This is a genomic window from Histidinibacterium lentulum, from assembly GCF_003789055.1.
Lineage (GTDB): Bacteria > Pseudomonadota > Alphaproteobacteria > Rhodobacterales > Rhodobacteraceae > Oceanicola > Oceanicola lentulus.
In genome coordinates, this window is record NZ_ML119092.1 from 71,267 (window position 1) to 123,241 (window position 51,975).

Below are 51,975 nucleotides of genomic sequence, written 5' to 3' on the forward strand. Positions count from 1 at the left end.
GCGGGCGGGGGGGGGGGGTCCCACCCCCCCCCCCCCCCCCCCCCACCCCCCCCCCCCCCCCCCGGGGGGGGGGGGGCCCCCCCCCCCCCCCCGCCGCGCCGATCCCGCCGTTGCAATCGCGGGCCCGTGGTGGCATTCCCCGGGACTGCCCGAGGCCGCCGCAAGACCCGCCCGATGACCGCCGACGACTCCGCCCCGCCGCCGCGCTATTCGGCGCCCGCGCTCGAGAAGGGGCTCGATATCCTCGAGCTTCTGGCCGAGGAGGAGCGGGGCCTCTCCCAGGCCGAGATCGCGCGGGCCATGGGTCGGTCGGTCAGCGAGATCTTCCGCATGATCGTGGTGCTGACCGAGCGCGGCTATGTCGCCCAGGATCCCGAGACCGACCGTTACAGCCTGACGACGAAGCTCTTCGAGGTCGCCAACCGCACGCCGCTGATCCGGCGCCTGACCGCCCTCGCCGGCCCGCTCATGAGGCGGATGACGGCGGAGATCAACCAGTCGGCGCATCTGGCCATCGTCTCGGACGACGCGGTGCTGATCGTCGGGCAGGTGGACCCGCCCGGCCACCACGTCATGTCGATCCGGCTCGGCGCGCGGATCGACCTCTGGCGCGCATCGTCGGGCCGGGTGATCCTCGCGTTCACCGAGCCCGAGCGTCTGGACGAGCTCTTTGCCCGGGTGCCGCTGCCCGCCGACAAGACCGAGGCCGGCCTGCGCGGGGAACTCTCCGAGATCGCCGCCCGCGGCCACGAGATCACCGACAGTTTCACCGCGCGGGGCATCGTCAACATCGCGGCGCCCGTGCGCGACCACACCGGGCAGGCCATCGCCGCACTGACCGTGCCGCATCTCGAGCGGTTCGACGATCCGGTAAGCTTCGAGGCCTGCGCGAAGGCGGTGATCGCCACCGCCAACGCGATCAGCGCCTCCATGGGCGGCCCCGAAGTGCCGCCCCTCTCGGGCCTCAGTCGAGGGTGAGCGGCTCCGCCGGCCGCTCCATCGAGCGGAAGCAGGCCTCGACGAGCGCCATGGTGCGATAGGCGTCCTCGACCCCGGAATGCAGATGCGTGTCCTCGCCCGAGGCCACGCGCTGCACGTTGCGCATGGGGCCCATGAAGCTTTCGATGAACCAGCTTCCCGTGAGCGGCACCTGCTCCCATTCCCCGCCGTTCCGGCAGAGCCAGAGCTCGTCCGCCTCGCCGTTGGGATAGTCGTAGCAGACGCCGAGCTTGACCATCATCGCGCCCTCGGTGCCCTCGAAGCGGAACCAGGCGGACTGGAATTTGCGCCCGTTCCGGTGGTTGTGGTTGATCGACATGAGACCCCGCAGGCTGGGCCCGTAGTCGAGGATCACGCTGGTGCGGGTCTGGGCGAAGTCGTCCGCGCGCGGATCGTGGAGCGACCGGGCGAAGACGCCCCGGGGGTCGCCCGCCACGGCGCGGATCGCGTCGAGGTAGTGGATCGAATGGACCGCGATCTCCACCCGCTTCATCGGAATGAGGAAGGGAAAGAGGTGCCAGGGGGTGAAGATGTTGAGATGCACCTCGATCTCCAGAAGCTCCCCCAGAAGCCCGCGCCGCACGGCATCCTGCACCGCGCGCATCATCGGCGAGAATCGCAGCTGGAAATTGACCGCCGCCGTGAGGCCCTTGTCGCGGCAGACCTGCCGGATCTCGCGGGCCTGGGCCTGGTCGGCGCCCATGGGCTTCTGCATCAGGACGGCGGCGCCGTCCGGCAGTTCCGGAAGAAGGCCCGGCAGGACATGGGGCGGCACGGCGATGTCGTAGACCACGTCCGTGCCGTGAGCCTCTCCCGCCTCCTTCAGCGAGGCATGGACAGCGGCGATGTGATGCTCGCGCGCGAGCGCCTCGGCGCGGTCCCGGTCGATGTCGGTCACGCCCGCCACCGTCAGCCCGGCCATGGCATAGGCGGGCAGGTGGGCGTCCCGGACGATGCCGCCCGCGCCGCAGATGACGATGGGGCGCGGGCGCTCGGGCGCGGGCCAGTCCTGGGTCAGGTCATGCGTCATCGGGCGGCCTCCCTCCGCTCGGCCAGCAGGATGTGCTCGCAATACATCACGGTCTGGCCCTTCTGGTTCGTCGTCTCGCAGATTTCCGTCACCCTGCCATAGGCCGGCCGCTTCGGATCGTCCGACAGCGCGCCGATCGTCACGGTGGTGCGGATCGTGTCGCCCGCGTGGACGGGCGCCGGAAAGCGCAGGCGCTCGTAGCCGTAGGTGAAGGCGCGCGGATTGATCTCGGTGGCGGTCAGCCCGATGCCGATGGCGAAGGTCATTGTGCCATGGGCGATGCGCTGGCCGAAGGGCTGCGTGGCGCACCATTCGGCGTCCATGTGGTGGGGGAAGAAATCCCCCGAATGCCCTGCGTGGATGACGATGTCCGCCTCGGTGATCGTCCGCCCGAAGCTCTGCCGGCTTTCGCCTTCCACGTAATCCTCAAAGTAGCGTTCCCGCTCCATCGCTGTCTCCTCCCGCGTCGTTTCAGATATACAAAACCATTTGACAGGTGAAATGCAATCCGCAACGATGGGGAGAGACGACCCCGGACCACCGGGGCGGGACCGAAGGGGGGAGCGATGGCGGAGATCGGCGTTCATGCGCGGGGGCTGCCCGGGTTGCCGGGGGACCATGCGGGGATCCCGGTCTGGAACTCCGAGGACTGGTATTTCGAGGATTTCACCCCCGGAGACAGAATCCGCTCCGTCCGCCGGACGATCTCGGAGGGCGAATCGATGCTCTTCAACAGCCTCGTGATGGACCACCACCCTTACGTCTCGGACGAGCGGTTCGCGGCGGAGGAAGGGGTGTTCGGCCGCAGGCTCGTGGCGGGGGCCATGGTGTTCAGCTACGGGCTGGGGCTGGCGGCGACGAACTGCCTGAACTCGTTTTCCTATGGCTACGACCGGCTGCGCTTCATCGCGCCCGTGTTCATCGGCGACACGATCTACACGATCCGCGAGAACCTCTCGAAGGAGGTCAAGGACCTAAAGATGGGCAAGGTCCGGGTCAGCTATTCGGTGTTCAAGGGCGAGGGGGAGCAGGTGCTCTATTGCGAGCACCTGATGACCGCGCTCTACCGCGATCCCGCGCCGTTCCGGGAAGCGGCCGAGGCGGCGATGGCGGCGAAGAAGGCGGCGCGCCGTGGCTGAGTTGCGCGGCATGACCTGGGACCATTCCCGGGGCTTCGACCCGATGGTGGCGACCTCGCGCGCCTTTGAGGCCGCGCATCCCGGCGTGACGATCACCTGGGAAAAACGCTCGCTCCAGGCCTTCGCGGACCGTCCGATCGAGGAGATGGCCGGACGCTACGACCTCATGGTGATCGACCATCCCCATGTGGGGGAGGTGGCGGGTTCGGGCCTGCTGATGCCCTTCGACGGGCAGGGGCGGGAGGCGGAACTGTCCGCGCTGGCAGCGCAGTCGGTGGGTCTGTCGCATCCTTCCTACGAATTCGACGGGCGCCAATGGAGTCTCGCCATCGACGCGGCCACCCCGGTGGCGGCGTTCCGGCCCGACCGGCTGGAGGCCGCGCCCGAGACCTGGGACGGGGTCATGGTGCTCGCACGGCAGGGTCGGGTGGCCTTCGCGCTCATCCCGATCAACGCGCTGATGACCTTCATGGGCATGGCGCGGAACTTGGGCGCCGACGTGGGCCGCGCGGGGGGCTTCGTCGACCGCGCGGCGGGGGAGACGGTGCTGGCGCGGCTGGGCGAGATCGTGGCGCTGATGGACCCGCGCTGCCTCACGCTCGATCCCATCGGGATCTATGAATGGATGGGACGCACCGCCGATGCGCCGGCCTATTCGCCCTATGGCTATGGCTACACGAACTACAGCCGCGCGGGCTATTGCCGCTTTCCGCTGATCTTCGCCGATGCGCCGGGGCTGGAGAGGGCGGACCCGTCCGGGACGGTGATCGGCGGCACGGGGATCGCGGTGTCGACGGCGTCGAAGCATGTGGATCTCGCCCTCGACTATGCCTTCTGGATCGCCGGGGCGGAGTGTCAGGCGGGGCTGTTCTTCGACGCGGGGGGCCAGCCGGGCAATGCCGTGGCCTGGGAGAGCGACCGCTGCAACACGGCGAGCCGCAATTTCTTCCGCGGCACGCGCGCCACGCTGGAGAGCGCGTGGCTGAGGCCGAGGCACGACGGGTACATGGGCTTTCAGGAGAAGGGCGGGGACATCGTGCACGCCTTCCTGCGCGGCGAGGCGACGCGGGACGCGACGCTTGACGCGCTGGAGAAGGCCTGGGCGGAGAGCCTGCCATGACGCCGCTGCCGCAGGAGGCGCGCCCCCTCGACGGGCTGGTGGTGCTCGATTTCAGCCAGTTCCTGTCGGGGCCGCTGGCCTCCTTGAAGCTGGCGGACCTCGGCGCGCGGGTGATCAAGGTGGAGCGTCCGGGGACCGGCGATCTCTGCCGGCATCTTTACCTGTCGGATACCGACATCGACGGGGACAATTCGCTCTTTCACGCCATCAATCGCAACAAGGAGAGCCTGACCGCCGACCTGAGGGACGAGGCGGACCGCGCCATGCTGCGGGAGCTGATCGCGCGGGCGGACGTGATGATCCAGAACTTCCGCCCCGGCGTGATCGAGCGGCAAGGCTTCGGTTGGGAGGACATGCGGGCGATCAATCCGCGCCTCGTCTACGGCTCGATCTCGGGCTACGGCGAGGACGGTCCCTGGGCGCCGCTGCCGGGTCAGGACCTCTTGGCGCAGGCGCGCTCGGGCCTCCTGTGGCTGACGGGATCGGACAGCGATCCGCCCGTTCCGATGGGATTGGCCGTGGCGGACATGCTGGCGGGCAACGCGCTGGCCATGGGCGTGCTGGCGGCACTGGTGGGGCGGGGCATCCACGGGCGGGGGGCCCATGTGCAGACCTCGCTGCTCGAGGCGATGATCGACTTTCAGTTCGAGGTGCTGACGACGCATCTGAACGACGGGCGGCGGATGCCGCGCCGGGCGCAGGTGAACGGCGCCCACGCCTATCTCGGCGCGCCCTACGGGGTCTATGCGACCCGGGACGGCTGGCTGGCGCTCGCCATGACCCCCTCGCTGGAGCGGCTGGCGGGGCTGATGGAGATCGAGGGGCTGGAGCGGTTCTACGGCGACCGCGCCGCGCTGATGACCCACCGGGACGAGATCAAGCGGGTGATCGCCGAGGCGGCCGCCACGCGGACCACGGCGGACTGGCTGAAGGTGCTGCAACCGGCGGATATCTGGTGTTCCGAGGTGCTGGACTGGCCCGGGCTGCTGGAGTCCGAGGCGTTCCGCAGGCTCGATGTCCTGACCGAGATCACGCGGGGCGCGGACACGCGGCTGACGGCCCTCCGCGCGCCCATCAGGATAGACGGCCGCACGCTTGCCAGCCCCCGCGCGGCCCCCGCGCTGGGCGGCGATCGCGACCGCATCATTGAAGACCTGCTGTCCCGCCCCGTGCCGGCGGACGGCAGGACAGACGCATCGCCAAGGCGGCGGGCGTGACAAGGCACGACATCTGGGAGGATGAGATGATGAAACTGAGACTGAAGGCGCTGGCGGCCACCGCCATGGTGCCGCTTCTGGCCGGTGCGGTCGCGGCGCAGGACTACGGCAATTTCGACGGCTACACCCTGCGGGTGAAGCTGATCGGCGGCGCGCAGTACGAGCCGCTCTACGCCACGATCTCCGATTGGGAGGCCGCCACCGGCGCGACCGTCGAGATCCTGAGCCGCAAGAACCATTTCGAGCTCGACCGCGAGATCAAGCAGGACATCGCCGCCGGAACGCTCGACTGGTGCGTCGGCTCGAACCACACCAGCTTCGCGCCGCAATACGGCAACATCTACGTCGACCTGCGCGAACATATCTCCGAGGACGTGCTGTCGGAATTCGTGCAGCGGGTGCTCGACCATTCCACCGTGGACGGCCGGCTTGTGCAGCTGCCGCGCCATTCGGACGTGTCGAACTTCTACTACCAGAAGTCGCTCTTCGAGGACCCCGAGAACCAGGCCGCCTTCGAGGCGGAATACGGCTATCCACTGGCCCCGCCCGAGACCTGGGAGCAGGTCGCCGACATGGCGAAGTTCTTCGCCGATCCGCCCAACTTCTTCGGCTTCCAGTACGTCGGAAAGGACGAGGCGGTCACCGGCCGGTTCTACGAGATGCTGGTCGCCGAGGGCGGCCAGCTCTTCACCGAGGACTGGGAGCCCGCGTTCAACTCCGAGGCGGGGGTGCGCGCGCTGCAGTTCTTCGTCGATCTCTACGAGGCGGGGGCGGTGCCGGTGGGCGTGCCGAACTACCTCTGGGACGACACCGGCCTCGGCTTCGGGTCGGGCACCGTGGCGATGAACCTCGACTGGGCAGGCTGGTCGGCGTATTTCAACGATCCCGCCAACAGCCAGGTCGCCGGGGACGTGGGCCTGATCCGCGCGCCGATGGGCAGCGCGGGCGTGCGCACGGGCTGGTCCGGCTCGCACAGCTTCTCGATCACCGAGACCTGCGACAACAAGGAGGCGGCGGCCAGCTTCGTCACCTTCCTGACCGACCACGACCGCCAGATGATCGAGGCGCGCACGGGCCTTCTGCCCAGCCGCAGCGAGGTCTGGGAAACGGCCAAGGCCGAGTTCGCGGAAGGCGGCAACGACTTCCTCGTCGAGGTCTTCGACACCTATGCCGCCTCGATGGCCGAGGATGCCTTCACCCCGCCGCTCATTCCCGAGTGGATCGAGGTGTCGAACGTGCTCTGGCCGCGCCTGCAGGCCGCCATCGTCGGCGACCAGACCGCGCAGGAGGCGCTCGATCAGGCCGCCGACGAGGCGCGCATCGTGATGGAAGACGCCGGCTACCTCTGATCCGAGGCCGGCAGCTCCGGGCGCGGCGGACCTCCCGCCGCCGCGCCCGCCCCGACACAGGCGAGACACACGTGACCCGATTCTTCCGCACCCGGCAGGCGGCCCTGACGCCGCTTCTGCTGCTGTCCCCGGCGATCCTGACGATGCTCTTCGTCGTGGCGATCCCGCTGGTGTTCTCGTTCTACACCTCGCTCACGCCCTACCGGCTGACCCGGCCCGAGACGATCGAGACCTTCATCGGGTTCCGCAACTACGTCCGGCTCTGGGAAGACGCGGCCTTCTGGGCCGCGTTCTGGCGGACGATCCTCTTTCTGGTGATCGCGCTGAACGTCGAGTTCCTGTTGGGGCTGGGGATCGCGCTGCTGATCAACAAGATCACCTGGGGTCAACGGACGCTCAGGACCATCATGATGTTTCCCATGATGTTCTCGCCGATCCTCGTGGGCTTTCAGTTCAAGTTCATCTTCAACGACAACATCGGCATCGTGAACAACGCGCTGCAGTCCATGGGGATCATCGACTTCGCGATCCCGTGGCTGGTGGACGCGCGGCTGGCGATGTTCTCGATCATCTTCGCCGAGGTCTGGATGAGCACGTCGGTCTTCGCGATCCTGCTGCTGGCCGGGCTCTTCGCCATGCCGCGCGATCCGCTGGAGGCCGCCAAGGTGGACGGCTGCAACGCCTGGCAGACGTTCCGGCACATCACGCTGCCGTTCATCATGCCCTTCGCCTTCATCGCCATGACGATCCGGTCGCTGGACGTGGCAAGGGCCTACGACATCGTGCAGGTGATGACCGACGGCGGGCCCGCAGGGCGCACCGAGCTTCTGTGGACACTGATCGCGCGGGTCGGCTACGAGAATGCGCGGATGGGTCAGGCCAATGCCATGGCCTATGTCTCGACGATCCTGTCGATCGCCTTCACCTATTTCTTCTTCACCAAGCTGGTGGCCGCCCGCCGCTACATGGGAGGGGCTGAGTGATGGGTCTTTCAATGCACCTCAACGGGACTGTCCCGCCCGGCCCCTGTGTCGTCGCATCTGCCAGCTTGTCCCGCTGCAACGGTCGTCCTGCAGACCCAAGGGCAGCCCCCGACCGCGGGCGGGGGAGAAGCCCCCGCCCGGGGGGGCGGTCGGGGGCTGCCCGGCGTCCCGCCGGGCGGGACATCGGGTCGGAGCACGCGCTCGTTGATCGGCCTGGTCACCGCGCTCCTGGATCGGTCGGATTTCCATTGGCCCCCGGAGCCCGTCCATGACCCGCGCCCTGAAGAAGCGGCTCAAGGCCACGGCCCTTTGGCTGACGACCTTCGTGCTGATGATCGTCATGTGCGTCCCGGGGCTCTGGGTCGTGCTGTCGGCCTTCCGCCCGAACCGCGAGATTCTCGCCAAGCCGCCGGTCTGGGTGCCCCAGGACCTGACACTCCGCAATTTCACCAAGATCTTCGGCATCGGCGAGGAGACCGTGGCGATCCCGGTGCTGTCCTATTTCTGGAACAGCCTCGTGATCGCCACCACCTCCACCGTGATCGCGCTGATCATCGGGATGGCGGGGGGTTATGCCTTTGCCCGCTTCCGCTTCCGCTTCAAGAACGCGTGGTTCCTCGGGCTCATGCTGTTCCGCACGGTGCCCGGCATCGCGCTGTCGCTGCCGGTGTTCATGCTCTGGTCGCGGCTCGGGATCATCGACACGCAGATGGGGCTGATCATCGTCTACGTCTCGCTCAACGTGCCGTTCACCGTCTGGCTGATCGACGGCTTCTTCCGGCAGATCCCCATGTCGCTCTCGGAAGCCGCGCAGGTTGACGGCTGCACGCGCTGGCAGGCGTTCTGGAAGATCGAGTTCCCGCTGGCGAAATCGGGGATCGCGGCGGCGGGGGTCTTCGCCTTCCTGACGAGCTGGAACGAGTTCGCGCTGGCAAGCCAGCTGACGCGGTCCACGGACAGCAAGACCCTGCCGGTGGGGCTGATGGATTTCACGTCCCAGTTCACCATCGACTGGGCGGGCATGTGCGCGATGGCGGTGATCATCATCGTGCCCGCGCTGATCCTCACGTTCCTTGTGCAGAAACATCTGATCGCCGGGCTGACCTTCGGCGGAGTGAAAGGCTGAGAATGGCAGGCATCACGCTCGACAGGGTGGTCAAGCGCTACGGCAAGCTGGAGGTCGTGCACGGCATCGACCTCGAGATCGGGCATAACGAGTTCGTGGTGCTGGTCGGGCCCTCGGGCTGCGGCAAGTCCACGACGCTGCGGATGATCGCGGGGCTGGAGGACATCTCGGACGGCGACATCCGCATCGGCGAGCGGGTCGTGAACGACCTGCCCCCGCGAAAGCGCAACGTGTCGATGGTGTTCCAGAACTACGCGCTCTATCCCCACATGAACGTGCGCGACAACCTCGGCTTCGGGCTGAAGATCGCGGGGCAACCGGCGAAGGTCATCGAGGAGCGCGTGGCCGAGGCGGCGGGCATCCTTGGCCTGTCGGAGCTCATGGACCGCATCCCGGCGGAGCTCTCGGGCGGCCAGCGCCAGCGCGTCGCCATGGGCCGCGCCATCGTGCGCCACCCCGACGCGTTCCTCTTCGACGAGCCGCTCTCGAACCTCGACGCGAAGCTCCGGGTCCAGATGCGCACCGAGATCAAGAAGCTGCACGGCAAGGTGGCGACCACCGTCGTCTACGTGACGCACGACCAGGTGGAGGCGATGACGCTCGCCGACCGGATCGTGGTCATGAAGGACGGCTATATCGAGCAGGTCGGAACGCCGATGGAGGTGTTCAACCACCCGGTGAACACCTTCGTGGCAAGTTTCATCGGATCGCCCCCCATGAACCTGATCCCCGGCCGCATCGAGGGCGGGGAGGTGCGCTTCTCCGGTGGCGGGACGGTGCCCGTCCCCGGGCGGCTCAAGGAGCATGTGAGGGGCGGGCAGGAGGTGATCTTCGGCGTGCGGCCCGATGACCTCTCGCCCATCGGTCACGGCATCCACGAGGCGCGCGAGACCTGCGAGATCGACCTGACGGTGGAACTGGCGGAACTGCTGGGTACCGAGACGCTGATCTACACCTCGCTCGCCGGGCAGGAGATCCAGGGCAAGATGTTCGACCCCCGCGACCTGAAGGTGGGCGAGACGCTGACCTTCCGCCTCTCGCTCGACAAGGCGCATCTTTTCGACGCCGCCACGGGCCGGTCGGTGAGGCCGCGCTGATGGCCCGCATCGCTCATGTCGAGATCCTGATGGTGGACTTGCCGCCTGCCGTCACACGGGTGGACGCGATCCAGTCCTTCGTCAGCCAGGAGACGCCCATCGTGCGGATCACCGATGCCGAGGGGGCGGTGGGCACGGGTTATTCCTACACCATCGGCACGGGCGGGCCGGCGGTGATCTCGCTCCTCGAACGCACGCTGGCGCCGCGCCTGATCGGGCGGGAGGCGGAGGAGATCGAGGGCATCTGGCGCGACCTGCTGTTTGCTACCCATGCCACGGCGGTGGGGGCGATCACCTCTCTGGCGCTGGCTGCCGTGGATACCGCGCTCTGGGACCTGCGCTGCCGGCGGGCGGGCCTGCCTTTGTGGCGGATGGCGGGAGGGGCCAAGGAGAGCGTGCCGCTCTACACCACGGAGGGCGGCTGGCTGCACCTGCCGGCGGAGGCGCTGGCCGAGGATGCCGCCGAGATGAAAGGGAGGGGCTTCGCGGGCGCCAAGCTCAAGATCGGCAAGCCGTCGATTGCCGAGGACCGGGCGCGGCTCGCCCGCGTGCGCGACGCGGTGGGCGAGGATTTCCACCTCATGGTCGACGCCAACCAGGCGTTCGATCTCGCGGAGGCCCTGCGCCGGGCGGACATGCTGGCCGAGACGGGCATCCACTGGTTCGAGGAACCGATGCCGGCCGACGACGTGGGCGCGCACGCGGTGCTCGCCGCCCGCTCCCGCGTGCCCGTCGCGGTGGGCGAGAGCCTCTATTCCTTGAGCCAGTTCAAGGATTACCTGACGCAGGGCGCGGCCTCCGTCGTGCAGGCGGACGTGGCGCGGATCGGCGGCATCACGCCCTGGCTCAAGGCGGCGCATCTGGCCGAGGGCTTCAGCGTGCCCGTCTGCCCGCATTTCCTGATGGAGCTGCACGTCAGCCTCGTCTGCGCGGTGCCGAACGCGCCGATGCTCGAATACATCCCGCAGCTCGACGCCATCACCAGCTCGCGGCTCGATATCCGCGAGGGCCGCGCCCATCCGCCGGACGCTCCGGGCCTCGGCATCGAGTGGGACTGGAACACCATCCGTGCACGCATTGTGCACGGATCGCATCACTGCATCGGAGGGGGAGAGACACATGCAGCGCATGGGCATGGTCATCGGGCTGAAGTCTGAGAAGGTGGCCGAATACAAGGAGCTTCACGCCAACGCCTGGCCGGGCATCCTTGAGATGATATCGGCCTGCAACATCACCAACTACTCGATCTTCCTCAAGGAGCCGGAGAACCTGCTCTTCGGCTACTGGGAATACACCGGGGAGGATTTCGAGGCGGACGCGGCGAAGATGGCCGCCGATCCGCTCACGCGGAAATGGTGGGACGTCTGCATGCCCTGCCAGGCGCCGCTCGAGACCCGCAAGGAGGGCGAGTGGTGGGCGATGATGGAGGAAGTCTTCCACCATGACTGACGCGGAGCGCATCGCGGAGCTGGGGACCTGCTACACCTCCGTCGTGCATGACGTGCTGCGGGCGCGCGGACTGAAGGACTTCACCCTGCCGCCGCGCGTGCGTCCTCTGAACCCCGAGGGCGTGCTCACCGGGCCGGCCTGGACCGTGGACGGGGAGCTGGACGAGAGCGCCGACGCCCATGCCACGCTGCTCGCCTGGACGGGGCTTCTGTCGAAGGCCCCCGGCGGGCACATCTGGACGGCGCAGCCGAACAACCAGCTCGTCGCGCAGATGGGCGAGCTTTCCGCCGAGACGCTGCACGCCAAGGGCGTTCTGGGCTGCGTCACGGACGGGGCGCTGAGGGACACGAATTTCATCCTGCGCCTCGGCTGGCCCTGCTGGGGCACGCATCACACGCCCCGCGACGTCGTGGGCATGTGGCTGCCCAGGGCCACGGGCGAGGAGATCCGCATCGGCGAGGTGGTGATCGCGCCGGGCGACTGGCTCCACGGCGACCGCGACGGGATGGTGCGCATCCCCGCCGGGATCGTGGACGAGGTGATCCCCGAGGCGGTCACCGCGATGACGACCGAAAGCAAGGTCCGCCGCGCCATCCTGGACGGCGTGGACCCGCAGGAGGCCTATCTCAAGTGGGGCAAGTTCTGAGATGAGGATCGCCGCCCTCGATATCCGGGCCTGCCGCCATGCCCCCGCGTCCATCGCGGGCGGGGAGATGCGGGACGGGCAGGAGATCGGGGGGCTGGAGTTCCTCGTCTACACCGTCCGAACCGAGGACGGGCGGGAGGCCTCCATGGTGGGCTTTGCGGGCCGGTCGGCGCTGGGGGCGGCGCATACGGCGGCGGCCTCGCTCCGGCCGTTCCTCGTGGGACGCAACGCGCTCGACCGGGAGAGGGCCTTTCACGACTGGCGCACGGCGGACCGCTGGTGGCACCACCTGCCGATCCATGCCTACGGCCCGGTGGATTGCTGCCTGTGGCTGCTGGCCGCCGAGGCCGCCGGACAGCCGCTCTGGCGCCATATCGGCGGCGCGCGGAGCGAAGTGCCGGTCTACGCCTCCTCGCTCGTGCTCTCCGGCCCCGAGGCCTATGCCGCCGAGGCCCGGGCGGTGCAGGCGGCGGGGATGAAGGCCTACAAGATCCACCCGCCGGGCAAATCGCTGGTCGAGGATATCGCGATCCACGAGGCGGTGCGCGAGGCCGTGGGCCCGGACTTCGCGCTCATGTCCGACCCGGTGCAGCCCTATACCTTCGAGGAAGCGCTGCGCATGGGCCGCGAACTCGAGCGGCTGGGGTATCTGTGGTACGAGGAGCCGCTGCCCGACGAGGCCTTCGGCGCCCTGCGGGAGCTGACGCGCATCCTCGACATCCCCGTCGTGGGCACGGAGGTGCTGGCGAAACACCCCTGGTCCGTGGCCGAGTGCCTCGCCACCCGGGTTGTCGATGCCGTCCGCGCGGATCCGAGCTGGACCGGCGGGGTGACGGGAACGCTCAAGACGGCGCATCTGGCCGAGGCCTTCCATGCCCGCTGCGAGCTGCACACGACGATCTTTCACCCCCTCGAGCTGGTGAACCTGCACCTGAACGGCGCGGTGACGAACTCCAGCTATTTCGAACTGCTCTGGCCGGTGGAGACCTTCGCCTTCGGCCTCGACCGCCCCCTGCCCATCGAGAACGGCATCGCCACGCTGCCCGAGACGCCCGGGCTGGGGGCGTCCCTCGACTGGGACCTGATCGACGCAGCAACCCTGGCCGAGGTCTGAGACATGCCCGATCCCCGCCTTCTGCTCCTCTCCCCCGGCGACACCGTCTTCGTGCTGCGCGGCGCCGTGGAGGCGGGCGAGACCGTGGCGCTGGAGGCGGGCGCGGCGGTGATGCCCGCGCGGCTCGGCCTCGGCCACAAGATCGCGCGGGCTGCCATCGCCAAGGGCGAACGCATCGTGAAATACGGCGCCCCCATCGGGCGGGCCACCGAGGACATCGCCGCGGGCGCCCATGTCCATGTCCACAACGTCGCCAGCGACTACACGCCGACCTACGCGCTGGCCGCAACCTCGGAGGATGTCGCGAGATGAGAGGCTATCCCCGCTCCGACGGGCGCAAGGGCATCCGCAACCTCGTCGCCGTGGCCTATCTCGTGGAATGCGCCCATCATGTGGCGCGCAAGATCGTGGAGCCCCACGACGCGGCGGCGCATCTGATCGGCTTTCCGGGCTGCTTTCCCAATGCCTACGCGCAGCGGATGATGGAGCGGCTCTGCACCCATCCCAACGTGGGCGCGGTGGTGCTGGTGTCTCTGGGCTGCGAAAGCTTCGACCGGCACCGCCTGGCGGAGACGGTCCGCGCCTCGGGGCGCGCGGTGGAGACGCTGGTGATCCAGCGCGACGGCGGCACACGGGCCACGGTTGAGGCCGGGCGGGCGATGGTGGCGCGCATGGCGGCGCGGCTCGCGGAGGCGCAGACCCTGCCCATGGACATCTCCGAGCTGGTCGTTGGCACCGTCTGCGGCGGCTCGGACGGCACCTCGGGCCTTACGGGCAACCCCGCGGTGGGCGTGGCCTTCGACCGGCTGGTCGAGGCGGGCGCCGCCTGCATCTTCGAGGAAACGGGGGAGCTGATCGGCTGCGAGGACATCATGGCCGCGCGCGCCGCCACCCCCGAGCTCGGTGCGGAGATCCGCGCGAGCGTGGACAAGGCCGCGCGCTATTACGCGACGCTCGGCTTCGGCAGCTTCGCCGCGGGCAATGCCGAAGGCGGGCTGACGACGATCGAGGAGAAATCCCTCGGGGCCTATGCGAAATCGGGGCAGTCGGCGATCTCCGGCCTGATCAAGCCGGGCGACATCCCGCCCCGGGGCGGGCTCTACCTCATGGATGTCGTCCCGGACGGCGAGGTGCGCTACGGCTTTCCCAACATCTCGGACAACGCGGAGATCGTGGAGATGATGGCCTCGGGCGCGCATCTGACGCTGTTCGTCACCGGGCGGGGATCGGTGGTGGGCTCGGCGCTGGCACCCGTCGTCAAGATCGCCGCCAACCCGCATATGTATGCGCGCCTTGCAGAGGACATGGACGTCAACGCGGGCCGCATCCTGACCGAGGGCGCCTCGGTCGAGGAGGTCGGCGCGGAGATCGTGGACCTTGTCCGCCGCGTCGCGGACGGGCATCCCACGAAATCGGAGGAGCTTGGCCATACCGAGTTCATCCTGACCTACAAGACATTCGAGCCGCTGGGCCCCGCTTGCCTGCCGCTCTGACAGAAGGAAGACGAGAATGGGACGACTGACGGGCAAGACCGCGCTGGTGACGGCGGCGGGGCAGGGGATCGGCAAGGCCTCTGCGCTGGCCATGGCCGCCGAGGGGGCGCGGGTGATCGCCACCGACATCAACGCGGAGGCGCTGGCCGCCCTCGAGGGCGTCGAGACGCGGGTGCTGAACGTGCGCGACCCCGAAAGCATCGCCTCGGCGGCGGCGGACCTGCCCGCCCTCGACGTGCTCTTCAACTGCGCGGGCTTCGTCGATCACGGCACGATCCTCGACTGCGACGAGGAGAAATGGGCGTTCTCGAACGACCTGAACGTGACGGCCATGTACCGCATGATCCGCGCCTTCCTGCCGAAGATGCTGGAGACCGGTGGCGGGTCGATCATCAACATGTCCTCGGCGGTCTCCTCGATCATCGCCGCGCCGAACCGCTTTGCCTACGGCGCGACCAAGGCCGCCGTCATCGGCATCACAAAGTCCGTCGCCGCCGATTTCATCACCCAGGGCATCCGCTGCAACGCGATCTGCCCCGGCACGGTGGAAAGCCCGTCCTGGCACGATCGCGTGCGGGCGCTGGGCGAGGCCATCGGCGATGTCGACAAGGCCCGCGCCGATTTCGTCGCGCGGCAGCCCATGGGCCGCGTCGGCAAGGCCGAGGAGGTGGCGGCGCTCGCGGTCTATCTCGCCTCGGACGAGAGCGCCTTCACCACCGGCACCACGCAGGTCATCGACGGTGGCTGGGCCAACGTCTGAGACATCAACGGCAGGAGGAGGCCGCCACATGATCCCGCTCATCGACACCCACCAGCACCTGATCTACCCCGAGGTGGCCGGCTACGGCTGGACCTCGGGCATCCCGGCGCTGTCCGGGGCCTTCACGCTTCCGGATTACAAGGCCCTGACGGAGGGGCAGATCGCGGGCAGCCTCTTCATGGAAACCGCCGTCGACGATGCCGACATCAGGGCGGAGACCGATCATGTTGCGGGGCTGATGGCGGAGGAGGGGAGTGACATCCTCGGCCTGATCGTCTCCGCCCGGCCCGAGGAGGAGGACGGGCGCTTCGTCCCCTGGCTGGAGGAGGTGCAGGCAAAGGGCGCCGTGGGCGTGCGCCGCGTTCTGCATGTGGTGGACGACGAGATGTCCCGCAGCGAGACCTTTCGCGCCAATGTCCGGCGGATCGGGGCGGCAGGGCTCGCCTTCGACATGTGCTTTCTGGCGCGGCAGCTGCCCATCGCCCGGGAGCTGGCCGAGGCCTGCCCGGACGTGCGGCTGGTGCTCGATCACTGCGGCGTGCCCGACATCGCCGGCGGCGGACTCGACCCCTGGCGCGAGGATATCGCGGCGCTGGCCGACCTGCCCCATGTGCGCTGCAAGCTCTCGGGCCTGCCGGCCTATTGCGCGCCGGGCACGGCCTCGGCGGAGACGCTGGCGCACTTCGTGGATCATGTGCTCGAGGTGTTCGGACCGTCGCGTATCTGCTGGGGCAGCGACTGGCCGGTGGTGAACCTCGGGCCGGGGCTTCCCGGCTGGCTGGAGATCACCCGCCAGATCCTAGGCGCGCTCACCGAGGACGAGGCCTTGGCCATCGCGCAGGGCACGGCGCGCGAGGTCTACCGGCTGACGTGAGCCGGGCTCCCTCGCATTCGTGTCGAATGCCCGCGATCTTTTTCCTGCGGGTCTCGACGCTTAACGCGATGTTGGGCCTTTTGCCCCAGAACCCTCCGGACGAGGCAGGCCGGAGGGGGCGGAATGAGCATCTTTTCCAGCATGGAACAGCCGGGCGGCAGTGCCGCCGCCGCGGGCTTCATGGCGCGCTATCTCGATGCGCTGACCCTCGTCGAGAGGCTGCACAGGCTGCTGCTCGACGTGATCAAGGACGAGTTCGAGCGGGTGGGGATCATCGAGATCAACCCGGTGCAGGCGCTCCTGCTCTTCAACGTCGGCGACAACGAGGTGACCGCCGGCGAGCTGAAGACCCGCGGTTACTACCAGGGCTCCAATGTCTCCTACAATCTCAAGAAGCTGGTGGACCTGGGATACATGCACCACCAGCGCTGCGAGATCGACCGCCGGTCGGTGCGCGTCCGCCTGACGCCGAAGGGCCGCGAGGTGCGCGACCTCGTCGCCCGGCTGTTCCAGACCCATGCGAAGGGCCTGCAGGAGCGCGGCGTGCTCGACATGGCCGGGATCGAGGATATCGCCCATGCTCTCAAGCGGCTGGAGCGGTACTGGACCGACCAGATCCGCTACATCTACTGATAAGAAGGTGACCGAATGGCGCGCGCGTATTCGGGGCGCGCGCGGGGCCGTCGCGCGCGCCCCGGGGGCGACTGCGAACCGTCCGCGACTGTTCGGAAGACGGGCAGTCATCCGCCCGACCCGACGCTTCGGGGCCGGGGGCGCATCCGAGCATTTCCGGCCAGATGAGGAGGGGGCGGGGCGCTAACCTGTCTGCGGCGTGCCCCGGGCCATGGCGTGATGCAGCGGGGCGAGCCCCTCGTAGAGCCCGCGGAAGCGGGCATACCGCTCTTCGGCAAGCCGGGCGCGCGCGGGATCCGGCGCGAAGCGGCGATCGGGCGCGACGAAGGCGTCGGCCGCCTCGGCGAGATCGGGCAGGACCCCCGCCGCGACCCCGGCCATGACGAGGGCGCCCACGGCCCCCGCTTCGGGCGCCGCGACCCGGGCCAGCGACCGACCCAGGGTATCGGCGCGCAGGCGGCTCCACACCTCGGAACGCGCGCCGCCGCCGCCGTAGGCGAGCTCGGTCACCCGCCGGGCGCCGCTGTCCTCCAGCGCCTCGAGTGCCAGCCGGGCGGAGAAGGCCACGCCCTCCATCACCGCGAGCGCCAGCTCTCCCGGACCGCAGGCACTGTCGAGCCCGGCGAAGGCGCCCCGGGAAGCCGCGTCCCAGAGCGGCGCGCGCTCGCCCTCGAGATGGGGCAGAAAGAGCGGACTGCGCGGGCCGAGGCGCGCAGCGCCCGCCGCCCGCTCCAGGGCCGCGAAGTCGAGCCCGAGAAGCCGCGAGGCCCAGGTCAGCGCGCCCCCGCCCGCCTGGGTCGGGGCGGCATGGAGCGTGATGCCGCGCCAGTCGGGGAAGGTGACGACACCGCCCGAGCCGCTGCGCCGCGCGGAGATGAGGCCCATGACCTCGGACGAGCCCGAGAGATACATCGCCTCCCCCTCGCGCGCCACGCCGAGGCCGAACATCGAGGCCCAGGCGTCCATCGTGCCGCGTGCCACCGGCACGCCCGCGAACGGCCCTTCCGCGATCTCTCCGGCGAGGGCGAGAGGGTCCGAGAGCGGCGGCAGCCGCGCCTCCGCGCCGCTCAGAAGGGCCAGAACCGCGGGCGCATAGCGGTGGTCCGGTCCGACGAGGCCGATGGAGGCGATCGGGTCGGCCTCGCTCCGCCCGGTCAGCCGGGCGATGACGTAATCCTTGGGCGCCAGCACCGCGCGGGTCGCGGTCCAGGCGGCAAGATCGGTCCGGGCCACGAAGGCCATGCGCGCCAGCGCGTGGCTCGCATCCACCGGGATCGGGGCCCCCAGCGCGGCAATCTTCTCTCCGGTGGAGAGTCGCGCGTCGAGCGCCGCGCCGTCCGCCGCGGCCCGCGTGTCCTGCCAGGTGATCGCGGGTCGCAGGGGAGAGAGGTCTGCGCCGCAGAAGACATGGGTGTTCACCTGGCTGGTGAGGCCGATGGCCGCCACCTCCCCTGCCCGGGGATGGGCCTCAAACCGCTCGAGCGCCGCGCGCACGAGGCGCAGCCAGTCGTCCGGGTCCTGCTCGGCCGCGCCGGGCGCGGGGCGCGCCATCGGACAGCTCTCCGCCACCGCGTCGAGCCGCGCGCCCCCCCGCGCCACCATCACGGCCTTGACCGCGCTCGTGCCGATGTCGATGCCGATCAGAACCTCGCCGCGCGCCATGCCTGTCCTCTCCGGATGCCTGCCGGACCGCTCTGGACGCCGCTCCGGACCCGCCCCATAGTCCGCGCCAAGTCATAGTCGGGACCAAAGAGGGAGGGCAAGAACATGACCATGGGGACGAGGATCGCGGCGGCGGGCGCCGTGGCGCTGGGGATGGGAACGGCGGGCGCGCTGGCGCAGGAGGTGGCGGTGATCACGCCCTATCTCGCCCAGCCCGGCACGCAGTTCTACGTCGACGGCTTCACCGCCGAGGGGGAGGAACGGGGCTGGACGGTGAACGTGATCGACACCGCGGGCGACGTGGGCGCGGTCATCAGCCGGATCGAGGACGTGGTCACCCAGGGTGTGGACGCCATCGTCATCAACGTCGATCCCGCGCAGGTGGGCGCGGGTCTCGCCACGGCGGCGGATGCGGGCATCCCGGTCGTGGGCATGGATGCGGGCTCGCACCCCGATGTGGCGGCCAACGTGACCTCGAACGGCTATGCCATGGCCGCCGAGACCGCCGTCTACGTCGCCAACCGCATTGACGGAGAGGGGGCGGTGGTCATGTTCACCTTCGATCCCTTCCCGCCGGTGCAGGTGCGCGGCGTGATCGCCGATGCGGTCTTCGCCAACTTCCCCGACATCGAGGTGATCGACCGGATCACCCCCGACGTGTCCGACGGCGGCATCGCCGACAGCCGCGCACAGATGGAGGCGCTTCTCGCGGCGAACCCCGAGCCCGGCAGCATTTCGGCGGTCTGGGCGGCCTGGGACCAGCCCGCGCTGGGCGCGCTCCAGGCGATCGAGGCCGCGGGCCGCGAGGGCGAGGGCATCGTCATCACCGGCATCGACGCCAATCCCCAGGCGCGCGACGCGATCGCGGCGGGCGGCAATTTCGAGGCCAGCGTCGCGCAGGACTTCGAAGGGATCGGGGCGACCACCGCCGAGACCGTCGCCCGGCTGCTCGCCGGGGAGGAGCTGCGCCAGCGGGTGATCTACGTGCCGACCGAGCTTGTGACGGCGGCGAACGCGGCGGAGTGAGCGGCGCTGCGGGCAGGACGGGGGAGGCCCCCGTCCTGCACCTCGAGGGGCTGAGCCGCCGGTTCGGGCAGGTGCAGGCGCTGGACCGCGTCTCTCTGACCCTGAGGGGCGGCGAGGTCCATGCGCTCATGGGCGAGAACGGGGCGGGGAAATCCACCCTGATCCGGCTCATGGCGGGGCTCGACCGGCCCGACGCGGGGCGCATGGCGCTCGACGGCGCGGCGCTGCCCCCGGGGGCGCCCGCCGCCATGCGCGCGGCGGGGCTTCGGTTCATCCACCAGGAACTCCATGCGGTCCGGGGCCTTTCGGTGGCCGAGAACATGCATCTCGATCACCCCTATCCGCGCAGGGCCGGCCTCGTGCACTGGCGCGCGCTGAACCGGGCGGCGGCGGAGGCTCTGGCGCGGCTCGGCGTGACCGATCTCGACGTGCGCCGGCCGATGACCGATCTCGGCACCGGCCAGCAGATGATCGCCCGCATCGCCGCCACGCTGATCGACGATGCAGGCGCGGGGGACAGGCCCGCCTGGCTCTACGTGATGGACGAGCCCACCGCCGCGCTGACGGGGGAGGAGGCGGAGCGACTCTTCGAGGTCATCGGCGGGCTGACGGCGCGCGGGGCGGGGGTGCTCTATGTCTCGCACCGGATGCCCGAGGTGCTGCGCCTTGCGCAGCGGGTGACGGTGCTGCGCGACGGCCGGCACATCTCGACCCTGCCGCTTGCCGAGACCGGTCAGGAGCGGATCATCCGCGAGATGACGGGCCGCGATCTGTCGGCGCTCTTTCCCGAGCGCGGGCCCGACCCGCGCGGCGCGCCGGTGCTGGAGGCGCGCGGTCTCTCCGCGCCGGGTCTCCACGGCATCGACGTCACGCTGCGCTCGGGCGAGATCCTGGGCGTCGCCGGGCTTGCGGGGGCGGGACGGGGCGCGCTCCTGAGGGCGCTCATGGGCACGCTGCCCCGGACCGGGACGGTCACGCTCGCGGGCGCGCCCCTGGGCCGGACCCCCGCGCAGGCCTGGCGGCAGGGCCTCGCCTATATCCCGCGCGAGAGGCGCAGCGAGGGCCTGATGCTGCGCAGGGCGATCACCGAGACGGTGTCGCTGCCGCACCTGGCTCGGCTGTCCCGCGCCGGGCTCTGGCTGTCGCCGCGCCGCCAGCGCGAGATTGCCGAGCGGCTTGGCCGGGATGTACGGCTCAAGGCCGCCTCGGTGGCGCAGGCCTGCGAGGAACTTTCGGGGGGCAACCAGCAGAAGGTGCTCTTTGCCCGGGCCCTGGCCGGACGGCCCCGGGTCCTGCTGCTCGACGAGCCGACGCGGGGCGTGGACGTGGGCGCGAAGTTCGATCTCTACCGGCTGATCCGGGGACTTGCCGCCGAGGGTGTGGCGGTGCTGCTTGCCTCCTCGGACCTGCCCGAGGTGCTGGGCCTTGCCGACCGCGTGCTGATCCTGCACGAGGGCCGCCTTGCGGGGGAAAGGGAGACGGCGGGAATGACCGAGGCAGACCTGTTGGCGGCCATCTACGGGGCGCGGGCGGCATGAGGGCGGGGCTGCGCCGCTTCGGCGGTCTGGCGGGGATGGTGGCCATCGTGCTCTTCTTCGCCGTCTCGTTGCCCGACACCTTCCTGACGGCGCGCAACCTGCTCAACGTGACGCAGCAGGTGTCCATGCTCGCGGTGGTGGCGGCGACCATGACGGTGGTCATGGTGATGGGGGATTTCGACCTCTCCGTCGGCTCCATGGCCTCTCTGGCGGGGGTGGTCGCGGCCATGCTCTTCGTCGCGGGCTGGTCGATTCCCGCGGCGCTCGCGGGCGCGCTGGCGGTGGGGCTGCTCGGCGGGCTCTTCAACGGCGTGATGGTCAGCCTTGTGGGCATCCTGCCCTTCGTGGCCACGCTGGCGACGCTGACGGTATTCTCGGGCGCGGCCTTCCTGATCTCGGACGGGCGGACCATCTTCGGGCGCGACATCCCCGAGGCCTTCGGCGCCTTCGCGCGGGGCGGGCCGCAGGTTGCCACGGTGGACGACCGCGCGCTCCTGCTGCCGAACCTGACGCTGGTGGCGCTCGCGGTCATCCTGGTGGTCTGGGTCGTGCTGGAGCAGACGACCTACGGCCGCAGGCTCTACGCCATCGGCGGCAACCGGGAGGCGGCGGTGCTCGCCGGCGTTCCGGTGCGGGCGCTGCGGCTCTCGGCCTTCGCCTTCACCGGCGTCGGCGCCGCCGTCGCGGGGCTGATGTACGCCAGCCGCGTGGCCTCGGCGAATCCGACGCAGGGCGACGGGCTGATGCTGACGGCCATCGCGGCGGTGTTCCTCGGCATGACGCTGACGCGGGACGGACAGCCGCGGGTGCTCGCCACCATGGCGGGGGTTCTGACGCTGGGAGTGCTCGACAATGGCCTCACGCAGATGCGGGTCGACAGCTACCTGCGCGAGGTTCTGGTGGGGGCGATCATCCTCGCCGCGGTGGGATTGTCGGCCATGGGACGGCGGGGCCTGCGCGGGCGGGGCTGAGGGGTCAGCCGAGGCCGACGACAAGGGCCCCGAACGCGACAAGCGCGACGGCCGTGATCCAGAGCCAGCCGCGCTGATACAGCTCGCGTTCCGTCCCGCATTTGCCGCAGCGGGCTCCGAAGAACCGCATCCGATGCCCGCAGTCGCGACACCGAAAAAGACGTAGCGTCATGATAAGCTTTCAGAAAATCGTGATGACACCACGATTAGTCCCGGCCTGAGAGAGGCGCCCCGGGATTTTAGGGGATGCTAACTTTTGGACAGGTATCCGAGCGTCGATTGCCTAGATCCCCAGCCGGTCCCGCAGCGAATACCAGGTCATCGCCAGCGTCAGCAGCGGCGCGCGGAAGGCCGCGCCACCGGGGAAGGCCGGCACGGGCAGTCGCGCCAGCACATCGAACCGCGCGGTCCGGCCGAGGATCGCCTCGCCCAGCACCCGCCCGCACAGGAGCGACAGCGCCACGCCATGCCCGGAATAGCCGCCCGCCATCAGCACCCGGTCGGAAGACCGGGCGAGATAGGGCACGCGGTTCATGGTGATGGCGAGGGTTCCGCCCCAGTGATGGGTGATCCCGACACCGCGAAGCTGCGGAAAGAGCCGCTCCATCCGCGCGCGAAGGGCCGTCAGGATGTCCTTGGGAAAGCCGATGGAATAGCTCTCGCGCCCGCCGAAGAGCAGGCGCCGGTCCTCGGAGAGGCGGAAGTAGTTCACCACGAACTTGTCGTCGGCCACGGCCACGTCGCGGGTCAGAACCTCGTCCGCCCGGGCGCCCAGCGGTTCGGTCGCGGCGATGAAGCTGTTGATCGGCATGACGCGCGCCGCATAGGCGCGGTCCAGCCCCGGCAGGTAGCCGTTGCCCGCGAGGATCGCGTGCCCGGCCCTGACGCGGCCCCCGGGCGTCGTCAGCAGCACCCCGGCCCCGGTGTCGTCCACCCCGGTGACCTCGGTCGTCTCGTGGATCACCGCGCCCGCGGCCTCGGCGGCGGCGGCGAGGCCGAGGCACAGCCGGAGCGGGTGCACGTGCCCGCCGTGCTCGTCGAGCATCCCGCCCTTGTAGACCGGGGAGCGGCAGATCGCGGCGAAGTCCTCGCGGTCGAGCCAGGTGGACTGGAAGCCATAGGTCTCGACCAGCCAGTCGGCATAGCGGCGCTTCTCGCGCGCGTCCGCGACGTCCCACGTCCCGTGGAGCAGCCCGGTCGTGAAGCGGGCGTCCGGCGCGTGGCGGGCGGCGGTGCTCGCCACCATGTCCCGCGCCTCGATGCCGATGTCCCAGAGGTGCCGCGCCGTGTCCGGCCCCAGCCGTTTCGCAAGATCCCGCTGGTCCATGTTGAACCCCGCGCTGACCTGCCCGCCGTTGCGCCCCGAGGCGCCGAAGCCAACGCGATGGGCCTCGAGCACGACGACGCTCAGCCCCGCCTCCGCGAGAGTCAGCGCCGCCGACAGCCCGGTGTAGCCCGCCCCGACGATGGCCACGTCGGCGGTCCGCTCTCCCTCCAGCGCCGGGCGCGGGGGGGCGGGCGTCGCCGTCTCGGCGTACCAGCTCGCCGGATATTCCCCGGCGCGGTCGTTGCGGTGGAGCGGGTTCATGGGCCTAGACGTTCAGCAGCAGATGCTCGCGCTCCCAGGGGGAGATCACCTGCAGGAACTCGTCGTATTCCGCGCGCTTGACCACGGAATAGACCCGCGCGAACTCGGGATGCAGCACCTCGTGCAGGTCCTTGGCGGCATCGAAGAGGTCGAGCGCGGCATAGACGCCCCGCGGGATCGCGTCCTCGGCCTCGTAGGCGTCGCCGTGGAACCGCTTGTCCGGCCAGATTTCCTGCATCAGCCCGAGATACCCGCAGGCGAGCGATCCCGCGATCCCGAGATAGGGGTTGCAGTCCATCCCCGCGATCCGGTTCTCGATCCGGCGGCTCGCGTGGTCGGAAATCGGCACGCGGATGCCCGTCGTGCGGTTGTCGCGGCCCCATTCGAGGTTGATCGGGGCCGCGTGGTCCTTGACGTAGCGGCGGTAGGAGTTGACGTAGGGCGCCATCAGCGCCACCGCGCTCGGCAGATGCTCCTGCAACCCGCCGATGAAGTGGAAGAAGGCGTCCGTCTCGCCGCCCGCGGGCCCCGAGAAGATGTTGCGCCCCTTCTCGTCGATCACCGAGTGATGGACGTGCATGGCGCTTCCGGGCTCGCCCTCGATGGGTTTCGCCATGAAGGTGGCGAAGCAGTCGTGCTTCAGCGCGGCTTCCCGGATCAGCCGCTTGAAGTAGAAGATCGTGTCGGCGAGCGTCACCGGATCGCCGTGGCGCAGGTTGATCTCGAGCTGGCCCGCGCCGCCCTCCTGGGTGATGCCGTCGATCTCGAAGCCCTGGATCTCCGCCCATTCGTAGATGTCGTCGATGACCGGGCCGTATTCGTCGACGGCCGTCATGGAATAGGCCTGCCGCGCGGCGGCGGGTCGGCCGGTGCGGCCGGTCATGGGCTCGATGGCCTTTGCGGGGTCGATGTTGCGGCCGATCAGGTAGAATTCCATCTCGGGCGCCACCACCGGGTGCCAGCCCTGCGCCTTGTAGAGCTCGACCACCCGTTTCAGCACGTTGCGGGGTGCCGTGGGCACGGGCTGGCCCTTCTGGTCGAAGGCGTCATGGATCACCTGAAGCGTGCCGTCCTCGGCCCAGGGGGCGGCGGTGGCGGTGGCCATGTCGGGCTTCAGGATCATGTCGGGCTCGGTAAAGCCGTCGGTGGCGGCCTCTCCCCAGTCGCCTGTGATCGTCTGGTAGAAGATCGAGTTGGGCAGGTGGAAATGCCGGAGCGTGGCGAATTTCGTCGCCGGGACGGCCTTGCCGCGGGCGATGCCCGGCAGGTCCGCGATGACGCATTCCACCTCGTCGAGCCTGTGCCGCTCGACATAGGCCTGGGCGGCGGGGGGCAGCTTGTCGGTCCAGTCGGTCATGCCCGGCGCTCCGTGAAGAAGCGCGAGATGCGCTCGGCGAGGGCCGCGTTGGCCACCGGCGCTCCGATGCTGGCGCGCGCGGCCTCCAGCCGGTCGGAGGGCAGGGCGTCGCCCCGGTGCGCGATCAGGCCCTCGAGGAAAGGCCGGTCGAACTCGGGATGGGCCTGCACGGTGAACGCCCGGTCGCCGTAGAGGAGCGCGGCGTGCCGGCAATGCGGATGGGTCGCCAGGGTGCGCGCCTCCGCGGGCGCCTCCGTCACCTGATCCTGGTGCCAGGCGTGGAGCGGGACCTCCTCGCCCTGCCAGTCGTAGACGACGCGGCCCGCGGACCATCCGCCCGCGAACTTCTCCACCTTGCCGCCGAGGGCCTGGGCCAGCACCTGATGGCCGAAGCAGATGCCCACGATGGGCACGCCTGCGCCATTGGCGGCGCGCAGGAAGGTCTCGAGCAGGGGGATGAACGGCAGGTCCTCGTAGGCGCCGTGGCGTGAGCCGGTGACGAGCCAGCCCTGGGCGGCCTCGGGGCCGGGGGGAAACTCCATGTCGACCACGTTCCAGGTCGAGAAGGTGAAGTCGCGCCCCTCGAGAAGCCGCTCGAAGAGCTGCGCGTAGTCGCCGTGGTCGTGGGCCAGTGCCTCGGGGGCATGGCCGGTCTGAAGGATGCCGATGTGCATGAAACACCTGGGTGAGGAATGGAGCGAAACTAAGCCTGCCGCGGAGTATGCTCAAGCCCCCGCCGACCTGCGGCAATCCGGGCGGGGGTGGAACGGGTCGGCGCCTCGCCCGCCCGGGTCACACCGTGTCGAGGTAGAGGTCCACCTTCTCGCGCTCGGAGAGTTCTGCGACGTAATGCAGTTCCTGTCGCTTCGTCGCGACGAAGTTCGACACCAGCTCACGCGGGAAGATGCGCGCCACCTGCGGGCAGCTGTCGAAGGCGTCGATGGCCTCGGCCCAGGTGCCCGGAAGCTGCGGCAGGTCCTGCGCATAGGCATTGCCGGTGACCGGCGGTGGCGGTTCGACGGCGTCCTCGAGCCCGGCGAGCACCCCGCCGAGGATCGCGGCGAGCATCAGGTAGGGATTCACGTCGCCCCCCGCCACGCGGTGCTCGATCCGGCGCGCGGCGGGCGCGCCCGCGGGCACGCGCAGCGCCACGGTGCGGTTCTCGTAGCCCCAGCCCACCGAGGTGGGCGCGTGGCTGTCGGGCACCAGCCGGTCGTAGGAGGTGGCATGGGGAAAGAACACCAGCGTCGAGCCGGGCATCGCGGCGAGGCATCCCGCCACCGCGTGCCGCAGCGCGTCCGACCCCTGCGGGCCGCCGTCGTCGAAGATGTTGCGCCCCTCGGCATCGAGCACCGAGACATGGACGTGCATCCCGTTGCCGGAATAATCCTCGTAGGGCTTCGCCATGAACGACGCGGCAAAGCCGTGCTTGCGGGCGATGCCGCGCACCAGGAGCTTGAAGAGCCAGGCGTCGTCGGCCGCCTTCATCGCGGTCTCGTGGCTCAGGTTCACCTCGAACTGGCCGATCCCCGCCTCGCTGATCGCGGTGTCGGCGGGAATGTTCATGTCCTCGCAGCCGTCGTAGATGTCGGTGAAGAAATTGTCGAAGGCATCGAGGGCGCGCAGGCTCAGGATCTCGGCGCCCTGCCGCCGCTTGCCGGAGCGGGGGCTGGGCGGCACGCGCAGGCGCGGGCCGGTGTCGTCGATCACGTAGAACTCGAGCTCGGTGCCCACGACGGGCGTCAGCCCGCGGGCGGCGAAGCGGTCGAGCACCGCCGCCAGCGCATGGCGCGGGTCGCCGGCGAAGGGAGTGCCGTCCTCGCGGAACATCCAGAGCGGCAGAAGTGCTGTGGGCGCATTCAGCCAGGGCATCGGCAGGAAGCCCCGCTCGGTGGCGCGCGCGACGCCGTCGGGATCGCCGCTTTCGAAGACGAGCGGGCTGTCGTCGATGTCCTCGCCCCAGATGTCGAGATTCAGGACAGAGAGCGGAAAGCGCGTCCCGCTGGAGATGGCCGATTCCGCGGTGCGGCGGGGCAGGCGCTTCCCGCGCGCCACGCCGTTGAGATCGGCCGCGGCCACGCGGATGGTGCGGATGTCTGGATGATCGCCGAGGTTCATGTCTGTCAGCGCATCAGCGCTGCTCCGGGACGCAGGCGCAGACCGCGCCGCTGGTTCTGAGGCAGATGCCTGTTGAGACGGCGGTTGGCCAGCCCCATCGCGCCGATGATCCCGAGCGTGACGAGGATGAAATAGACCGCGAGGATCGGGTAGGGAACGAAGGGATTGAAGGTCTTGTCGGCGAAATAGCTCGCGTAATAGAGCGCGTCGCCCATCTGCTGGCGCGCCGGAAAACCGGAGAAGAAGACGAGCGTCGTGGCGTGGAACAGAAAGATCGCCTCGTTCGTGTAGGCGGGCCATGCAAGCCGCAGCATCGTGGGCCATGTCACACGCCGGAACTTCGCCCATCCCGAGAGGCCATAGGCGTCGGCGGCCTCGAGATCGCCCTTGGGGATGGATTGCAGCGCACCGTGGAAGATCTCGCCGGAATAGGCGGCGGTGTTCAGGAACAGGACCAGCGCCGCCCCGAGCCAGGCGGAGGTGAAGGGATCGAAGAACGGATAGGCCGATTTCAGCGACAGGAAGCTGAAATAGGCGAAGAAGAACTGGATGAAGAGCGGCGAGCCGCGGAAGAGGAAGATGAACCATTCCGAAGGTTTGCGAAGCCAGGGGTTGTCCTGCGCCTTGCCCACGGCCACGGCGGTGGCCAGAAAGAAGCCGGTCACGAGGGCGACAAGCCCGAAATAGACATTCCAGATCATGCCCGAGCCGATGAGGGTGATCTGCTGGCAGAGCGTGAACTCCGACCGCGGCAGGAGCCGCTCCCCGATCCCGAGGGACCTGAGGCCGTAATCGGCGATGGTCTCCCAACAGCTCATGGCGCGGCGCTCCGGGGCGCGCGGGGCAGGGGGGCCTGCCCCCCGTCCGCGGTGCGGACTCCCCCCGGGATATTTCCGGCCAGAAAAGGAGCGGAAGGGGCGCTCATGCGGCCGCCGCTCGGCGCTGGCGTTCGCCTGCCGCAGTGGCCTGGCCGTGGCTCAGCCGCTCTGTCAGCCGGGCGAAGGCGATTTCCGAAACGCGGGTGAAGGCGAGATAGAAGACCAGCAGCGCGAGGAAATACCACATCCGCCAGTCGCCGTGGGGATAGTCCGTGAACTGCGGCGTCTTGGTCCCGCCAAGCTCGCGCGCCCAGTAGACGATGTCCTGCACCCCCAGAAGGAACAGCAGCGGCGTGGCCTTGATCAGCACCATCCAGAGGTTCGACAGGCCCGGCAGCGCATAGACCCACATCTGCGGCACCAGCACCCGCCAGAAGGTCTGGCGCCGGCTCATGCCATAGGCCTCGGCGGTCTCGATCTGTGCCCGCGGCACGGCCTGCATCGCGCCATGGAGCACGTTCGCGGCGAAGGCGCCGAAGACGATGGCGAAGGTCAGCACCGCAAGGAGGAAGCCGTAGGTCTCGTGCACCCATTGCGCGGCATTGCCGAGAGGCAGCTTGGCCTCCGGGCAGACGAGGAAATCATTTCCGCGCCGGATCGGCTGGTCCCAGTCGGGGCAGCGGATCTCGTGGCGGATCCATTCGAAGAACTGGTCGAGGGCGATGACGAAGAAGAGGAAGAAGGCGATGTCGGGCACGCCGCGGACGATGGCGATATAGCCCTTTCCGAGCCAGGAGACCGGGGCCGGTCCCCGCGCCGCCGCCGCCCCGGCGAAACCGAAGGCCAGCGCGAGGGGCGCCGTGATCGCCAGCAGCAGAAGCACCGTTCCGAAGGCGGCGTAGAACGCCAGGTGCTTGCCCGTCGTCAGGTAACAGGCGAACCACGGAAGGCCGTCGAGCGCGGCAGGATCGGTGCAGAAACTGAACATCGGGTGCGGTGGGCAGGATGGGCGCTGTCACCCATCCTGCGCCCGGATCATTCGTAGGTCTGGGTGTCTTCGCCGAACCACTTGATCAGGAGCTCGTTCAGCGTCCCGTCCTCCTTCATGGAGGTGATGGCCGCATCGAAGGCGCCCTGCAGCTCCTCGTCGGTCTCGCGCAGGCCCATGCCGATCCCGCCGCCGAGGGGCACCGGATCGCCGACGAAGATCAGCTCTCCGCCCGAGGCGTCGACGATGGGCTTGAGGAAGTCGAAATCGGCGAAGACCGCGTCCGCCTCGCCGTTCCGCACGGCCGCGACGGTTTCCTCGGGCGTGGCGAATTCAAGAAGCGCCGCGTCCCCTTCGGCCACATGGGCGGCCTGGATCGTGGCGGCCTGCGCCGCGACCACGCCCGACTGCCAGTCGGCATCTTCCGACGCGCCGACATAGGCCGAGGCGGTGGGGGGATAGTAGTTCTGCGTGAAGTCGATGACCTCGTCGCGCTCGTCGGTGATCGACATGCCGGCCATGATCGCGTCATAGTTGCCCGACACGAGGTTGGGGATGATCGAATCCCAGTCGTTCAGCACCCATTCGCAGGTCAGCTCGGCCCGCGCGCAGAGCTCGTTGCCCAGCTCGATCTCGAAGCCGTCGACCTCGCCCGCGTCGTTGAGGAAGTTGTAGGGAGGGTAGGCGCCCTCGGTGCCAAGTCGCACGGTGTCCTGGGCGAAGGCCGCGCCGGCGACGAGCGTGGCGGCGGCTGCGGTGAGTGTCAGCAGTTTCATGTGTCGGTCTCTCCCCTTGGTCGTTCCGGGCCGTGATTGATCCGGCCCTGTCATTGCGGTGCCCCGGAGCGTGGGCGGAAACAACGGCCTTGGCAAGCGCCCGTACGCGCACCGGAGCCTGCTTCCCCGGTGTTCGCCCGGTTTTCGGGCATGTGGTTCAGGCGGCACGGCCCGCACCGAGAAAGCCGCGGAGCCGCTCGGACTGCGGGTTTCCGAACACCGCCTCGGGCGGACCCTCCTCCTCGATGACGCCCTTGTGGAGAAAGACGACGTGGTCGGAGACATCGGCCGCGAGGCGCATGTCGTGCGTCACGATCACCATGGTGCGGCCCTCTTCGGCAAGGGCCTTGATGACCCGCACCACCTCCTGCTCCAGTTCCGGATCGAGCGCGGAGGTCGGTTCGTCGAAGAGCAGCGCCTTCGGCTCCATGGCGAGCGCCCGCGCGATGGCTGCCCGCTGCTGCTGGCCGCCGGAAAGCTGGGCCGGGTAGGCGTCGGCCTTGTCGCCGATGCCGACCTTGTCGAGGTAGGCCCGCGCCGCGGCCTCGACCTCCGCGCGGTTGCGCTTCAGCACGGTCACCGGCGCCTCCATCACGTTCTCGAGGATGGTCATGTGCGCCCAGAGGTTGAACTGCTGGAACACCATCGAGAGGTTGGTCCGGATGCGGATCGTCTGTCTCCGGTCTCCGGGATGACGGTGGGCGCCCTGGCCCTTCCAGATCACCGGCTCGCCGCAGAAGATCACGTCGCCCTGCTGGCTGTCCTCGAGCAGGTTCGCGCAGCGCAGGAGCGTGGACTTTCCCGAGCCCGAGGAGCCGATCATCGAGACCACATGGCCCGCGGGGGCGGTGATGTTCACGCCCTTGAGCACCTCGAGGGCGCCGTAGCTCTTGTGCAGGTTCCGGATCTCGAGGACGGGCAGGTCCGCAGTCATGGGTCAGCCTCCCGGCCTCGGTGACGTCGCGCCGATTGCACCCCAACAACGCGCCGATTGCAACGTTTCCGCGCCGCCCGTCCGGCGCCGGGCCGTCGATTGCCCGGTCTTCGGGCGGAGCGGACACGGGTCGGTGCGGCGCGGCAAACGGCGGCCGCCCGGCGAGTTCCCCGCCTCAGGACCGCCGGTCCTCGATCCGCTGCCGCGCGAGCGCGCTGTCCTGGTCGCTGATGCCCAGCATCGGCGCCACCATCCGAAGGAGCGCATCCTCCTCGTCGTCGCGCACGCCGTCGGCCAGCACGACCTCCCACAGGGCCTCGATCACCCCGGCGCGGTCCTCGTAGGGAACGGCGGCCTTGATCGCACGGGTGAATCGCACGGTGTCGGGCGCGTCATGCTCCAGCCGCTCGGCATCGGCGCGGAGCTTCGCCGCCTCGACCGGGTTCAGCCCGTAGCGCGTCGCGATGATCCGGTCGATGCGGCGGATCTCTTCCACCGCATAGTCGCCGTCGGACTTCGCCAGCCGCACGAGCAGCGCCGTCAGCGCCATCCGCGCGTCCGTGTCGGGCATGGGTTCCGGGTCGGGGGCCGTGAGACGGCGCAGGAGATCACCAAACATGCCGCCCTACCTAGGGCCGGGCCGCTGCCAAGGGAAGAGGGCGGCGAGCCTCTCCAGCTCCGCCTCGAGCCCCCAGGGTGGGTTCACCAGCACAAGCGCCGACCCGATCATCCCGTGTCCCGGCCGCGCGGGGGCAAAGCCGATGCGGTGCACCCGCGCCTCCGGCAGGACCTTCGCCACGGCCGCGAGCCCCTCCTCGTGGGCGCCCGTCGCGAGAAGCGGCATCCACAGGATCAGCACTCCCACGGGCCAGGCCCGGTGCAGCTTCGCGAGGAACCGGGGCAGGGCGGTCCATTCGTCCTTCACCTCCCAGGAGGGATCGACGAGGCACAGCCCCCGTCGCGGGTCGGGCGGGGCCAGCGACAGCGCGAGCGCAGGCCCGTCGGCATGGTAGAGCCGCGCGTCGCGGCCCATGGTGTCTTGCAGGCCGTCGAATTCCTGCGGATGCAGCTCCGCCAGGTGCAGCGCATCGCCCGGGCGCAGCAGCCCGCGGGCGATCAGCGGAGAGCCCGGGTAGGCCGCGGGGCCATGGATGGCCCGGGTGCGCCGGATGACCCGGATCAGGGGGTGGCCCTCCGGAAAGCTCCGCTCCACCGCGCCGATGCCGCGCGCGGCCTCGCCCGTCTTCAGCGCCGCGGCATCGTCGAGCCGGTAAAGACCCCGCCCGGCATGGGTTTCGACATAGCTCAGCGGCTTGTCCTTCTGCGCCAGATAGTCGAGCGCCACGGCAAGCACGCTGTGCTTGTGCACATCCGCCATGTTTCCGGCGTGATAGGCGTGCTGATAGGAGAGCATGGGTCTGACTGCCGTGCAACAGTCCCGCGGGCAAGCGATTTCGATCCGGGTCCGCCGTTGGCAGAATCGTAACCGCCCCCTAGATATTGGGGCACCTCCAGCCGGGACATCCTGCCTTGCATCCAGTCCGCCCCTTTCTCCTCGGCCTTCCGCTCGTGCTTCTGGCCGGGGCCGGCAGCGCGCAGTCGCTCGCGACATTCGGGGACATCTCGCCGCAGTTCACCCTGCGCGCCGGCGTGGCCGCGGAACCGGAGTATTTCGGGTCGGAGGATTACCGGCTCGGCCCGGATCTCGGGTTCTCCAACTTCCGCCTGCGCCTCGGACAGCCGGATGCCGCGGGCTTCGGCATCGCGGGCAGCTTTCGCTACATTCCCGGCCGAAGCAGCGACGACTTCCCGGAGCTTGCGGGTCTCGACGACGTGGACCAGGCGATCGAGCTCGGCTTCGGCATCCGCTACGTCACCCCGTCGGTGGAGGCCTTCGCCGACCTGCGCTACGGCGTGACGGGCCACGAATCGCTCGTGGGCGAGGTCGGCGCCGACGCCGTGTTCCGTCCGTCGGATCGCTTCACCCTGCGCCTCGGCCCGCGGGTGTTCCTGGGCTCCGACGACTATGCCGATACCTATTTCGGGGTCAGCGCCGCGGAATCCGTGGCCTCGGGCGGCGATTTCGCCGCCTTCGACGCCGAGGGCGGCGCGCTCAGCGCCGGGGTCGAGCTTGGCATGACCTACGAGATCAACGACGACTGGGGCATCGACAGCGCGGTGACCTACAACCAGTTCATCGGCTCCGCCGCGGACAGCCCCATCGTCCAGCAGGGCAGCGAGGACAGCCTCTCGGTCCGCGTGGGCGTGACGCGCAACATCTCCTTCGGCTTCTGATCCCGGGCGCGCGGTGCCTTTGCACCGCCGGGCGCGCCGATCCCGCCGGACCGCGGGTCCGCATCCTAGCCCGGGTAGTCCCGCGCCCGCCGTCCCGCCTCGTCCACGAAAAGGCTCGGCAGTCCCTCCAAGGCGCCGATCCGGTCCACCTGAAGCTCCGCGAACGCCCCGGCCGTCTCGTCCCAGACCAGCAGCGTCCAGAGCCGGCCCCAGAACTCCAGCCGGAGCGGCCGCACCACCCGCCCGTCGAGGCGCAGCTTCTGCCGCGCGCGGATCGCTCCGCGAAGCGTGGGGAGATGCCGCAGGGCGCGGGTGGCCGCATCGGCGGGGCGGGGGGCGAGACCGTCCTCCGGAAGGGCCTCGTCGAGCTTCTCCGAAAGCCGCGCCGCCGCGGCCGCGAGATCCGGATCGGCCGCCTGGGCGACCGCGGCAAGCCCGACCTGCAACGCCTCCATCTCGTCGTCCGTCAGGTGCAGCGGCGGCAGGCTGCGCGTCGCGGTGATTCGGTAGCCCGTGCCGCGCGTGCCGGAGACGGGCACCCCCGCCTCCCGCAAGGCGTCCATGTCGCGGTAGATCGTGCGCGGACTCACCCCCAGCGCACCGGCCAGCGCCTCGGCCCGGTGCGGGCCGGGACGGCGCAGCGCGCGCATCAGGTCGGAAAGGCGGTCGGCCCGGCTCATCGCAATGGCTCCTGACAGGTTTCTGTCACGAAATGCACCCCTCCGCCAGCCGCGCAGCCCGAACCGGGCGAATACCGCTGTTCCGCCGGGCGCCGCCCGCCTAGACCCGGGGTCGACCTCAAAGCGGGAGAGACCCCATGCTGAACAACATCGGCCTTCCCGGCCTTCTGCTCATCGCCGTCGTGGTTCTCGTGCTCTTCGGACGCGGCAAGATCTCGTCGCTCATGGGAGAGGTCGGCAAGGGCATCACCGCCTTCAAGCGCGGCGTCGAGGACGGCAAGAAAGAACTCGAGGACGGCACCGACGAGCAGGCCATGGCCGCCCGCGACGTGTCCCCCCACGAGGAAAAGGACAAGGCCTGACCCGGCCGCAGGAGCGTAGCCCATGTTCGGTCTCGGGTGGACGGAACTGCTTGTCATCGGGATCGTGGCGCTGATCGTGGTCGGCCCCGAGGACCTGCCGCAGATGTTCCGCGCGGTCGGGCGGTTCACCGGCAAGGCCCGCGGCATGGCGCGCGAATTCAGCCGCGCCATGGAGGACGCCGCCGATCAGTCCGGCGTCAGGGACATCAACAAGACGATCCGGGCCGCCGCGAACCCCGGCAAGTTCGGCACCGACAGCCTGAAACACGCCGCGGGCCTCGGCCCGGAGACGGAGCGGCTGTCGCAGGAGCGGCTCGAGGCGAAGCGCAAGATCGAGAAACGCGCGGCCGAAATGGCCGAGGAGCGCATGGCCCGCGAGGCCCGCGAGCGGGAGGCCGCCGAACAGGCCGCGGTCGAGGAGGCCGATGACGAGGCCGAGGCCGCGCTCGAGGCCGCCATGGCCGAAAGCGCCGGCGCCCGTCCCGCGGAGACCCTCCGCACGGCCCCCGAACCCGCGCCGAAGTCCACGGGAGACGAGACACGATGAGCCAGGCCGACGAGCTCGAGGACAGCTCCGCCCCGCTGATCGAGCATCTGCGCGAACTGCGCACGCGGCTCATCCACGCCGTCCTGGGGTTCCTCGTCGGCATGGTCCTCTGCTTCACCGTGGCGACGCCGATCTTCAACTTCCTGACCGGGCCGCTCTGCGCCACGCTGGCCGAGCGCGGTCAGAACTGCGACCTGATCTTCATCTCGCCGCAGGAAGGCTTCTTCGTGGCGATCAAGGTCAGCCTCGTCGGCGGGCTGATGCTGTCGTTCCCCTGGATCGCCTTCCAGATGTGGCGCTTCGTGGCGCCGGGGCTCTACCGGTCGGAGAAGGGCGCCTTCCTGCCCTTCATGATCGCCTCGCCCTTCATGTTCGTCGCGGGCGCGGCCTTTGCCTTCTACATCGTCACCCCGCTCGCCTACGACTTCTTCCTCGGCTTCCAGCAGTTCGGCCAGGACGGCGAGGCGCTGCCGGCGCCGGGGGTCGGCTCGGGCCTGTCGGTGGTGTTCCAGGGCTCGGCCCAGGCCTATCTCGACCTCACGATCAAGTTCATCGTGGCCTTCGGCCTCTGCTTTCAGCTTCCGGTCCTGCTGACGCTCATGGGCAAGGCCGGGCTGGTGACGGCCCCGGGCCTGCGCTCCGTCCGCAAGTATGCCGTGGTGGGCATCCTCGTGCTCGCCGCGCTCGTGACCCCGCCGGACGTGATCACCCAGCTCATCCTCTTCGTGGTGGTCTACGGGCTCTACGAGGTGTCGATCCAGCTCGTGCAGCGCGTCGAGCGGAAGCGCGAGGAGGAGCTGCGCGCGGAGGGCGTGCTGGGCGAGAACGAGGGGCTGCACGATCTCTATGCAGACCCCGACGACGAGGCGCCGAAACCGTGACCGACCCCCTGCTGAGGATCGCCGAGGCGCTGGAGCGCCTCGCGCCGCCGCCCGCGCCCGCGCCGGATTTCGCCGCCGCCTCGGCCTTCGTCTGGCATGTGGAGCCCGACCGGCTGGTCCCCGTGCCGCGGGTGAACCGCATCGACGTGGGCCTTCTCGTCGGCGTGGGCCGCGCCCGCGACACGCTGCTCGAGAACACCCGCCGCTTCGCCGCCGGCCTGCCCGCGAACAATGCCCTCCTGTGGGGCGCGCGAGGAATGGGAAAGTCGAGCCTCGTCAAGGCGGTGCACGGCGCCGTTCAGGCAGTGCACGAAGAGCTGAAGATCGTCGAGGTCCAGCGCGAGGACCTCGCCTCCATCGGCCGCTGCCTCGGCCTGCTCCGGGACCGGCCGGAGCGGTTCATCCTGTTCTGCGACGACCTCTCGTTCGGCCATGACGATGCGCATTACAAGTCGCTGAAGGCCGTGCTCGACGGCGGCATCGAGGGCCGTCCGGACAACGTGGTGCTCTATGCCACCTCGAACCGGCGTCACCTGATGCCGCGGGACATGATCGAGAACGAGCGCCAGACCGCGATCTCCCCCTCCGAGGCGACCGAGGAGAAGGTCTCGCTCTCCGACCGCTTCGGGCTCTGGCTCGGCTTCCATCCCTGCGACCAGGACGCCTATCTCGCGATGATCCGCGGCTACTGCGAAGCCTGGGGTGTCGAGATCGACGAGGCGCGGCTCAGGGCCGAGGCGATCGAGTGGCAGGCCACCCGCGGCGGCCGGTCGGGCCGCGTGGCCTGGCAATACTTCACCGATCTTGCCGGCCGCGAGGGCGTGCGGCTGGGCTGAAACGATCTTCTCGAGGATCGTTGCGCGCCCATGATCTTCTGGAAGATCATGGGTCCCTACGGCAGGTAGTTCGCCGGATCGACGCTCTGCAGCCCCTCGCGGGTCTCGAAATGCAGGTAGCTCGGATCGCCCGGCGGAATGCGGGCGATGGTCTGCCCGCGGCTGACCTGCTGGTCCTTCTCCACCGCAAGATCGGTGATGTTCACATAGACCGTCAGCAGGTTGTTCGCGTGCCGCAGCACGACGATCGAGGCCCCGTCCGTGTCCTGGGTGATCGCCGCCACCGTGCCGCTGTCGGCGGCCCGCACGGCGGTGCCGGCGGGGGCGGCGATGTCGATGCCCTCGTTCCGGCCCCGGGCATATTCGCGGATGATCGTGCCCTGCACCGGCATGGCGAGGCGGCCGCTGTCCTCGGGTTCCTCGCGCTCCGCGCCGAGGTCCGGCGTGGGCGGCGCATCCTCCGCCACGGCGGCGGCCGAGGCGGGGGGCGGCTGCTCCTGCGGCAGCGGCGCGGTCGAGGAGGGGGGCAGGGGCGTCGGGCTGCCCGCCCCGGGCACCGTGGCGACCGCGGGCGCCACGGTGGCCGGCGCGGGGGCCGTGCCGCCCGCCTGCGGGATCAGGAGCTGCTGGCCCTCGCGGATCGCGAGGTCCGGGCCGAGCCCGTTCCAGTCGGCCAGCGCCCGCGCCGGCACGCCGTAGAGGCGGGCGATGGAATAGACCGTCTCGCCCCGCTGCACCTGGTGGCGCAGCGGCTCGGCACCCGCCGCCGGGGCCGGGGCCTCGGCCCGGACGGGCGTCGGCGCGGGGGCGCCGCCGTCGGCGCGGTCGATCGCCGCCGAGGCGAGGTCCGTCACGTCGACCGCCCCCGGCGCGGCCAGATCGGAGGTGGGCGCCGTCACGGTCCCGGCGGACGCGGGCAGCACCAGCAGCTCTCCGCGGCGCAGGGTGCTGTCCGGGGTGATGCCGTTGAACCGCGCCAGTTCGGCCGCGTCGAGCCCGAGGCGGGCGGCGAGCTGGGCCACCGTCTCGCCCTGCCGCGCCACGGCGGCCTGGGAATTGGGATAGGTGATGATCCCGCGGGCGTCGGGCTCGGGCCGGGCGGGCAGGTCGCGGGTCACGTCGCTGGTGTTGAACCCGCCGCCGAGCCCGCGCATGTCGAAATCGACGCCGGAGCCGCTGCAGCCCGCCGCCAGCGCCAGCGCGCTCGCGGCCAGCATCCGCCTGATGGGTCGTGCCGTGGGGGTCGCCTGCGCCATCTGCATCGTCCTCATGCCTGCGCCCCGTTCGGCGGGACGTCCGCTCCGTCTCTCCCGGGACCTTCGCCCGGCAGCCGCTCAATCCTCTCCGAGGCCCCCGACCAGAGGCACGAACCGCACCGCGCGCAGCTCCTCGTAGTCGAAGCCCTCGCGGGTCCGGACGACCCGGATCAGCGCCTGGACCGCGTCGGACTGTCCGACCGGCAGCACCATGATACCGCCCTCGCGCAGTTGCGCCAAGAGCGGGCCGGGCGGGTCCTCCGCGGCCGCGGTCACGAGGATACGGTCGAAGGGCGCCTGCTCGGGCAGGCCGAAGCTGCCGTCGGCCACCAGCGCCGTGATGTTGACGAGGTCATGCTCGCGGAACAGCGCCTCGGCCGCCCGCACCAGCCGCTTGTGGCGGTCCACCGTGTAGACGCGCCGGGCGAGCAGGCTCAGGATCGCGGCCTGGTAGCCCGAGCCCGTGCCCACCTCCAGCACCTTGTGCCGCGCGTCGACCTCCAGCGCCTGGGTCATCAGCCCCACCACGGAGGGCTGGCTGATGGTCTGCCCGCAGGAGATCGGCAGCGGCATGTCCTCGTAGGCGCGGTCCGAGAAGAGCCCGGTGACGAAGCGCCGCCGGTCGATCCGCTCCATGGCCTCGAGCACCCGCTTGTCCGTGACGCCGCGCGAACGCAGGGCGAAGAGGAACTGCATCTTGCGCTCCGCCTCGTCGGTCACGTCAGAGCCGCCTCCAGCGGGTCCAGCGCGTCATGGGCCGTGAGATCCGCGCGCATCGGCGTGACGGAAACCCAGCCGTCGAGATTGACCGCCGCGTCCGAGCCCTCGGCCGGCCGCACCGTCTGGTCGCCGCCCCGGACCCAGAGGAACCGCCGCCCGCCCGGCGAGAGCATGCCCTCGACGGAGTGGAAGACGCCCGGTCGGAGGCCCTGCGGCGCGGCCCTGAGCCCCTTCACCGCCTCGCCCGGCACCGGGGGGAAGTTGACGTTGTAGAAGGTCGTGTAGCCGTCCCCGCCCCAGTCGCCATGGGCGAGGATCCGCCGCACGGTCTCCACCCCCCAGGCGCGGGCGGCCGAGAACGGGTCCGCGCTGCGGGCATTGTCGGGACCGTAGTACTGCGACAGTGCGATGGACGGCAGCCGCTGCAGCGCACCTTCCATGGCGCCGCCGATGGTGCCCGAATAAAGCGCGTTCTCGGCGGCGTTGTTGCCCCGGTTCACGCCCGAGAGCACCAGATCCGGCCGCTCTCCCCCCAGCACATGATAGATCCCCGCCAGGACGCAATCGGCCGGGGAGCCCTCGGCGGCATAGCGGCGGGGGGCCAGTTCCGCGATCATGGTGGGGTGGACGTAGGAGATCATGTGGCCCACGCCCGACTGCTCGAAGGCCGGCGCGACCACCCAGACCTCGCCCTCCTCGCCCGCGATCTCCGCGGCGATGGCCTCGAGCACCTTCAGCCCCGGGGCGTTGATCCCGTCGTCATTGGTCACGAGAATGCGCATGGATCACCTTTGCCGACTTCCCCGCCTCCTAAGCGAGAGCCGCCCTGCCCGCAAGCGCGCCCCGAGGAAAGGCGCGCCATCCCCCGTCCTCATCTGGCCGGAAATACTCGAAAAAGACGCCCGCCGCCCGCGCGGCGTCAGCCCAGGATCGCGGGCAGGAGCCGCGCCGCCTCGGCCTCGGGCGGGGTCAGCAGGCCGCGGTCCTCGCCGGGATGGAACCGCGCGCGGGTGGCTGTGGGCATGGGCCGCGGCTCGAGGATCGCGACCTGCGGCCCGGTCTTCCGTGTCTCCTCGCGCCAGCTTTCCGCCATGGCGATCTGCGCGGCCTTGGTCGCGCCATAGGCGGCATGGAACGGTCGTCCGCCCTGGGGATCGGCAAGGAACACCGCCCGGCCCTCCGCCCCCAGAAGCGGCGCGGTGTAGCGGATCAGCCGCGCCGCGGCCTCGACGTTCACCGAAAGGCTCTTCGTCAGCTCCTTCTCGGCCACATGGGCCGCGGGCGACATCGGCGCGGCATGGACGGCCGTGTGCACCCAGAGCGCAAGCCGCCCCCAGCGCTCGAAGATGGACCGGCAGAGCTGCTGCATCGCCGCGTCCACGGTGATATCCATGGGCGCCAGCGTCGCCTCGCCGCCCGCCGCGCGGATGCGGTCGTCGAGCTCCTCGAGCGCGCCCACGGTGCGGGCGCAGGCGACGACGTGATGGGTGGGGGCGAGGGCGAGCGCAATCGCCGCCCCCAGCCCGCGGGAGGCGCCGGTGATCAGGGCGGCGGGTCGGCTGTCTGTCATGGCGCTCCCTTGGCGCGGGCGCACCGGGGCGTCAAGGCTCGCTTGCGTTGTGCCTCAGCCGGATCTCCGCCTGAGCCGCCCCGAGGTCGCCCTCCGCCCCGATCCAGTCGAGAAAGCGCGGAAACTCCTCCTCCAGCGTCTCGAGCGACAGCGCCATGACATGGGCGCGCCGGGCGAGAAAGGCGGTGATGTTGGCGGTGACCGTGGCGACATAGTCCCGGGCGATCTCGATCCTCGGCTGATCCGGCCTCTTCCAGGCGGCGCCCAGAAGGATGCCGTTGCGATAGGCCTGAAGGATCCCGGGGTTCGCCCGCCGGGCAAAGCTGCGGGCCACCGCCTCGGGATCGCGGGTGAGGTGCACATAGGCGGCCCGGTCGCCCCATTCGGCCTCGATCCGGCCGAGAAACCACGCAAGCCGGTTGTCGCATTCGATGTGCGCCTCGGGATAGGCCAGCCGCGCCGGGCCCGTCAGATGGCTCAGCGTCTCGTGTCCCGCCGTATGGCTCGTCAGGTGTCCGCAGGCCCGCGCCAGCGTGGTCGAGCCGCAGCGCCCGGTGTTGAGCACCAGGATGGTCGTCGGGACGGTCATCCGCCGATCTCCGCGCGGCGTTCCGCGATCACGAGGCGGATCAGTGACAGCGGCGGCAGCCGGTCCGGCGGGAACGTCAACGCCCCGGGCGAGAAGCTGAGCCCCGCCGCCGCGATCTCCGCCGAGAGCCGGTCGAGGACCCGGCCCGAAAAGGGATAGAGCGACAGATGCCCCTTGGCGGCCCCGTAGCCCGCGACGAGTTTCCGCTCCCGGAACCCGGGCAGGCCGTAGGCCATGACCTCGGCGGCGCCGGGCAGTTCCGCCGCCAGCACGCCCCGCAGCCGCGACAGCGCCGCGCGCTCCGGCCCGGACAGGGTGGCGAGATAGGCGTCATGGTCGGCCGGGCGCGTCATGCCCGGAACCCTAGCGGCGCCGGATGGCGGAATGAAGTCAGCCCGCGGGCATCGTCAGGACGGTGTCCCACACGCCGCCCGAGAGCACCACCTGGCCCTGTCCCACGGCCGCGATCCGGCCCGAGGGCGTGTCGTCGCCCGTGGTCGCCATGGTCACCTCGCCGCCATCATGGCGGATCAGCGCGCGGGCGCCCTCGGGTCCCTCCACGATGCCGAGAAGCGCCGGGCCCCGGTCGGGCAGCAGGCCGCTCTCGGTGGCCGCCGCCTCGGTCTCGGAGGTGGGCGCGCCGGAAGGGGGAAAGCTCTCGAAGTGCATTGGTCGGTCCCGTGATCTGAAGGAACCGTCCCGAAGGCACGCGCCCCGGCTGAACCCGGGATCTGGGGATATCGCCCCCGGAACGGTCCGGGCCGTATCGGGCCTTCCTGCGCGGGGCGAAAGGCCGATGCTGCAGGGCAGCGAAAACCGGCGCGCGCGCCGCGTCACCCTGGGCGGCGCGCCGCCGATAGCGCTCACATGGCCGCGAGGCGGACCGGCGCTACTCCGCGGCGGTCTTGGAGCGGAAGCCCTGCTCGACCATGTCGGCGGGTTCCACCGGGTATTCCCCCGAGAAACAGGCGTCGCAATACTGCGGAGCGGCGGCGTTCCGGCCGCCGGCCTCTCCGACCGCGCGGTAGAGCCCGTCGAGCGAGATGAAGCGCAGCGAATCGACCCCGAGATGCGCGCGCATCTCCTCCTCGGACATGCCCGCCGCCAGCAGCTTCTCCCGCTGCGGCGTGTCCACCCCGTAAAAGCAGGGCCAGGCCGTGGGCGGCGAGGCGATGCGGAAATGGACCTCGGCCGCGCCCGCGTCGAGGATCATCTCCTTGATCTTGCGGCTCGTGGTGCCGCGCACGACCGAATCGTCCACCAGCACCACCCGCTTGCCCTTCACCAGCGCCCGGTTGACGTTGAGCTTCAGCCGCACGCCCATGTTCCGGATCTGCTCGGTCGGCTCGATGAAGGTCCGGCCCATGTACTGGTTGCGCACGATCCCCATGCCGTAGGGGATGCCGGAGACCCGCGCATAACCGATGGCGGCGGGCGTGCCACTGTCGGGCACCGGGCAGACGAGATCGGCCTCCACCGGCGCCTCCCGCGCCAGTTCCGCGCCGATGGCCTCGCGCGTCTCGTAGACGGACCGCCCGCCGATCTGGCTGTCGGGGCGGCTGAAATAGACATGCTCGAAGATGCAGAACCGCGATTTCTTCGGCCGGAACGGACGCAGGCTCTCGAGACCGGCGGCACTGATCACCACCATCTCGCCCGGCTCGATCTCGCGCACGAACTCGGCTCCGATGATATCGAGCGCGCAGGTCTCCGAGGACAGGACCCAGCCGTCGCCCACGCGGCCCAGCACCAGCGGGCGCACGCCCAGCGGATCGCGCACGCCGATCAGCTTCGACCGGGTCATGGCCACGACAGAGAAGGCGCCCTCGACCCGGCGGAGCGCATCCTCCATCCGGTCGGGAATGGTCTTCTGCAGGGACCGCGCCATCAGGTGGATGATGCATTCGCTGTCCGAGGAGGACTGGAAGATCGAGCCCCGCTCGATCAGCTCCCGCCGCAGGGAATTGGCGTTGGTGATGTTGCCGTTGTGGGCGATGGCCGCCCCGCCCATGGCGAACTCGCCGAAGAACGGCTGCACGTCGCGGATCGCGGTCTGGCCCTTCGATCCGGCGGTGGAATAGCGCACATGCCCGATGCCGAGCGTGCCCGGCAGCTTCGCCATGGTCTCGGCATCGGTGAAATTGTCGCGCACATAGCCGAAGCGACGCACGGTCTGAAAGCCGCTCTCGGGATCGTGGGTCACGATCCCGCCCGCCTCCTGGCCCCGATGCTGCAGGGCATGGAGGCCCAGCGCGATGAAATTGGCGGCATCGGTCACGCCGATCACGCCGAAGACGCCGCACTCCTCGTGCAGCTTGTCGTCGCCGAGCGGATCGACCGCTCCGAAATCGAACGGATGCGAGGGGGGCAGGCGTTTGGCCAAGGACAGCGGCTCCGAATCCCGATGGGGTTCTTGACCCCTCCATAGGCGTCCTTCACACGCGTGTCACGAAACGATGTCGTGCCGGACGCTGCACCGCCGCGAAAGAGCGCCGGCCCGGGCGCGCAGCCCGAACCTGCGCCTTCTCGCGCACCCGGTCGAGGAAGAAGGGCCGCGCGTCGGGCGCGGTCGACGGCGCACAGGGCAGGTCGGGGCCCGAACCTCCTCGATCCCGCTCCGCATCCTGCTCACGCGGCGCCGCCGCCCCCGAGACGCACGGCCACCGCTGCGGCGGCGGCGTGGACGGCGCTGGTCATGGGAGGCGCCCCGGTTGCTGCCATGCAGTCCGCGGCACCGCCGGAGACTTGCAGGCCGCTGCCCGGGCCCTGCGACAAAGCTGCAGCGCAGATGAGCCTTTGTCGCATCCCGGTTCGACACCCGGCGCCTAGATGACGAGGGGAGAGAAGGAAAGTCCGCAGTCAGGAAGGGTCCCCCATGGAAACGATCTTCGGCCTCGACGCGCTGATGCTCGCCCGCATCCAGTTCGGCTTCACGGTATCGTTCCACTTCATCTTCCCGGCGCTGTCGATCGGGCTGGCGTCCTACCTCGCCGTGCTGAACGGCATGTATCTCTGGACCAGGGACGAATCCTACCTGCGGCTCTTCAAGTACTGGCTGAAGATCTTCGCCATCTCCTTTGCCATGGGCGTCGTCTCGGGCATCGTGATGGCCTACCAGTTCGGCACCAACTGGTCGGTGTTCTCCGACCGCGCGGGCCCGGTCATCGGCCCGCTCATGGCCTACGAGGTGCTCACCGCCTTCTTCCTCGAGGCGGGCTTTCTCGGGATCATGCTCTTCGGCCGCGAGCGGGTCGGGAACGGGCTTCACATGTTCGCCACGCTCATGGTGGCGGTGGGCACGGTGATCTCCGCCACCTGGATCCTGTCGGTGAACTCCTGGATGCACACGCCCGCGGGCTTCGCCATGAACGAGGCCGGGCAGTACGTCCCGGAGAACTGGTGGGAGATCATCTTCAACCCCTCCTTCCCCTACCGCCTCGCCCACAGCGTGACCGCGGCCTACCTGACCACCGCCTTCGTCGTCGGCGGGGTGGGGGCCTGGCACCTCCTGCGCGGCCGCTCGGGGAACGCGGGCGTGCGCACCATGTTCTCCATGGCGATGTGGATGATCGTGGTGACCGCGCCCATCCAGGCGGTGCTGGGCCACGAGCACGGGCTGAACACCTACGAGCACCAGCCGGTGAAGGTGCTCGCCATGGAAGGCCATTTCCGGAGCTACGAGGACGGCATCCCGCTGATCCTCTTCGGCATTCCCGACCAGGAGGCCGGCGAGATGCGCCATGCGCTGGAGATCCCGCGCCTCGGCGGTCCGATCCTCAAGAAGGGCTGGAACGGGTCCCTGGACGGGCTCGACACCGTGCCCGACGAGCTCGAGCCGCCCGTCGCCCCGGTGTTCTACGCCTTCCGGGTGATGGTGGGCCTCGGGGTCCTGATGATCGCCCTCGGGGTCTGGGGTCTCGCCGCGCGCCTGCGGGGGACGCTCTACGACGCCACCTGGCTGCACCGCGCCATGCTGGCCATGGGACCCTCGGGGTTTGTCGCGGTGATCGCGGGCTGGCTCACGACCGAGATCGGCCGCCAGCCCTTCGTGATCTACGGCGAGCTGATGACCGCCGACGCGGTCTCGCCCCTCGGCACGGCGGCGGTGGCGGCCTCGCTCGTGGCCTTCATCGTGATCTACTTCGCCATCTTCGGCGCGGGCATCGTCTACATCCTGCGCCTGATGGGCCATGCGCCCGAACTCGGCGAACGCGGCGTGCGCGCAGAGCCCGGCCCGATCCGAACCGCCGGCGTCACCCCCGCCCCGCAGCTGGGGGAGGGCAGCCGCGGCGCGCAGCACCCCGCCGAATGACCTTGGGGGCGCGGCGGCCCGCCCCACCGCCCGCGCCCCGCATTTTTCTGGCCTGAAATATCCCGGGGGTCCGGGGGCGGAGCCCCCGGCGGGTCGGCGCCGAAGGCGCCGAAACCAACCTGAAGCGAGACCTGACCGATGCTCGACCTCACCACCGCCTGGGCTCTCCTCCTGGCCTTCGCCGTCTTCGTCTACGTCGTGCTCGACGGGTTCGACCTCGGCATCGGCATCCTCTATCCCTTCTTTCCGAAAAAGCGCGACCGCGACCTGATGATGAACTCGGTGGCGCCGGTCTGGGACGGCAACGAGACCTGGCTCGTGCTGGGCGGGGGCGGGCTCTTCGCGGCCTTCCCGCTGGCCTATGCGATCATCCTGCCCGCGCTCTACCCGCCGATCATCGCCATGCTGCTCGCGCTCGTCTTCCGCGGCGTGGCCTTCGAGTTCCGCTGGCGCGCGGTGCGCCCCCGCACAAAGGTCTACTGGGACTGGGCCTTCATCGGCGGCTCGGTGCTCGCCGCGCTCTGCCAGGGCATCGCGCTCGGCGCGCTGCTCCAGGGGATCGAGGTCGACGGCCGCGCCTATGGCGGCGGATGGTGGGACTGGCTCACCCCGTTCAGCCTGCTGACGGGCGTGTCGGTCGTCTGCGGCTACGCGCTCCTCGGGGCGTGCTGGCTCAACCTCAAGACCGAGGGCGACTTCCAGCTCCGGGTGCGCGAGCTCGCGCGCCGCTTCGCCGTGGCCACGGTGGCGGGAATCGTGCTCGTCTCGCTCGCAACGCCCTTCCTCGACGCGGGCTTCTTCGACCGCTGGCTCTCCTGGCCGCAGATCCTGATCGTGGCGCCGGTGCCGGTCCTCGTGGCGGCGCTCGCGGGGGCGCTCTGGGTCTCGATCACCCGCGACAACCTCGACTGGCTGCCCTTCGTGCTCGCCATCGGGCTCTTCGTGATGTGCTTCGTCGGCCTCGGCATCTCCATGTGGCCCTACGTGATCCCGAACTCGGTGACCCTCGAGGAGGCCGCCGCCCCCTACGAAAGCCAGCTCTTCATGTTCGTGGGGGCCGCCGTGCTGGTGCCGGTGATCCTGATCTACACGGGCTATGCCTACTGGGTGTTCCGCGGCAAGCTCGACCCCGACGACGGCTACCACTGATGGGCCGGAGGCTCCTGTGGTTCCTCGCCCTCTACCTCGCGGGCCTCGCGGCGCTGGGCGTGGTGTCGCTCCTGATCGGCGCCGTCGCCGTCTGACGGGCCCGGGCCCTCAGGTGCCCGGCACGAGCCAGCCATGGGCAAAGGCCATCTTCTGCCGCACCCCCGGCGGCAGAACGAAGGGATAGAGGTCGGGGAGGTCCATCGCGCGGTTGACGTGGTTCGCCGCCAGCGCCAGCTCCAGCGCATGGCCGATCAGCCTTTCGGCGTCGTGCTCGCCATAGGCGTCATATCCCCGCCCGGGGCCCCCGGGCCAGCCCAGCCCTGCCGCAACGCCGCTGTCCGTGAGGTCCACGAGATGCAGCAGGTGGCTCACGGTCTCCGCCCAGTCCTCGTGCGGATGGGCCGTGGCATAGGGCGTCACATGGCTGTCGTCGGCGGGACGCGGATCGGCGTAGTGCCGCGCGAGCGCCGCGCCGTAATCCGCCCGCTCGTCGCCGAAGCGCTCCCGGAACGCCGCCGCGAAGCCCTCCCGTTCCAGGAGCCGCAGGAAGAGGACATGGGCGATCTCGTGGCGCACATGGCCGGTCATCGTCCGGTAGAGCTCGCCCAGCTCCTCCTGACGGCGCGCGCGCTCGGCCTCGCCGGCCTCGGTGACGTTCAGCGTGACCACGCCATCCGCATGGCCCATGGTGACCTCCGCCCCGACGCCGCCCGCCGTGACCTCCGACATCAGCCGGAACACCGGCCGCGGCCCCGGATCGTCCCGGACGAACCAGCCCCACCGCGCAAGCCCCGCCAGCACCCAGCGCTTCGCGGCCTCGGTCTCCGCCCAGAGCGGCAGGTTGCCGGCCGCGCGCAGGTCCGGTGTCAGCTCGGTCATGGCGCAGGCGGAGCAAAGGTCCACGCCCTCCTCCGCACGCCAGTTGCAGCCGATGGCGGCGCGGTTGGCGCAGTCCCAGGCCGTGTCGCCCTCGGGCACCATCCGCTGCGCCTCGGGGTCGAACCAGAGGGGCGCGCCGCAGGTGCAGACGAGGTTCCGGAAGTAGACGGTCCCGCCACAGGCCGGACAGGTGAAGACCTGCATCGCGCATCCTCCGCTCGCTCACCGCACCGCTTGGCAACCCGGGCGTCCGCGCCCGGTTCCGGTCACTCGGCGGGGAGGGCGGGGGCCACCGGCTCGGACGGCACGGCACAGGGGCCGACGAGCTGTTCGTACTGCGTCGTGATCCAGCCCAGCGCCGCCTCGGGGTCCTGCTGCTGCAGGCGCGCCGCGAGATCGTCGAACACGGCGGCCGACCGGCTGTCGTTGATCATCGCGACATCCTGCGCCGCCAGCACGGTCTGGTAAAGGAAGAACGCCACCGCCACGAGCAGGATGCCCCGCGCGACGCCGAAAAGGAAGCCGAAGGCCTGATCGACACCGCCGAGGACGGAGCGCTGCACCAGCGACGAGAAGAGCGGCGTGAACAGCGAGATGACAAGAAGCGCCACCGCGAAGATGGCCGCGAAGGCCGCGATGATCGACAGTTCGCAGCTGTCGCCGATGAACTCGCCCACCACCGGCACCGATTGCACCAGCGGCTGCACCTGGTCGGCGAAGAGGAAGGCGAGGATCGTCGCGCCCACCCAGCCCACGATCGCCAGGAGTTCGCGCACGAAGCCACGCGAATAGGCCAGCAGCGCCGACAGCACGATGACCGCGGCGACGATCCCGTCGACGATCGTGAAGCTTTCCATGCCTGTCCCTCGCCTCTGGCCCTATCCCGTTCCGAAGAGGTCCGACGCGAAGGCGGGCAGGTCGGCCATGGGTCTCAGCCTCATGCCGCTCTCGCCGCCCCGCATCTTTCGCGCCTTCGGGAGGATCGCCTCGCTAAAACCAAGTTTCCCGGCCTCCTTCAACCGGTTTTCGGTCTGACTGACCGGCCTGAGGCTCCCCGACAACGCCAGTTCGCCGAAGAGGACCGCTCCCTCGGGCAGCGGCTTGTCCTCCCGCGCCGACAGCAGGGCTGCCGCGACCGCAAGATCCGCCGCCGGATCGGAGATCCGGAGGCCCCCCGCCACGTTGAGATAGACGTCGAGCCCGGCGAAGGACACGCCGCAGCGGCTGTCCAGCACGGCGAGGATCATCGCCAGCCGTCCGCCGTCCCAGCCGAGCACGCTGCGCCGGGGCTGCGCCGTGGCCGAAGAGGCGACGAGCGCCTGGAACTCGCACAGGATCGGCCGCGAGCCCTCGATCCCGGCGAAGACGCTCGATCCCGCCACCGCCGCGCCGCGTTCGCTGAGAAACAGCGCCGAGGGGTTCTTCACCTCCACGAGCCCGCGGCCCGTCATCTCGAAGACGCCGATCTCGTCGGCGGGGCCGAACCGGTTCTTGTGGGCGCGCAGGAGGCGGAACTGGTGCCCCCGCTCGCCCTCGAAATAGAGCACGGTGTCGACCATGTGCTCCACCACGCGCGGCCCAGCGAGAGCGCCTTCCTTGGTGACATGGCCCACCAGCACCACGGCGATCCCGCGCCGCTTGGCGAAACCGACGAGTTCATGGGCCGCCGCCCGCACCTGGCTGACGGACCCGGGCGCGGCCTCCACGCTGTCGAGCCACATGGTCTGGATCGAATCGATCACCGCGAGGTCGGGCGCCTCTGCCTCCAGCGTCGTCAGGATGTCGCGCAGGTTGGTGGCGGCCGCGAGCCGCACCGGGCTGTCCCTCAGCCCCAGCCGGTCCGCGCGCATCTGCACCTGGCCCGCCGATTCCTCGCCCGTCACATAGATCACCCCCGCGCCCTGCCGGGCGAAGCGGGCGGCGGCCTGCAGGAGGAGCGTCGACTTGCCGATCCCCGGATCGCCCCCCAGCAGCAGCGCCGAGGCGGGCACGAGCCCGCCGCCCAGCACCCGGTCGAGCTCGCCCACGCCCGACAGCCGCCGCTCGGGTGCGGCCTCCTGCGCGGCGAGGTCAGTGAGGGCGAGGCCCTTGCCCCGGGAGACCGCCGCCCGGCGGCCCGGCCCCTCGCTCAGGGGTTCGGCCTCCTCGATGGTGTTCCAGGCGCCGCAGTCCTCGCAGCGCCCCGCCCATTTGGAGCTTTCGGCGCCGCAGGCGGCGCAGCGGAAGAGTGGGGATTTCGCCATGCCGCCTCTTGCCCCACCGCGTCCTCCGCCGCAACGCGCAACCCGCCGGGGCAGGGGGCCGCAGACCGGCTCCGCCCCGATAGTCACCCCGATCCGCCGCAGCGCGGCTGCGCCCTCGGCGCGCGCTTCCGCTTGCCGGGCGAAGCCCGCCCGTGGCAGAGCCGCGCCATGGCCCGCGTCATCCTCTTCAACAAGCCCATGGGCGTCCTGTCCCAGTTCACCGACGCAAGGAGCCCCTCGCCGCGGCCCACGCTCTCCGCCTTCGGCCTGCCCGCCGGGGTCTATGCCGCGGGCCGCCTCGACCGGGACAGCGAGGGGCTGCTCGCGCTCACCGACGACGGGCGGCTGCAGGCGCGGATCGCCAGCCCCCGGGCGAAGACGCGCAAGACCTATCTCGTGCAGGTCGAGGGCGCGCCCTCCGATACCGATCTCGCGCCCCTGCGCGAGGGCGTGACGCTGAACGACGGGCCCGCGCGGGCGCTCTCGGCGCGGGTCGTCGACCCGCCCGACCTCTGGCCGCGCGATCCGCCGGTCAGGCTGCGCAAGTCCGTGCCCGACACCTGGATCGAACTGGTGCTCGACGAGGGCCGCAACCGGCAGGTGCGGCGGATGACGGCGGCGGCGGGTTTCCCGACCCTGCGGCTGGTGCGCTGGCGCATCGGCGACTGGAGCCTCGACGGCCTCGCCCCCGGCGCCTGGCGCGACGCCTAGAGCCTCGCCCGCGCCCGCGCGCGACGCTCCGTGCGCAGCAGATAGACGCCCCCCGCCGCGATGACGGCGGCGCCCGCCCAGGTCCAGGGACTCGGCACCGTGCCCCAGACGATCCAGCCCATCAGGCTCGCCCAAAAGAGCGCGGTATAGTCGAAGGGCGCCACGACCGAGGCCTCGGCCATGCGGAAGGCCTGGCTCAGGAGGCTGATCCCCAGGGTGCCGCAGAGCGCCGTCGCGGGAAACAGCAGCAGGTCCAGCGGCTCGACCTCGGGCCAGGGCACGAAGACCCAGGGCAGGCAGAACAGGATCGGGAAGGCGGTGATCCAGAAGGTCATGGTGCCGAACCCGTCCGAGGCCGGGATGCGGCGCGCGACCAGCATCAGCAACGCGTAGATCGCCGCCGCCGCCAGCGCGAGCAGCGCCGCGGGCTCGAAGGCCGCCGCACCGGGGCGCACCACGATGAGCACGCCGAGAAAGCCCGCAAGAATGGCGATCCAGCGGTCCCGGCTCACCGCCTCGCCCAGCACCAGCCGCGACAGCGCGGCGACGAAGAGCGGGGCGGCGAAGATCAGCGAGGTCGCGGCGTCGAGCGCCATGTAGCGCAGCGACAGGATGAACGCCCACGTTGCCGCCACGGCGAGAAGCGCGCGCACGGCATGGACGCCGACCCGCGCGGAGGCGAGGCCCGAGGGACCCTGAAGGGCGATCACGATCGCCGCGACGACCGGACAGGCCAGAAGGCTGCGGACCCACAGGATCTGCAGCGGGTGATAGCGTTCCACGAGCCATTTCGCGGCCACGTCGCTCATCACGAGCGTGGCCACGCCCGCGCACATCACGAGGATCGCGGCGAGGGGCGTGTGGCGGGAGGCGGTGGCGACGGTCACGGCAGGGGTCCTGTGCGGTAGAGACGGATCTTGAGCGGGCCGTGGGGGACCGGCGGCCCGGTGTCGGTGAAGGACAGCCCGGTGGTCTTCGCGAGGCCCGGCTCGCTGGTGATGACACCCGCCTCCCAGCCCCGGAAACGCTCCTTCAGCACCGCGCCGAGGGTGGCATAAAGCCCGTGGAGCGGACCGGGCTTTCCGATCCGCGCGCCATAGGGCGGGTTCGTGAGCACGAGCCCCGGCGGACCGGGCGGCGGCGCGAGATCCGAGAGGGCGGCGCGGCCGATCGTGACATGGCCCGAGAGTCCCGCCCGGGCGGCGTTCTCCGCGGCGCCCCGGACCGCTCCGTCGTCGCGGTCGAAGCCGAGGATCGGCGGGATGTCCCCGCGCGCCGCCGGGGCCGGGCCGGCCTCCTGCCTCAGCTCGGAGGGCGCGAGGCGGGCCCAGGCGAACTCCCGTCCTCGCCCCGGCGACAGCCCCGCCGCCCGCGCGGCCCCTTCCAGCAGGATCGTCCCGGAACCGCACATCGGATCGACCAGCGGTCGCGTGCCGTCCCAGCCGCAGGCGCGCAGGAAGAGGGCCGCCATGGTCTCGCGAAGGGGCGCCTTGCCCACGAAGGCCTTGAACCCCCGCCGGTGCAGCGGCTCGCCGCTGGTGTCGACGCTGATCGTGACGAGGTTGCGCTCGATCCGTACCAGAAGGCGGACCGGGTCATCGCCCTCCGCCGGCGCGCCCGTCGCGTCGGCGATGGCGCGTTCGATCCGCTGGGCGGCGGCGCCGGCGTGGTAGATCTTCGAGCCGCGCGACGTGGCCTCGACCTTCACCGGCACGTCCCCGCGCAGGAGGGCGGGCCAGTCCAGCTTGCGCGCGCGCTTGTCGAGCTGCGCGAGGTGCACCGCCGGGAACTCCGCAACGCGCGCGAGCACGCGGCCCGCGCCCGCAAGCTCCAGGTTGGCGCGGCGCACCTCGGCCCAGCCGCCCGTGATCGTGACGCCGCCGGGGGTCACGGCGACGCCCCCGAAGCCGGCCTCCCGGGCCTCCTCGGCAAGGAACGGCTCGAGACCGGGGGTCGCGGCGAGGAAGATCTCCGAAGGGGTCATCCCGGGCGGTCTATCCCCTCGCCCGGGGAATTGCGAGGCGCTGCGGACCCCCCCCCCCCGGCGGGGGGGGGGGGGGGGGGGGGGGGGGGGGGGGGGGGGGGGGGGGGGGGGGGGGGGGGGGGGGGGGGGGGGGGGGGGGGGGGGGGGGGGGGGGGG

The 51,975-nt window shown here is 70.3% G+C and carries 57 protein-coding genes; 29 read left to right on the forward strand and 28 right to left on the reverse strand.

What is annotated here, in order from left to right; all coding sequences use genetic code 11:
- Window positions 1–174: 174 nt before the first annotated feature.
- Window positions 175–978 carry an IclR family transcriptional regulator gene (locus EAT49_RS19095; protein WP_123643908.1) on the forward strand — a complete coding sequence of 268 codons (804 nt, stop codon included), beginning with the start codon at window positions 175–177 and terminating at the stop codon, window positions 976–978.
- Here EAT49_RS19095 and EAT49_RS19100 read toward each other — a convergent pair.
- Both EAT49_RS19100 and EAT49_RS19105 read right to left on the reverse strand, forming a co-directional pair.
- Window positions 965–2,029 (reverse strand): Gfo/Idh/MocA family protein, encoded by a 1,065-nt coding sequence (locus tag EAT49_RS19100; protein ID WP_123643909.1) that lies wholly within the window; start codon window positions 2,027–2,029, stop codon window positions 965–967. The two genes, EAT49_RS19095 and EAT49_RS19100, sit on opposite strands and share 14 nt — an antisense overlap.
- Window positions 2,026–2,478 (reverse strand): MaoC family dehydratase, encoded by a 453-nt coding sequence (locus EAT49_RS19105; RefSeq protein ID WP_123643910.1) that lies wholly within the window; start codon window positions 2,476–2,478, stop codon window positions 2,026–2,028. The genes EAT49_RS19100 and EAT49_RS19105 overlap by 4 nt, the downstream gene beginning before the upstream one ends.
- A 117-nt stretch (window positions 2,479–2,595) precedes the next feature.
- On the opposite strand from EAT49_RS19105, the gene EAT49_RS19110 reads away from it, so the two are divergent.
- The 16 genes from EAT49_RS19110 (at window position 2,596) to EAT49_RS19185 (ending at window position 17,029) form a co-directional block, all read left to right on the forward strand.
- Complete coding sequence (locus EAT49_RS19110; RefSeq protein ID WP_123643911.1) at window positions 2,596–3,168, forward strand: MaoC family dehydratase; 573 nt, start codon at window positions 2,596–2,598, stop codon at window positions 3,166–3,168.
- Window positions 3,161–4,288 (forward strand): ABC transporter substrate-binding protein, encoded by a 1,128-nt coding sequence (locus EAT49_RS19115; protein WP_123643912.1) that lies wholly within the window; start codon window positions 3,161–3,163, stop codon window positions 4,286–4,288. Before EAT49_RS19110 ends, EAT49_RS19115 begins: the two co-directional genes overlap by 8 nt.
- Window positions 4,285–5,505, forward strand: coding sequence for a CaiB/BaiF CoA transferase family protein (locus EAT49_RS19120; RefSeq protein WP_123643913.1), 1,221 nt, complete (start codon window positions 4,285–4,287; stop codon window positions 5,503–5,505). Before EAT49_RS19115 ends, EAT49_RS19120 begins: the two co-directional genes overlap by 4 nt.
- Window positions 5,506–5,531: 26 nt before the next feature.
- Window positions 5,532–6,854 carry an ABC transporter substrate-binding protein gene (locus EAT49_RS19125; RefSeq protein WP_246003911.1) on the forward strand — a complete coding sequence of 441 codons (1,323 nt, stop codon included), beginning with the start codon at window positions 5,532–5,534 and terminating at the stop codon, window positions 6,852–6,854.
- Between the two features lie 71 nt (window positions 6,855–6,925).
- Window positions 6,926–7,837, forward strand: a complete 912-nt coding sequence (locus EAT49_RS19130; RefSeq protein ID WP_246003912.1) for a carbohydrate ABC transporter permease — start codon at window positions 6,926–6,928, stop codon at window positions 7,835–7,837.
- Window positions 7,838–8,105: 268 nt separating this feature from the next.
- The gene (locus tag EAT49_RS19135) at window positions 8,106–8,963 is read left to right on the forward strand and encodes a carbohydrate ABC transporter permease (RefSeq protein WP_123643915.1); all 858 of its coding nucleotides are present in this window, start codon (window positions 8,106–8,108) and stop codon (window positions 8,961–8,963) included.
- Window positions 8,964–8,965: 2 nt separating this feature from the next.
- Complete coding sequence (locus EAT49_RS19140; protein ID WP_123643916.1) at window positions 8,966–10,060, forward strand: ABC transporter ATP-binding protein; 1,095 nt, start codon at window positions 8,966–8,968, stop codon at window positions 10,058–10,060.
- Window positions 10,060–11,217, forward strand: coding sequence for a mandelate racemase/muconate lactonizing enzyme family protein (locus tag EAT49_RS19145; RefSeq protein ID WP_123643917.1), 1,158 nt, complete (start codon window positions 10,060–10,062; stop codon window positions 11,215–11,217). Before EAT49_RS19140 ends, EAT49_RS19145 begins: the two co-directional genes overlap by 1 nt.
- On the forward strand, window positions 11,180–11,509 hold the full coding sequence (locus tag EAT49_RS19150; RefSeq protein ID WP_123643918.1) for an L-rhamnose mutarotase: 330 nt from the start codon (window positions 11,180–11,182) through the stop codon (window positions 11,507–11,509). Before EAT49_RS19145 ends, EAT49_RS19150 begins: the two co-directional genes overlap by 38 nt.
- The gene (locus EAT49_RS19155; protein ID WP_123643919.1) at window positions 11,502–12,155 is read left to right on the forward strand and encodes an RraA family protein; all 654 of its coding nucleotides are present in this window, start codon (window positions 11,502–11,504) and stop codon (window positions 12,153–12,155) included. Before EAT49_RS19150 ends, EAT49_RS19155 begins: the two co-directional genes overlap by 8 nt.
- A gap of 1 nt (window position 12,156) precedes the next feature.
- Window positions 12,157–13,269, forward strand: a complete 1,113-nt coding sequence (locus EAT49_RS19160) for an enolase C-terminal domain-like protein (protein WP_123643920.1) — start codon at window positions 12,157–12,159, stop codon at window positions 13,267–13,269.
- A gap of 3 nt (window positions 13,270–13,272) precedes the next feature.
- Window positions 13,273–13,581, forward strand: a complete 309-nt coding sequence (locus EAT49_RS19165; protein WP_123643921.1) for a UxaA family hydrolase — start codon at window positions 13,273–13,275, stop codon at window positions 13,579–13,581.
- Window positions 13,578–14,762, forward strand: coding sequence for a UxaA family hydrolase (locus EAT49_RS19170; RefSeq protein WP_123643922.1), 1,185 nt, complete (start codon window positions 13,578–13,580; stop codon window positions 14,760–14,762). The genes EAT49_RS19165 and EAT49_RS19170 overlap by 4 nt, the downstream gene beginning before the upstream one ends.
- 16 nt (window positions 14,763–14,778) lie before the next feature.
- Window positions 14,779–15,522, forward strand: coding sequence for an SDR family oxidoreductase (locus EAT49_RS19175; protein WP_123643923.1), 744 nt, complete (start codon window positions 14,779–14,781; stop codon window positions 15,520–15,522).
- 28 nt (window positions 15,523–15,550) lie between these two features.
- Complete coding sequence (locus tag EAT49_RS19180; protein ID WP_221181481.1) at window positions 15,551–16,396, forward strand: amidohydrolase family protein; 846 nt, start codon at window positions 15,551–15,553, stop codon at window positions 16,394–16,396.
- Window positions 16,397–16,519: 123 nt separating this feature from the next.
- The gene (locus EAT49_RS19185; protein ID WP_185020844.1) at window positions 16,520–17,029 is read left to right on the forward strand and encodes a MarR family winged helix-turn-helix transcriptional regulator; all 510 of its coding nucleotides are present in this window, start codon (window positions 16,520–16,522) and stop codon (window positions 17,027–17,029) included.
- A 183-nt stretch (window positions 17,030–17,212) separates the two neighbouring features.
- On the opposite strand, the gene EAT49_RS19190 is transcribed toward EAT49_RS19185, so the two are convergent.
- Window positions 17,213–18,691 carry a xylulokinase gene (locus tag EAT49_RS19190; RefSeq protein ID WP_123643924.1) on the reverse strand — a complete coding sequence of 493 codons (1,479 nt, stop codon included), beginning with the start codon at window positions 18,689–18,691 and terminating at the stop codon, window positions 17,213–17,215.
- 105 nt (window positions 18,692–18,796) lie between these two features.
- On the opposite strand from EAT49_RS19190, the gene EAT49_RS19195 reads away from it, so the two are divergent.
- From EAT49_RS19195 to EAT49_RS19205, 3 genes are read left to right on the forward strand one after another with little or no spacing between them, the layout of a single operon-like run.
- Window positions 18,797–19,717, forward strand: coding sequence for a substrate-binding domain-containing protein (locus EAT49_RS19195; RefSeq protein ID WP_123643925.1), 921 nt, complete (start codon window positions 18,797–18,799; stop codon window positions 19,715–19,717).
- Window positions 19,714–21,255: a sugar ABC transporter ATP-binding protein gene (locus tag EAT49_RS19200; RefSeq protein WP_123643926.1), complete on the forward strand. Its 1,542-nt coding sequence runs from the start codon at window positions 19,714–19,716 to the stop codon at window positions 21,253–21,255. Before EAT49_RS19195 ends, EAT49_RS19200 begins: the two co-directional genes overlap by 4 nt.
- A complete protein-coding gene (locus tag EAT49_RS19205) occupies window positions 21,252–22,226 on the forward strand; it encodes an ABC transporter permease (RefSeq protein WP_123643927.1) in 975 nt (324 codons plus the stop codon). The genes EAT49_RS19200 and EAT49_RS19205 overlap by 4 nt, the downstream gene beginning before the upstream one ends.
- A gap of 4 nt (window positions 22,227–22,230) precedes the next feature.
- Here EAT49_RS19205 and EAT49_RS21750 read toward each other — a convergent pair whose 3' ends face one another.
- The 11 genes from EAT49_RS21750 to rlmJ all read right to left on the reverse strand — a co-directional run bounded on the left by EAT49_RS21750 (window position 22,231) and on the right by rlmJ (window position 32,219).
- Complete coding sequence (locus tag EAT49_RS21750) at window positions 22,231–22,356, reverse strand: hypothetical protein (protein ID WP_281274748.1); 126 nt, start codon at window positions 22,354–22,356, stop codon at window positions 22,231–22,233.
- Window positions 22,357–22,509: 153 nt separating this feature from the next.
- On the reverse strand, window positions 22,510–23,814 hold the full coding sequence (locus tag EAT49_RS19210) for an NAD(P)/FAD-dependent oxidoreductase (protein ID WP_123643928.1): 1,305 nt from the start codon (window positions 23,812–23,814) through the stop codon (window positions 22,510–22,512).
- A gap of 4 nt (window positions 23,815–23,818) precedes the next feature.
- Window positions 23,819–25,171, reverse strand: a complete 1,353-nt coding sequence (locus EAT49_RS19215; RefSeq protein ID WP_123643929.1) for a glutamine synthetase family protein — start codon at window positions 25,169–25,171, stop codon at window positions 23,819–23,821.
- On the reverse strand, window positions 25,168–25,845 hold the full coding sequence (locus EAT49_RS19220; RefSeq protein ID WP_123643930.1) for a type 1 glutamine amidotransferase: 678 nt from the start codon (window positions 25,843–25,845) through the stop codon (window positions 25,168–25,170). Before EAT49_RS19220 ends, EAT49_RS19215 begins: the two co-directional genes overlap by 4 nt.
- Before the next feature lie 118 nt (window positions 25,846–25,963).
- Entirely contained in the window at window positions 25,964–27,289 is a 1,326-nt protein-coding gene (locus EAT49_RS19225; protein ID WP_123643931.1) for a glutamine synthetase family protein, read from the reverse strand.
- A gap of 5 nt (window positions 27,290–27,294) precedes the next feature.
- Window positions 27,295–28,107, reverse strand: a complete 813-nt coding sequence (locus tag EAT49_RS19230; protein ID WP_123643932.1) for an ABC transporter permease — start codon at window positions 28,105–28,107, stop codon at window positions 27,295–27,297.
- A gap of 103 nt (window positions 28,108–28,210) precedes the next feature.
- Window positions 28,211–29,095 (reverse strand): ABC transporter permease, encoded by an 885-nt coding sequence (locus EAT49_RS19235; RefSeq protein WP_123643933.1) that lies wholly within the window; start codon window positions 29,093–29,095, stop codon window positions 28,211–28,213.
- Window positions 29,096–29,142: 47 nt separating this feature from the next.
- Entirely contained in the window at window positions 29,143–29,871 is a 729-nt protein-coding gene (locus EAT49_RS19240) for a transporter substrate-binding domain-containing protein (RefSeq protein ID WP_123643934.1), read from the reverse strand.
- Between the two features lie 157 nt (window positions 29,872–30,028).
- A complete protein-coding gene (locus tag EAT49_RS19245) occupies window positions 30,029–30,805 on the reverse strand; it encodes an ABC transporter ATP-binding protein (protein WP_123643935.1) in 777 nt (258 codons plus the stop codon).
- A gap of 175 nt (window positions 30,806–30,980) precedes the next feature.
- Window positions 30,981–31,424, reverse strand: coding sequence for a tellurite resistance TerB family protein (locus EAT49_RS19250; protein ID WP_123643936.1), 444 nt, complete (start codon window positions 31,422–31,424; stop codon window positions 30,981–30,983).
- 6 nt (window positions 31,425–31,430) lie between these two features.
- Window positions 31,431–32,219, reverse strand: coding sequence for a 23S rRNA (adenine(2030)-N(6))-methyltransferase RlmJ (gene rlmJ, locus EAT49_RS19255; RefSeq protein WP_123643937.1), 789 nt, complete (start codon window positions 32,217–32,219; stop codon window positions 31,431–31,433).
- Window positions 32,220–32,335: 116 nt separating this feature from the next.
- On the opposite strand from rlmJ, the gene EAT49_RS19260 reads away from it, so the two are divergent.
- The gene (locus EAT49_RS19260) at window positions 32,336–33,100 is read left to right on the forward strand and encodes a MipA/OmpV family protein (protein WP_246003913.1); all 765 of its coding nucleotides are present in this window, start codon (window positions 32,336–32,338) and stop codon (window positions 33,098–33,100) included.
- A gap of 65 nt (window positions 33,101–33,165) precedes the next feature.
- On the opposite strand, the gene EAT49_RS19265 is transcribed toward EAT49_RS19260, so the two are convergent.
- Complete coding sequence (locus tag EAT49_RS19265) at window positions 33,166–33,780, reverse strand: helix-turn-helix transcriptional regulator (RefSeq protein WP_123643938.1); 615 nt, start codon at window positions 33,778–33,780, stop codon at window positions 33,166–33,168.
- Between the two features lie 137 nt (window positions 33,781–33,917).
- Between EAT49_RS19265 and EAT49_RS19270 the strand changes: the two genes are divergently transcribed.
- Genes EAT49_RS19270 through EAT49_RS19285 form a run of 4 tightly spaced genes read left to right on the forward strand, consistent with a single transcriptional unit; the run spans window position 33,918 to window position 36,406 of the window.
- Window positions 33,918–34,142, forward strand: a complete 225-nt coding sequence (locus tag EAT49_RS19270; RefSeq protein WP_123643939.1) for a twin-arginine translocase TatA/TatE family subunit — start codon at window positions 33,918–33,920, stop codon at window positions 34,140–34,142.
- Between the two features lie 22 nt (window positions 34,143–34,164).
- Window positions 34,165–34,689, forward strand: coding sequence for a Sec-independent protein translocase protein TatB (tatB, locus tag EAT49_RS19275; protein ID WP_123643940.1), 525 nt, complete (start codon window positions 34,165–34,167; stop codon window positions 34,687–34,689).
- Window positions 34,686–35,570, forward strand: coding sequence for a twin-arginine translocase subunit TatC (tatC, locus tag EAT49_RS19280; protein ID WP_123643941.1), 885 nt, complete (start codon window positions 34,686–34,688; stop codon window positions 35,568–35,570). Before tatB ends, tatC begins: the two co-directional genes overlap by 4 nt.
- Entirely contained in the window at window positions 35,567–36,406 is an 840-nt protein-coding gene (locus EAT49_RS19285; RefSeq protein WP_123643942.1) for an ATP-binding protein, read from the forward strand. Before tatC ends, EAT49_RS19285 begins: the two co-directional genes overlap by 4 nt.
- A 56-nt stretch (window positions 36,407–36,462) precedes the next feature.
- Here EAT49_RS19285 and EAT49_RS19290 read toward each other — a convergent pair whose 3' ends face one another.
- The 8 genes from EAT49_RS19290 to purF form a co-directional block, all read right to left on the reverse strand.
- Entirely contained in the window at window positions 36,463–37,662 is a 1,200-nt protein-coding gene (locus tag EAT49_RS19290; RefSeq protein WP_123643965.1) for a peptidoglycan DD-metalloendopeptidase family protein, read from the reverse strand.
- Window positions 37,663–37,740: 78 nt separating this feature from the next.
- Window positions 37,741–38,382, reverse strand: coding sequence for a protein-L-isoaspartate(D-aspartate) O-methyltransferase (locus EAT49_RS19295; RefSeq protein ID WP_281274749.1), 642 nt, complete (start codon window positions 38,380–38,382; stop codon window positions 37,741–37,743).
- Entirely contained in the window at window positions 38,379–39,164 is a 786-nt protein-coding gene (gene surE / locus EAT49_RS19300) for a 5'/3'-nucleotidase SurE (protein WP_123643943.1), read from the reverse strand. The genes EAT49_RS19295 and surE overlap by 4 nt, the downstream gene beginning before the upstream one ends.
- Before the next feature lie 137 nt (window positions 39,165–39,301).
- On the reverse strand, window positions 39,302–39,952 hold the full coding sequence (locus EAT49_RS19305; protein ID WP_123643944.1) for an SDR family NAD(P)-dependent oxidoreductase: 651 nt from the start codon (window positions 39,950–39,952) through the stop codon (window positions 39,302–39,304).
- 31 nt (window positions 39,953–39,983) lie between these two features.
- Entirely contained in the window at window positions 39,984–40,541 is a 558-nt protein-coding gene (locus EAT49_RS19310) for a hypothetical protein (protein ID WP_123643945.1), read from the reverse strand.
- On the reverse strand, window positions 40,538–40,894 hold the full coding sequence (locus EAT49_RS19315; RefSeq protein WP_123643946.1) for an iron chaperone: 357 nt from the start codon (window positions 40,892–40,894) through the stop codon (window positions 40,538–40,540). Before EAT49_RS19315 ends, EAT49_RS19310 begins: the two co-directional genes overlap by 4 nt.
- 37 nt (window positions 40,895–40,931) lie before the next feature.
- Complete coding sequence (locus tag EAT49_RS19320) at window positions 40,932–41,210, reverse strand: hypothetical protein (RefSeq protein ID WP_123643947.1); 279 nt, start codon at window positions 41,208–41,210, stop codon at window positions 40,932–40,934.
- A 220-nt stretch (window positions 41,211–41,430) separates the two neighbouring features.
- The gene (gene purF / locus EAT49_RS19325) at window positions 41,431–42,912 is read right to left on the reverse strand and encodes an amidophosphoribosyltransferase (protein WP_123643967.1); all 1,482 of its coding nucleotides are present in this window, start codon (window positions 42,910–42,912) and stop codon (window positions 41,431–41,433) included.
- A 504-nt stretch (window positions 42,913–43,416) separates the two neighbouring features.
- On the opposite strand from purF, the gene EAT49_RS19330 reads away from it, so the two are divergent.
- The 3 genes from EAT49_RS19330 (at window position 43,417) to EAT49_RS19340 (ending at window position 46,097) form a co-directional block, all read left to right on the forward strand.
- Window positions 43,417–44,853, forward strand: coding sequence for a cytochrome ubiquinol oxidase subunit I (locus EAT49_RS19330; protein ID WP_123643948.1), 1,437 nt, complete (start codon window positions 43,417–43,419; stop codon window positions 44,851–44,853).
- Window positions 44,854–44,991: 138 nt separating this feature from the next.
- The gene (gene cydB, locus EAT49_RS19335; RefSeq protein ID WP_123643949.1) at window positions 44,992–46,002 is read left to right on the forward strand and encodes a cytochrome d ubiquinol oxidase subunit II; all 1,011 of its coding nucleotides are present in this window, start codon (window positions 44,992–44,994) and stop codon (window positions 46,000–46,002) included.
- Entirely contained in the window at window positions 46,002–46,097 is a 96-nt protein-coding gene (locus EAT49_RS19340; RefSeq protein ID WP_123643950.1) for a DUF2474 domain-containing protein, read from the forward strand. Before cydB ends, EAT49_RS19340 begins: the two co-directional genes overlap by 1 nt.
- Window positions 46,098–46,110: 13 nt before the next feature.
- Here the strand turns inward: EAT49_RS19340 and EAT49_RS19345 are convergent, their stop codons facing one another.
- From EAT49_RS19345 to radA, 3 genes are all read right to left on the reverse strand, one after another.
- On the reverse strand, window positions 46,111–47,085 hold the full coding sequence (locus EAT49_RS19345) for a zinc-binding metallopeptidase family protein (RefSeq protein WP_123643951.1): 975 nt from the start codon (window positions 47,083–47,085) through the stop codon (window positions 46,111–46,113).
- 62 nt (window positions 47,086–47,147) lie between these two features.
- Window positions 47,148–47,738 (reverse strand): CvpA family protein, encoded by a 591-nt coding sequence (locus tag EAT49_RS19350; protein WP_123643952.1) that lies wholly within the window; start codon window positions 47,736–47,738, stop codon window positions 47,148–47,150.
- A gap of 21 nt (window positions 47,739–47,759) precedes the next feature.
- Window positions 47,760–49,124, reverse strand: coding sequence for a DNA repair protein RadA (radA, locus tag EAT49_RS19355; protein WP_123643953.1), 1,365 nt, complete (start codon window positions 49,122–49,124; stop codon window positions 47,760–47,762).
- Between the two features lie 168 nt (window positions 49,125–49,292).
- On the opposite strand from radA, the gene EAT49_RS19360 reads away from it, so the two are divergent.
- Window positions 49,293–49,835: a pseudouridine synthase gene (locus EAT49_RS19360; RefSeq protein WP_123643954.1), complete on the forward strand. Its 543-nt coding sequence runs from the start codon at window positions 49,293–49,295 to the stop codon at window positions 49,833–49,835.
- Here the strand turns inward: EAT49_RS19360 and EAT49_RS19365 are convergent.
- Both EAT49_RS19365 and EAT49_RS19370 read right to left on the reverse strand, forming a co-directional pair.
- A complete protein-coding gene (locus tag EAT49_RS19365) occupies window positions 49,832–50,722 on the reverse strand; it encodes a DMT family transporter (protein ID WP_246003914.1) in 891 nt (296 codons plus the stop codon). The genes EAT49_RS19360 and EAT49_RS19365 overlap by 4 nt on opposite strands.
- Entirely contained in the window at window positions 50,719–51,819 is a 1,101-nt protein-coding gene (locus EAT49_RS19370) for a THUMP domain-containing class I SAM-dependent RNA methyltransferase (protein ID WP_123643955.1), read from the reverse strand. Before EAT49_RS19370 ends, EAT49_RS19365 begins: the two co-directional genes overlap by 4 nt.
- Window positions 51,820–51,975: the final 156 nt, after the last annotated feature.

Bases quoted from the DNA above. Each gene is read 5' to 3' on its own strand.
- EAT49_RS19095 (WP_123643908.1), top strand. From the start codon at position 175: ATGACCGCCGACGACTCCGCCCCGCCGCCGCGCTATTCGGCGCCCGCG.
- EAT49_RS19100 (WP_123643909.1), bottom strand. From the start codon at position 2,029: ATGACGCATGACCTGACCCAGGACTGGCCCGCGCCCGAGCGCCCGCGC.
- EAT49_RS19105 (WP_123643910.1), bottom strand. From the start codon at position 2,478: ATGGAGCGGGAACGCTACTTTGAGGATTACGTGGAAGGCGAAAGCCGG.
- EAT49_RS19110 (WP_123643911.1), top strand. From the start codon at position 2,596: ATGGCGGAGATCGGCGTTCATGCGCGGGGGCTGCCCGGGTTGCCGGGG.
- EAT49_RS19120 (WP_123643913.1), top strand. From the start codon at position 4,285: ATGACGCCGCTGCCGCAGGAGGCGCGCCCCCTCGACGGGCTGGTGGTG.
- EAT49_RS19125 (WP_246003911.1), top strand. From the start codon at position 5,532: ATGATGAAACTGAGACTGAAGGCGCTGGCGGCCACCGCCATGGTGCCG.
- EAT49_RS19135 (WP_123643915.1), top strand. From the start codon at position 8,106: ATGACCCGCGCCCTGAAGAAGCGGCTCAAGGCCACGGCCCTTTGGCTG.
- EAT49_RS19140 (WP_123643916.1), top strand. From the start codon at position 8,966: ATGGCAGGCATCACGCTCGACAGGGTGGTCAAGCGCTACGGCAAGCTG.
- EAT49_RS19145 (WP_123643917.1), top strand. From the start codon at position 10,060: ATGGCCCGCATCGCTCATGTCGAGATCCTGATGGTGGACTTGCCGCCT.
- EAT49_RS19150 (WP_123643918.1), top strand. From the start codon at position 11,180: ATGCAGCGCATGGGCATGGTCATCGGGCTGAAGTCTGAGAAGGTGGCC.
- EAT49_RS19155 (WP_123643919.1), top strand. From the start codon at position 11,502: ATGACTGACGCGGAGCGCATCGCGGAGCTGGGGACCTGCTACACCTCC.
- EAT49_RS19160 (WP_123643920.1), top strand. From the start codon at position 12,157: ATGAGGATCGCCGCCCTCGATATCCGGGCCTGCCGCCATGCCCCCGCG.
- EAT49_RS19165 (WP_123643921.1), top strand. From the start codon at position 13,273: ATGCCCGATCCCCGCCTTCTGCTCCTCTCCCCCGGCGACACCGTCTTC.
- EAT49_RS19170 (WP_123643922.1), top strand. From the start codon at position 13,578: ATGAGAGGCTATCCCCGCTCCGACGGGCGCAAGGGCATCCGCAACCTC.
- EAT49_RS19175 (WP_123643923.1), top strand. From the start codon at position 14,779: ATGGGACGACTGACGGGCAAGACCGCGCTGGTGACGGCGGCGGGGCAG.
- EAT49_RS19180 (WP_221181481.1), top strand. From the start codon at position 15,551: ATGATCCCGCTCATCGACACCCACCAGCACCTGATCTACCCCGAGGTG.
- EAT49_RS19185 (WP_185020844.1), top strand. From the start codon at position 16,520: ATGAGCATCTTTTCCAGCATGGAACAGCCGGGCGGCAGTGCCGCCGCC.
- EAT49_RS19190 (WP_123643924.1), bottom strand. From the start codon at position 18,691: ATGGCGCGCGGCGAGGTTCTGATCGGCATCGACATCGGCACGAGCGCG.
- EAT49_RS19195 (WP_123643925.1), top strand. From the start codon at position 18,797: ATGACCATGGGGACGAGGATCGCGGCGGCGGGCGCCGTGGCGCTGGGG.
- EAT49_RS19205 (WP_123643927.1), top strand. From the start codon at position 21,252: ATGAGGGCGGGGCTGCGCCGCTTCGGCGGTCTGGCGGGGATGGTGGCC.
- EAT49_RS21750 (WP_281274748.1), bottom strand. From the start codon at position 22,356: ATGCGGTTCTTCGGAGCCCGCTGCGGCAAATGCGGGACGGAACGCGAG.
- EAT49_RS19210 (WP_123643928.1), bottom strand. From the start codon at position 23,814: ATGAACCCGCTCCACCGCAACGACCGCGCCGGGGAATATCCGGCGAGC.
- EAT49_RS19215 (WP_123643929.1), bottom strand. From the start codon at position 25,171: ATGACCGACTGGACCGACAAGCTGCCCCCCGCCGCCCAGGCCTATGTC.
- EAT49_RS19220 (WP_123643930.1), bottom strand. From the start codon at position 25,845: ATGCACATCGGCATCCTTCAGACCGGCCATGCCCCCGAGGCACTGGCC.
- EAT49_RS19225 (WP_123643931.1), bottom strand. From the start codon at position 27,289: ATGAACCTCGGCGATCATCCAGACATCCGCACCATCCGCGTGGCCGCG.
- EAT49_RS19230 (WP_123643932.1), bottom strand. From the start codon at position 28,107: ATGAGCTGTTGGGAGACCATCGCCGATTACGGCCTCAGGTCCCTCGGG.
- EAT49_RS19235 (WP_123643933.1), bottom strand. From the start codon at position 29,095: ATGTTCAGTTTCTGCACCGATCCTGCCGCGCTCGACGGCCTTCCGTGG.
- EAT49_RS19240 (WP_123643934.1), bottom strand. From the start codon at position 29,871: ATGAAACTGCTGACACTCACCGCAGCCGCCGCCACGCTCGTCGCCGGC.
- EAT49_RS19245 (WP_123643935.1), bottom strand. From the start codon at position 30,805: ATGACTGCGGACCTGCCCGTCCTCGAGATCCGGAACCTGCACAAGAGC.
- EAT49_RS19250 (WP_123643936.1), bottom strand. From the start codon at position 31,424: ATGTTTGGTGATCTCCTGCGCCGTCTCACGGCCCCCGACCCGGAACCC.
- rlmJ (WP_123643937.1), bottom strand. From the start codon at position 32,219: ATGCTCTCCTATCAGCACGCCTATCACGCCGGAAACATGGCGGATGTG.
- EAT49_RS19265 (WP_123643938.1), bottom strand. From the start codon at position 33,780: ATGAGCCGGGCCGACCGCCTTTCCGACCTGATGCGCGCGCTGCGCCGT.
- EAT49_RS19270 (WP_123643939.1), top strand. From the start codon at position 33,918: ATGCTGAACAACATCGGCCTTCCCGGCCTTCTGCTCATCGCCGTCGTG.
- tatB (WP_123643940.1), top strand. From the start codon at position 34,165: ATGTTCGGTCTCGGGTGGACGGAACTGCTTGTCATCGGGATCGTGGCG.
- tatC (WP_123643941.1), top strand. From the start codon at position 34,686: ATGAGCCAGGCCGACGAGCTCGAGGACAGCTCCGCCCCGCTGATCGAG.
- EAT49_RS19290 (WP_123643965.1), bottom strand. From the start codon at position 37,662: ATGGCGCAGGCGACCCCCACGGCACGACCCATCAGGCGGATGCTGGCC.
- surE (WP_123643943.1), bottom strand. From the start codon at position 39,164: ATGCGCATTCTCGTGACCAATGACGACGGGATCAACGCCCCGGGGCTG.
- EAT49_RS19305 (WP_123643944.1), bottom strand. From the start codon at position 39,952: ATGACAGACAGCCGACCCGCCGCCCTGATCACCGGCGCCTCCCGCGGG.
- EAT49_RS19310 (WP_123643945.1), bottom strand. From the start codon at position 40,541: ATGACCGTCCCGACGACCATCCTGGTGCTCAACACCGGGCGCTGCGGC.
- EAT49_RS19315 (WP_123643946.1), bottom strand. From the start codon at position 40,894: ATGACGCGCCCGGCCGACCATGACGCCTATCTCGCCACCCTGTCCGGG.
- EAT49_RS19320 (WP_123643947.1), bottom strand. From the start codon at position 41,210: ATGCACTTCGAGAGCTTTCCCCCTTCCGGCGCGCCCACCTCCGAGACC.
- EAT49_RS19330 (WP_123643948.1), top strand. From the start codon at position 43,417: ATGGAAACGATCTTCGGCCTCGACGCGCTGATGCTCGCCCGCATCCAG.
- cydB (WP_123643949.1), top strand. From the start codon at position 44,992: ATGCTCGACCTCACCACCGCCTGGGCTCTCCTCCTGGCCTTCGCCGTC.
- EAT49_RS19340 (WP_123643950.1), top strand. From the start codon at position 46,002: ATGGGCCGGAGGCTCCTGTGGTTCCTCGCCCTCTACCTCGCGGGCCTC.
- EAT49_RS19345 (WP_123643951.1), bottom strand. From the start codon at position 47,085: ATGCAGGTCTTCACCTGTCCGGCCTGTGGCGGGACCGTCTACTTCCGG.
- EAT49_RS19350 (WP_123643952.1), bottom strand. From the start codon at position 47,738: ATGGAAAGCTTCACGATCGTCGACGGGATCGTCGCCGCGGTCATCGTG.
- radA (WP_123643953.1), bottom strand. From the start codon at position 49,124: ATGGCGAAATCCCCACTCTTCCGCTGCGCCGCCTGCGGCGCCGAAAGC.
- EAT49_RS19360 (WP_123643954.1), top strand. From the start codon at position 49,293: ATGGCCCGCGTCATCCTCTTCAACAAGCCCATGGGCGTCCTGTCCCAG.
- EAT49_RS19370 (WP_123643955.1), bottom strand. From the start codon at position 51,819: ATGACCCCTTCGGAGATCTTCCTCGCCGCGACCCCCGGTCTCGAGCCG.